Origin of the sequence: Stenotrophomonas rhizophila (assembly GCF_001704155.1) — a bacterium.
GTDB lineage: Bacteria > Pseudomonadota > Gammaproteobacteria > Xanthomonadales > Xanthomonadaceae > Stenotrophomonas > Stenotrophomonas rhizophila_A.
This window is the reverse complement of the sequence record NZ_CP016294.1, coordinates 2315839-2373509: the sequence shown is the minus strand read 5'-3', so window position 1 is coordinate 2373509 and position 57671 is coordinate 2315839. Positions and strand designations below refer to the sequence as shown.

At 65.6% G+C, this 57671-nt stretch carries 49 protein-coding genes (2 of these 49 only partly in view); 31 read left to right on the top strand and 18 right to left on the bottom strand.

Features of this window, described 5'->3' with window-relative positions:
- Positions 1-1686: the 3' portion of a TonB-dependent receptor gene (locus BAY15_RS10600; RefSeq protein ID WP_068852218.1), read on the top strand. Its footprint begins 360 nt before the window's first position; only the last 1686 of its 2046 coding nucleotides appear in the window; the start codon falls outside the window, past its left edge; the stop codon is at positions 1684-1686.
- Positions 1687-1690: 4 nt separating this feature from the next.
- Here BAY15_RS10600 and BAY15_RS10595 read toward each other — a convergent pair whose 3' ends face one another.
- From BAY15_RS10595 to BAY15_RS10575, 5 genes are all read right to left on the bottom strand, one after another.
- The gene (locus BAY15_RS10595) at positions 1691-3739 is read right to left on the bottom strand and encodes a TonB-dependent receptor domain-containing protein (protein WP_083214148.1); all 2049 of its coding nucleotides are present in this window, start codon (positions 3737-3739) and stop codon (positions 1691-1693) included.
- Positions 3740-3983: 244 nt separating this feature from the next.
- Positions 3984-5582 carry an SDR family NAD(P)-dependent oxidoreductase gene (locus tag BAY15_RS10590; protein WP_068852215.1) on the bottom strand — a complete coding sequence of 533 codons (1599 nt, stop codon included), beginning with the start codon at positions 5580-5582 and terminating at the stop codon, positions 3984-3986.
- 149 nt (positions 5583-5731) lie between these two features.
- Positions 5732-7117 carry a cytochrome c gene (locus BAY15_RS10585; RefSeq protein ID WP_068852212.1) on the bottom strand — a complete coding sequence of 462 codons (1386 nt, stop codon included), beginning with the start codon at positions 7115-7117 and terminating at the stop codon, positions 5732-5734.
- A 10-nt stretch (positions 7118-7127) separates the two neighbouring features.
- Complete coding sequence (locus tag BAY15_RS10580) at positions 7128-8903, bottom strand: GMC family oxidoreductase (protein ID WP_068852209.1); 1776 nt, start codon at positions 8901-8903, stop codon at positions 7128-7130.
- Positions 8904-8906: 3 nt separating this feature from the next.
- Positions 8907-9647 (bottom strand): gluconate 2-dehydrogenase subunit 3 family protein, encoded by a 741-nt coding sequence (locus BAY15_RS10575; RefSeq protein WP_068852207.1) that lies wholly within the window; start codon positions 9645-9647, stop codon positions 8907-8909.
- A gap of 181 nt (positions 9648-9828) precedes the next feature.
- Here BAY15_RS10575 and BAY15_RS10570 point away from each other — a divergent pair, with 181 nt between their 5' ends.
- A complete protein-coding gene (locus tag BAY15_RS10570) occupies positions 9829-10770 on the top strand; it encodes a LysR family transcriptional regulator (RefSeq protein ID WP_208856097.1) in 942 nt (313 codons plus the stop codon).
- Here BAY15_RS10570 and BAY15_RS10565 read toward each other — a convergent pair.
- The gene (locus BAY15_RS10565; protein ID WP_083214269.1) at positions 10767-12272 is read right to left on the bottom strand and encodes a DUF1254 domain-containing protein; all 1506 of its coding nucleotides are present in this window, start codon (positions 12270-12272) and stop codon (positions 10767-10769) included. The two genes, BAY15_RS10570 and BAY15_RS10565, sit on opposite strands and share 4 nt — an antisense overlap.
- 111 nt (positions 12273-12383) lie before the next feature.
- Positions 12384-13514 carry a DUF3667 domain-containing protein gene (locus BAY15_RS10560; protein ID WP_068852202.1) on the bottom strand — a complete coding sequence of 377 codons (1131 nt, stop codon included), beginning with the start codon at positions 13512-13514 and terminating at the stop codon, positions 12384-12386.
- 172 nt (positions 13515-13686) lie between these two features.
- On the opposite strand from BAY15_RS10560, the gene BAY15_RS19365 reads away from it, so the two are divergent.
- Positions 13687-13854: a hypothetical protein gene (locus tag BAY15_RS19365; RefSeq protein WP_167693296.1), complete on the top strand. Its 168-nt coding sequence runs from the start codon at positions 13687-13689 to the stop codon at positions 13852-13854.
- A 98-nt stretch (positions 13855-13952) separates the two neighbouring features.
- Complete coding sequence (locus BAY15_RS18895; RefSeq protein WP_083214147.1) at positions 13953-14285, top strand: hypothetical protein; 333 nt, start codon at positions 13953-13955, stop codon at positions 14283-14285.
- On the opposite strand, the gene BAY15_RS10555 is transcribed toward BAY15_RS18895, so the two are convergent.
- On the bottom strand, positions 14200-15327 hold the full coding sequence (locus BAY15_RS10555) for an alpha/beta hydrolase family protein (protein WP_068854667.1): 1128 nt from the start codon (positions 15325-15327) through the stop codon (positions 14200-14202). The genes BAY15_RS18895 and BAY15_RS10555 overlap by 86 nt on opposite strands.
- A 5-nt stretch (positions 15328-15332) precedes the next feature.
- Complete coding sequence (locus BAY15_RS10550; protein WP_068852199.1) at positions 15333-16754, bottom strand: FAD-containing oxidoreductase; 1422 nt, start codon at positions 16752-16754, stop codon at positions 15333-15335.
- A gap of 112 nt (positions 16755-16866) precedes the next feature.
- Between BAY15_RS10550 and BAY15_RS10545 the strand changes: the two genes are divergently transcribed.
- Positions 16867-17841, top strand: a complete 975-nt coding sequence (locus BAY15_RS10545; RefSeq protein ID WP_068852196.1) for an alpha/beta hydrolase — start codon at positions 16867-16869, stop codon at positions 17839-17841.
- A 22-nt stretch (positions 17842-17863) separates the two neighbouring features.
- On the opposite strand, the gene BAY15_RS10540 is transcribed toward BAY15_RS10545, so the two are convergent.
- Positions 17864-18193, bottom strand: coding sequence for a YegP family protein (locus BAY15_RS10540; protein WP_068852193.1), 330 nt, complete (start codon positions 18191-18193; stop codon positions 17864-17866).
- Between the two features lie 94 nt (positions 18194-18287).
- Entirely contained in the window at positions 18288-18734 is a 447-nt protein-coding gene (locus BAY15_RS10535) for a hypothetical protein (RefSeq protein ID WP_068852190.1), read from the bottom strand.
- A gap of 295 nt (positions 18735-19029) precedes the next feature.
- Here BAY15_RS10535 and BAY15_RS10530 point away from each other — a divergent pair, with 295 nt between their 5' ends.
- The 5 genes from BAY15_RS10530 to BAY15_RS19200 all read left to right on the top strand — a co-directional run bounded on the left by BAY15_RS10530 (position 19030) and on the right by BAY15_RS19200 (position 23970).
- Entirely contained in the window at positions 19030-20685 is a 1656-nt protein-coding gene (locus tag BAY15_RS10530) for an acetolactate synthase large subunit (RefSeq protein WP_068852187.1), read from the top strand.
- A gap of 36 nt (positions 20686-20721) precedes the next feature.
- Complete coding sequence (locus BAY15_RS10525) at positions 20722-22104, top strand: aldehyde dehydrogenase family protein (RefSeq protein WP_068852184.1); 1383 nt, start codon at positions 20722-20724, stop codon at positions 22102-22104.
- A 246-nt stretch (positions 22105-22350) separates the two neighbouring features.
- Entirely contained in the window at positions 22351-22845 is a 495-nt protein-coding gene (locus BAY15_RS10520) for a hypothetical protein (RefSeq protein ID WP_157771735.1), read from the top strand.
- A gap of 117 nt (positions 22846-22962) precedes the next feature.
- The gene (locus BAY15_RS10515; RefSeq protein ID WP_068852178.1) at positions 22963-23253 is read left to right on the top strand and encodes a hypothetical protein; all 291 of its coding nucleotides are present in this window, start codon (positions 22963-22965) and stop codon (positions 23251-23253) included.
- Between the two features lie 399 nt (positions 23254-23652).
- A complete protein-coding gene (locus BAY15_RS19200) occupies positions 23653-23970 on the top strand; it encodes a hypothetical protein (RefSeq protein ID WP_157771734.1) in 318 nt (105 codons plus the stop codon).
- Between the two features lie 570 nt (positions 23971-24540).
- Here BAY15_RS19200 and BAY15_RS10510 read toward each other — a convergent pair.
- Positions 24541-25116: a metal-dependent hydrolase gene (locus BAY15_RS10510; protein WP_083214145.1), complete on the bottom strand. Its 576-nt coding sequence runs from the start codon at positions 25114-25116 to the stop codon at positions 24541-24543.
- Between the two features lie 76 nt (positions 25117-25192).
- Between BAY15_RS10510 and BAY15_RS10505 the strand changes: the two genes are divergently transcribed.
- The 3 genes from BAY15_RS10505 (at position 25193) to BAY15_RS19440 (ending at position 27079) form a co-directional block, all read left to right on the top strand.
- A complete protein-coding gene (locus BAY15_RS10505; RefSeq protein ID WP_237334245.1) occupies positions 25193-25693 on the top strand; it encodes a hypothetical protein in 501 nt (166 codons plus the stop codon).
- Between the two features lie 468 nt (positions 25694-26161).
- The gene (locus tag BAY15_RS10500; protein WP_157771733.1) at positions 26162-26497 is read left to right on the top strand and encodes a hypothetical protein; all 336 of its coding nucleotides are present in this window, start codon (positions 26162-26164) and stop codon (positions 26495-26497) included.
- A gap of 45 nt (positions 26498-26542) precedes the next feature.
- The gene (locus BAY15_RS19440) at positions 26543-27079 is read left to right on the top strand and encodes a hypothetical protein (protein WP_068852167.1); all 537 of its coding nucleotides are present in this window, start codon (positions 26543-26545) and stop codon (positions 27077-27079) included.
- Positions 27080-27136: 57 nt separating this feature from the next.
- On the opposite strand, the gene BAY15_RS10490 is transcribed toward BAY15_RS19440, so the two are convergent.
- From BAY15_RS10490 to gcvA, 5 genes are all read right to left on the bottom strand, one after another.
- Positions 27137-27634: a ferritin-like domain-containing protein gene (locus BAY15_RS10490; RefSeq protein ID WP_068852164.1), complete on the bottom strand. Its 498-nt coding sequence runs from the start codon at positions 27632-27634 to the stop codon at positions 27137-27139.
- 102 nt (positions 27635-27736) lie between these two features.
- A complete protein-coding gene (locus BAY15_RS10485) occupies positions 27737-27988 on the bottom strand; it encodes a hypothetical protein (RefSeq protein ID WP_068852161.1) in 252 nt (83 codons plus the stop codon).
- Positions 27985-36696: a glycoside hydrolase family 94 protein gene (locus BAY15_RS10480; protein WP_083214144.1), complete on the bottom strand. Its 8712-nt coding sequence runs from the start codon at positions 36694-36696 to the stop codon at positions 27985-27987. The genes BAY15_RS10485 and BAY15_RS10480 overlap by 4 nt, the downstream gene beginning before the upstream one ends.
- A gap of 925 nt (positions 36697-37621) precedes the next feature.
- Entirely contained in the window at positions 37622-37969 is a 348-nt protein-coding gene (locus BAY15_RS10475) for a hypothetical protein (RefSeq protein ID WP_068852156.1), read from the bottom strand.
- A complete protein-coding gene (gene gcvA / locus BAY15_RS10470; protein ID WP_157771732.1) occupies positions 37963-38883 on the bottom strand; it encodes a transcriptional regulator GcvA in 921 nt (306 codons plus the stop codon). Before gcvA ends, BAY15_RS10475 begins: the two co-directional genes overlap by 7 nt.
- A 130-nt stretch (positions 38884-39013) precedes the next feature.
- Here gcvA and BAY15_RS19195 point away from each other — a divergent pair, with 130 nt between their 5' ends.
- The 12 genes from BAY15_RS19195 (at position 39014) to BAY15_RS10415 (ending at position 48006) form a co-directional block, all read left to right on the top strand.
- Positions 39014-39163, top strand: a complete 150-nt coding sequence (locus BAY15_RS19195; protein ID WP_157771731.1) for a hypothetical protein — start codon at positions 39014-39016, stop codon at positions 39161-39163.
- Positions 39160-40014, top strand: coding sequence for an MBL fold metallo-hydrolase (locus BAY15_RS10465; RefSeq protein WP_068852149.1), 855 nt, complete (start codon positions 39160-39162; stop codon positions 40012-40014). Before BAY15_RS19195 ends, BAY15_RS10465 begins: the two co-directional genes overlap by 4 nt.
- Entirely contained in the window at positions 40011-40697 is a 687-nt protein-coding gene (locus BAY15_RS10460; protein ID WP_068852146.1) for a hypothetical protein, read from the top strand. Before BAY15_RS10465 ends, BAY15_RS10460 begins: the two co-directional genes overlap by 4 nt.
- A gap of 25 nt (positions 40698-40722) precedes the next feature.
- Positions 40723-41091: a nuclear transport factor 2 family protein gene (locus BAY15_RS10455; protein WP_068852143.1), complete on the top strand. Its 369-nt coding sequence runs from the start codon at positions 40723-40725 to the stop codon at positions 41089-41091.
- A 24-nt stretch (positions 41092-41115) separates the two neighbouring features.
- Positions 41116-42126: a L,D-transpeptidase gene (locus BAY15_RS10450; protein ID WP_237334244.1), complete on the top strand. Its 1011-nt coding sequence runs from the start codon at positions 41116-41118 to the stop codon at positions 42124-42126.
- Positions 42127-42246: 120 nt separating this feature from the next.
- The gene (locus BAY15_RS10445; RefSeq protein WP_083214143.1) at positions 42247-43737 is read left to right on the top strand and encodes a DUF1254 domain-containing protein; all 1491 of its coding nucleotides are present in this window, start codon (positions 42247-42249) and stop codon (positions 43735-43737) included.
- A 421-nt stretch (positions 43738-44158) separates the two neighbouring features.
- Complete coding sequence (locus tag BAY15_RS10440; protein ID WP_068852137.1) at positions 44159-44419, top strand: hypothetical protein; 261 nt, start codon at positions 44159-44161, stop codon at positions 44417-44419.
- A 150-nt stretch (positions 44420-44569) separates the two neighbouring features.
- Positions 44570-45259 (top strand): L,D-transpeptidase, encoded by a 690-nt coding sequence (locus tag BAY15_RS10435; RefSeq protein WP_068854666.1) that lies wholly within the window; start codon positions 44570-44572, stop codon positions 45257-45259.
- 33 nt (positions 45260-45292) lie between these two features.
- A complete protein-coding gene (locus tag BAY15_RS10430) occupies positions 45293-45766 on the top strand; it encodes a lysozyme inhibitor LprI family protein (protein WP_208856096.1) in 474 nt (157 codons plus the stop codon).
- A gap of 233 nt (positions 45767-45999) precedes the next feature.
- Positions 46000-46656, top strand: coding sequence for a hypothetical protein (locus BAY15_RS10425; protein ID WP_068854665.1), 657 nt, complete (start codon positions 46000-46002; stop codon positions 46654-46656).
- Entirely contained in the window at positions 46653-46988 is a 336-nt protein-coding gene (locus BAY15_RS10420; protein WP_068852131.1) for a transcriptional regulator, read from the top strand. The genes BAY15_RS10425 and BAY15_RS10420 overlap by 4 nt, the downstream gene beginning before the upstream one ends.
- The gene (locus tag BAY15_RS10415) at positions 46912-48006 is read left to right on the top strand and encodes a peptidoglycan DD-metalloendopeptidase family protein (RefSeq protein WP_237334243.1); all 1095 of its coding nucleotides are present in this window, start codon (positions 46912-46914) and stop codon (positions 48004-48006) included. The genes BAY15_RS10420 and BAY15_RS10415 overlap by 77 nt, the downstream gene beginning before the upstream one ends.
- 9 nt (positions 48007-48015) lie before the next feature.
- On the opposite strand, the gene BAY15_RS10410 is transcribed toward BAY15_RS10415, so the two are convergent.
- The gene (locus tag BAY15_RS10410; protein ID WP_083214142.1) at positions 48016-49104 is read right to left on the bottom strand and encodes a LacI family DNA-binding transcriptional regulator; all 1089 of its coding nucleotides are present in this window, start codon (positions 49102-49104) and stop codon (positions 48016-48018) included.
- A gap of 296 nt (positions 49105-49400) precedes the next feature.
- On the opposite strand from BAY15_RS10410, the gene BAY15_RS10405 reads away from it, so the two are divergent.
- The 6 genes from BAY15_RS10405 to xylA all read left to right on the top strand — a co-directional run.
- Positions 49401-52538, top strand: a complete 3138-nt coding sequence (locus BAY15_RS10405) for a TonB-dependent receptor (RefSeq protein WP_068852122.1) — start codon at positions 49401-49403, stop codon at positions 52536-52538.
- Between the two features lie 67 nt (positions 52539-52605).
- Positions 52606-53364 carry a SapC family protein gene (locus tag BAY15_RS10400; RefSeq protein WP_068852119.1) on the top strand — a complete coding sequence of 253 codons (759 nt, stop codon included), beginning with the start codon at positions 52606-52608 and terminating at the stop codon, positions 53362-53364.
- Between the two features lie 3 nt (positions 53365-53367).
- Positions 53368-54387, top strand: a complete 1020-nt coding sequence (locus BAY15_RS10395) for a cupin-like domain-containing protein (protein ID WP_068852116.1) — start codon at positions 53368-53370, stop codon at positions 54385-54387.
- Between the two features lie 13 nt (positions 54388-54400).
- Complete coding sequence (locus BAY15_RS10390) at positions 54401-55930, top strand: tryptophan halogenase family protein (RefSeq protein WP_068852113.1); 1530 nt, start codon at positions 54401-54403, stop codon at positions 55928-55930.
- 65 nt (positions 55931-55995) lie between these two features.
- Positions 55996-57489: a xylulokinase gene (gene xylB / locus BAY15_RS10385; RefSeq protein ID WP_068852111.1), complete on the top strand. Its 1494-nt coding sequence runs from the start codon at positions 55996-55998 to the stop codon at positions 57487-57489.
- A 41-nt stretch (positions 57490-57530) separates the two neighbouring features.
- On the top strand, positions 57531-57671 hold the 5' portion of the coding sequence (gene xylA / locus BAY15_RS10380) for a xylose isomerase (protein ID WP_068852108.1). 1194 nt of this gene lie beyond the right edge of the window; 141 of the gene's 1335 nt are visible here — the first part of the coding sequence; the start codon lies at positions 57531-57533; the stop codon falls past the right edge of the window.

The following is a 57671-nucleotide window of genomic DNA, read 5'->3' as shown; positions in this document are numbered from 1 at the left end:
AACCAGCGCTTCATCGACATGCTGTTCCCGCTGGAAATCAGTTTCATCGAAGTGGTGCGTGGCACCAACGACCCGCGTTATGGCCTGCACAACATTGGCGGCAACGTGAACTTCGGCACGCGCCAAGGCGGCAACTACACCGACGGACGGTTCGGCTACGGCAGCTACAACACCCGCGATGCGCAGTTGGCCATTGGCCGGGAAAGCGACGGGTTTGCGCAGAACTACTTCATCGGCACCCAGGCCTCGAACGGGTACCGTGACCATGACAGCTCACGCAAGTACGCCATCGGTGGCAAGTGGTTCTACGGAAACCTGGACGACGGCATGCGCATTGGCCTCACCGCACGCGCCTACCACCACGAAGCCGATGAACCGGGCTTCATGACGGCTGAAGAACTGCGGACCGACCGCCGCGGCTCGCAGCTGCGCAACGCCAATGATGGCGACGACCGCGACATGCGCCAGATCGGCGTGCACATGGACCTCAAGCTGGCCGACACCCTGTTCCTGGGCAGCAAGCTGTACTACAACCGCTACGAAGACGACCGCCGGGTGACCTTCAGCGACCTGCGCACCGGCAATGCGCCGCGCCAGCGCCGTTTGTGGGACGAAAAGCAGACCGGCATGCTCACCACGCTGACCTGGCAGCCCGGCGCCACGCTTACGCTGGAAGCCGGGGTAAATGTCGAGCACCAGGACAACGGTTACATCCGCGAGCGATTCAGCTATGCCGAGCCCACCGACTTCAGCGCCACCCCCGCACGCGTGCAGAACGACGACCGCCACACCTTCGACAACTACGGCGCGTATGTGCAGGCGATCTACCAGCCCATCGAGGCGCTGAAGATCGTGCCGGCCTACCGGGTGGACCGTTTTGATGGTGACACCCGCCTGCCGGGCGGCATCACCGGCCCGCTGCAGCGCTACGGCACCATCGACCAACCCAAGCTGAGCGTGGTCTATGCCTTCACCGACAGCACCAATGTCTATGCCAACTGGGGCCGCACCTTCCAGGTGCTGACCGGCTCCACGGCGCCGGCTTACCTCACGCCGGGGCAGGGCGCCATGAGCCCGTCCACCAACACCGGCATGGAGCTGGGCATGAAGTTCAGCCCGTTCGCCGGCAGCCAGGCGCGCATCGCGGTATGGCAGCAGGATGCGGCCAACGAGGTCTCCAACATGCCCGCCACCGGCACCACCGTGACCCTGGGCAAGACCCGCCGCCGTGGCGTGGATGCGCAGATCAGCGCGCAGGTAGGCGAGAAGTGGACGGTATGGGCGTCCCACGCGTACCAGGAGGCCAAGATCGAGCGCGATGGTCGCGATGCCAGCGTATCGCTGGAGGGCCGCGAAGTGGCCGCCACCCCGCGTTACATCAGCAACATCGGCCTGGATTACCAGGCTACCGAAGCACTTCAGTTCGGGCTGCAGGGCAGGGCGCAGGGAGACTACTACCTGGAAGAGCGCAATGTGGCCGGCAAGTACGGCGGTTTCGCCGTGCTCGACCTGAGCGCCCGCTATGACATCAATCCCCGCTGGAGCGTGGATCTGCAGATGAAGAACGCCACCGACCGGAAGTACGACTATGCGTGGTACGACAGCTTCTTCTGGGAGCAACCGCAGCCGATGTTCTCACCGGCTGCGGGGCGTTCGCTCCATATCGCCTTCAACATGAAGCTCTGATGGATCAGAACCGCGCCGTGGCACCGACGAAGAAGGTGCGCGCACCGCCGTCGTAGTTGTTGCCTTCGTCGATGGTGGAGACGTCGCCGGCGTTCAGCACGCCTGCGCGGAGGGTCAGGTTCTCGTTGACGTTGAACCCGGTCACCAGGTCCCACGTGGTGTACGCCTTGGCGAAGGTCGAGCTGGTGCTGGAGACCAGCTGTTCGCCGATGTGCTGCGCGCTCAGGTTCAACGACCACGCCTCGGTCACCTGCCAGTCCAGCGAGGTGTTGGCGGTGATCTTCGGTACCACCAGCAGGTTCGCGCCGGTGGTGCGGTTCTTGGATTCCAGCATGCGGGTGGCGTTGGTGGTCCAGCTCAGGCGCTCGTGCAGGGGCACGGTGACGCTGGCTTCCACGCCGCGGGTGCGCGCCTTCTGGATGTTCTGCGCCACCGTCCACCAGAAACCGTTGACGAAGCTGGAGTCGTAGCCGGCAATCTCGCGCAGCGGCACCTGTTCGATCTTGTCGTCGAAATCGGTGAGGAAGTAAGTGGCCGAGGCCGACCAGCCGCCGCGGTCGAAGCCGACGCCCAGCTCGTAGTTCGTGCTGGTTTCCGGTTCCAGGTTCGGGTTGCCGGCCATGTAGCAGCCGGTGGTGCCATCGGCGCTGACCGAGCGGTTGGTCCAGCCTTCCACGGTGAGGCTGCGGCAGCCGTTGCCGCCTGACTGGGTGGCCGCGCCGGCGCTGCCCTGTTTCAGGTTCGGCGCACGGAAGCCCTGCGATACGCCACCGCGCACGGTCCAGTCATCGGACGGGTGCCACACGCCGTAGATGCGCGGGCTCAGGTTGTCGTCGTAGTTTTCGGTGTTGTCCCAGCGCAGGCCCAGGGTGAGCGTGAAGCGCTCATGCAGGGTGATGTGGTCTTCGGCGAACAGCGCCCACGAATCGGCCTCGTTGGTCGGGCTGATTCGGCCGCTGCCGCTCCAGGTCACCGGCACGGTGCCGATGGTGTCGGTGTTCTGCAGTTCCTCGCGCTTCCACTGGCCACCCACGTTCAAGCGATGCTCGAAGCCCAGGTGGAAGCCGGTGGCGAAGGCGGTATCGAACACGGTTTCCTTGGCGTGGTTGCCGACCTGGCTGCCCTTGTCCTCGTAATCGTTCTGGGTCAGGGTGGATTTCGAAGTGCTGGCATCGCCATAGCGGCCGTCATGGGTCACGACGTAGCCGGTATGCACCAGCTTGGACAGGCCCCATGCGCCGACATCGCCGCCCCCGCTGTTGCGCTGCACGCCATGGATGGCTTCGAAGCCCATGGTGTGGTCGCCGTTGATCGCCCAGTTGAGCAGCGCGTTGGCGTTCTCGGCCTTGGTGCCCGGCGTCTGGCCACGGCCACGATCGGATTCGCGATCGGTCACGTTGGCGCCGATGCGCAGGCCCAGGCTTTCCGTGAGCGGGCCGCTGAACAGCGCGCCCATCTGGGTGGTGTTTCCGCGCGTGGACGAATCGGGCTTGCTGTAGTTGAAGGTGACCGAGCCACCCCATTCCGGGGCGATCTTGCGGGTGATGATGTTGATTACCCCGCCCATGGCGTCGGAGCCGTACAGCGACGACATCGGGCCACGCACCACTTCGATGCGTTCGATCATGTCCGGCGACAGCCAGTTCAGATCCTGCGGCCCCAGGTCATCGCGGTAGTTCACGCCGGACGAATTGCCCTGGCGGCGGCCGTCGATCAGGATCAGGGTGTACTGCTCGGGCAGGCCGCGCAGGCGGATCTTCGACTGCGCACCAGACAGCGCGTAGCCACCGGTCACGCCCGGCACCGTGCTGAGCAGCTGGCCGATGCTTGTCACCGGCTTGCGCTCGATCTCCTGGCGGGTGATCACGCTGATGCTGGCCGGGGCGTCCTTGATCCACTGCTGGGCACCGGTGGCGGTGACCACTACGGTGTCGAGGTCTCTTGCGTCGGTTGCGGCGTCGCCGTGGGCGTGGACCTGTGCGGACAGGGCCAAGGCAATGGCCGCGGTCAGGGCGGCCAGCGAAGGGGCAAGCGTGGGGGGTGCAACGTGCATCGAGCAAACTCCTGGAAAAGAGGGTCCGCTGGCGATGGCTGGGACATCCGTGTGGTGATTCTGAAATCGTTCACAATGCTATCACGAATCATTCGCATGTGACACATTCGGACACTTACGGGTAGCGCCGGCCGTTGGCCGGCCTGCGGGGGATTTGCATCGGGCGATGAAGTTCGTCCTGGGCCGGCCAACGGCCGGCGCTACCGCGCTCGCGGATTTTCCGCGGTCCCCACGGGGTACTGCCTCACCAATCGGTGGGCGCGTAATCCTTCAGGAACTGGCCCCACACGTGCTCACCCGTGTTGAAGCCGTGGATGATCGGGTCGACGATGCGCGCGGCGCCATCAACGATATCCAGCGGCGGGTGGAAGCGTTCTTCCTCCACCTTGCGCGCAGCGATCTCTGCCGGATCCTCATCGGTCACCCAGCCGGTATCCACGGAATTCATGTGGATGCCGTCGTTCTGGTAATCGGCCGCCGAGGTGCGCGTCATCATGTTCAACGCGGCCTTGGCCATGTTGGTGTGCGGGTGGCGGGTGGTCTTGAAGTTGCGGTAGAACTGCCCCTCCATCGCCGACACGTTGACGATGTGCTTGTCGCGCTCGGGCGAACGCAGCATCAGTGGCTTCAGGCGCGCGTTGATGATGAAGGGGGCGATGGCGTTGACCAGCTGCGTTTCCAGCAGTTCCACCGACGGCACTTCGGCCATCAGCAGGCGCCACGAATTGCGCCCGCGCAGGTCCACCTGCTGCAGGTCCTGGTCCAGCCGGCCTTCGGGGAACAGGTGCTGCTGGCCCAGCAGTTCGTCGGCCAGCAACGGCACCTGCGAGAGTTCGGCGGCGCGGGTCAGGCCATCGGCCCCCACCAGCGCCTGCTCCTGCAGCGACGGCACGTTGGCATCCGAACCCAGGCCCAGCATCTCGGGGCTGCGCAGCCCTTCGTACTGGCCCACCAGCTTGCGGATCGTTTCCGGCAGGTCGTGCAGGGCGGCGGTTTCGCCGGCCATCATGTGCGCGTAGAACTGCGGCGGGCGACGCACGGTCTGGCAGGCGTTGTTGATGATGAAGTCCAGCCGCGTACGGGTGGCCAGCAGTTCGTTGCAGAACGCTTCCACGCTGGGCGTGTGGCGCAGGTCCAGGCCGTACACCTGCAGGCGGTGGCCCCATTCGGCGAAGTCGGGCTCTTCGGCATAACGTGCCGCCGAATCGCGCGGGAAGCGCGTGGTGACGATCAGTTCGGCGCCGGCGCGCAGCAGCTTCAGGCCCGCCTGGTAGCCGATCTTGACCCGGCCGCCGGTGAGCAGCGCCACGCGGCCGCGCAGGTCGGCGGTTTCGGTGCGCTTGATGAAGTTCAGCTCGGCGCAGGCCGGGCACATCTGGTCGTAGAAGTGGTGCAGCTGGGTGAACTTCTGCTTGCACACGTAGCAGTGGCGCAGCTCCGGCGAATGCACCGGCTCCGGCGTGGCTTCGGCGTTCTCACCGTTGTGCGCGTCGTGCAGGCCGGCCTTGTGCGGCGGGAAGTAGTTCGGCGTGCTGAACACCGGCTTGCGGCGCAGGGCGCGGATGCCGGTCTGTTCCAGCAACGCCTCGGCCTTGCGCACCTTTTCGTGGTGGCGTGCCTTGGCCTGCTGCTTGAGCATCGCCCGGCGTGCCTTGGGTTCGGGGTGGTAGACCTTGGCCACCACCTGGTGGAAACGCACGCGGTCGTCTTCGGGCAGCGTGTCCAGCACGGCGCGGTCCGCCTCGATCGCCTCCAGCAGGTCCAGCGCGGCGCGCAGGCGGTCGGTCAGGGGCAGCTCGTCCTGGGGCAGGGCGTCGGCGGGAGAAGAAGCGATGGCGTTCACGTTGGATCCGGAGGTAGCGGCGGGAGGGCGGCCGGCAAGGCCGTCAACCGCGGGGGAGCGGCCCCTGCCGTTGCAGGGCAGGGGCGCTCGGAGGGCCGCTATTCTCCCCGATCCGGGGGTTTCGTGCAGGCGGGGCCTGAACCGCCGGGTTATTCCGCGTCTTCGCCGCCACGGGCCGCAGTGGGATCGTGCGCGTCCTTGGCCGCCTTGGCTTCGTCCTGCAGGTGCTGGCGGACCTTTTTGGCCTGGTCAGCGGTCACCGCGCCGGCCTTATTGCCGAAGTCCTGGCGGATGAAGGTCGCCAGCTGCGCGATCTCGGTGTCCGACAGGCGCTCGGCGAACCCGGGCATGCCCAGGTTGGACGGACGCACGGCGGTGGAGGGCAGTTCGCTGCCGGCCAGCAGCAGGCGGATCACCGAGGTCGGGTCATCGGCCAGCACGGTCGGGTTGCCGGCGATGGCCGGGAACACATCCGTGTAGCCCTTGGCATCGGTCCGGTGGCAGGCCGCGCAGTTGTCGACGAACAGCTCGGCGCCGCGGCTGTCGTTGATGCCGGTCTGCAGCTTGCGCGCGGTGGCATCGCTGGCGGTGTACGCAGAAGGATCATGCGCACTGGCCGGCAGCTGCTTGAGGTACACGGCGATCGCCTTCAGATCCTCGTCGGTGAGCTTCTGCGTGCTGTGCCGGACCACGTCGGCCATCGGCGTGCCCACCACCGCGCTGTGTGCATTGCGGGCGGTGCGCAGGGTGTCCACGATGTCCTGCTCGGACCAGCGCCCCAGCCCATCGGCCGCGTTGCCGCGCAGGTTCACCGCGTTCCAGCCGTCAATCACCTGGCCGCCGGAGAGATACGCCGTGCCCGATTCGTCCAGTGCCTTTTCCTGCAGCGCGAAGCCACGCGGCGTGTGGCAGCTGCCGCAGTGGCCCAGGCCCTGTACCAGGTAGGCACCGCGTGCCAGCTGCGGGTCGCTGTAGTGGTTCGGATCAAATGCCACCGCTTCCGCGTCGGGGGCGAAGGTCTTGCGCCAGATCGCCAGCGGCCAGCGCATCGACAGCGGCCAGGTGATGTCCACGCCCCGGTTTTCCTGATGTACCGGCGCGATATCGCCGTGCAGGAAGTAGGCATGCAATGCCCGTACATCGTCATCGGTAATGCGCGCGTAGGACGGGTACGGCATGGCCGGGTACAGCGTGCGGCCGTCGGGGGCGATGCCGTGCCGCACCGCGCGGTCGAAGTCGTCCAGCGAGTACGCGCCGATGCCGGTTTCCTTGTCCGGGGTGATGTTGGTGCTGTAGATGTTGCCGAGCGGCGAGGCCACCGGCAGCCCGCCGGCAAACGGCTTGCCGCCCGGTTTGGTGTGGCAGGCGGTGCAGTCACCGGCCGCTGCCAGGTAGCGCCCGCGCTCGATCAGGGCAGCATCGGCCGCAGGCCCATCGGCCAGCACGCGGGTTTTGGTGGGAATGAAGGCATAGGCCAGCGCGGCCAGCAGCACGACCAGGCCGATCACCACGATCCAGAGAAGAAGCTTTTTCATGCGCGCCTCCTCAAGCCTGGACCAGGGGGCCCGGATCGGGCAGGTACTTCTCGCGGATGGCCTTGGCCGCCCAGTACGCAAGCCCGCCTACCAGGCCGGTGGGGTTGTAGCCGTTGTTCTGCGGGAAGGCGTTGGCGCCGATCACGAACACATTCGGCACGTCCCAGCTCTGCAGGTAGCGATTCAACGCCGAGGTCTTGGGGTCTGCGCCCATGATCGCGCCGCCGCAGGTGTGCGTGCTCTGGTACTTGGTGATGTTGTAGTGCTCGCCGTTCTTCTTGGCGTCACCACTCATCGACAGCGGATTGAGCGTGCGGCTCATCTGCATGGCCTGGTCCACGAAGAACTGCGATGCCTTGATCTCGTTGGGGTGCCAATCGAAGGTCATGCGCAGCAGCGGGCGGCCGAAGGAGTCCTTGTAGTTAGGGTCCAGGCTCAGGTAGTGCTGCCGGTAGGACATGCACGCGCCCTGCACCTCGTAATAGAAGTTGTGGCGGAAGTTGTCGGCCGCCGCCTTCTTCCATGCCGCGCCCCAGTTCGGCGTGCCTGACGGCACGTTGATGCCACGCACCGGGCCGGCGCCGGGCTGCCGCGCCCAGACCAGGCCGCCGCCGACGAAGCCGGCCTTGGCGTTGTCCAGCTGGTTGCCGTTGAGGTCGTCCATGGTGGTGCCCGCGCCCCCGATGCCGATGAAGCCGTTGGCCTGCACGTCCTTGTCGAAGAACAGCACCACCCGGTTGAGGTTCTGGTAGGAGTAGTTGCGCCCCACGGTGCCGGTGTTGGTCTGCGGGTCGTAGGCTTCACCGATGCCGGAGACCAGCATCAGGTGCACGTTGTAGAGCTGGAAGGCGCACAGCAGCACCATGTCGGCCGGCTGGTCCACTTCACGGCCCTGCGCATCCAGGTAGGTCACGCCGGTAGCCTTGGCCTTGGTGCTGTCCAGGTTCACCCGCAGCACCTGCGAATGCGTGCGCAGCTCGAACTTCGGGCGCTGGCGCAGCACCGGCAGGATGCAGGCGTTCGGGCTGGCCTTGGAGTAGTTGAGGCAGCCGTAGTCGCTGCAGAAACCACACGCATTGCACGGGCCCAGCTGGCAGCCGTACGGGTTCACATACGGGCCGGACGCGTTCGAGGCCGGAATCGGGTAGGGGTGCCAGCCCATTTCCTTGGCCGCCTTGTAGAACTGCTCGCCGCCCAGGTAGTTCGGGTTGGGGCCCAGCGGATACTCGCCCGAGCGTGAGCCTTCGAACGGATTGCCGCCTTGCTGCACTACGCCGTTGATCACGCCGGCCTTGCCGGAGGTACCGCATACCAGCTCGAACATGTTCAGATGCGGCTCCAGTTCGGCGTAGGTGACCGGGAAATCCTGGATGGTCATGTCCGCCGGGATGAAGTTCTTGCCGTAGCGCTCTTCCACGTTGGTGCGCAGGATCAGGTCTTCCGGCAGCGGCCGGAAGTGCGCGCCGGACCAGTGGCTGCCCGCGCCGCCCACGCCGGTGCCCGGCTTGAACGAGCCCATCTGCCGGTAGGGCACGGCGGTATCGGCCAAGGTGTGCCGCACCGTCACCGTTTCCTGGTTCAGGCTCTGCAGGTACTTGCGGTGCACCGAGCCTTCGAGCTCGTCCACCACCTTCGGGTAGGCGAAATCAGGCTGGGTATCGCGGTCGCCGCCACGTTCCAGCGCCACCACGTGCAGGCCGGCATCGGTAAGTTCCTTGGCCAGGATCGCCCCGGTCCAGCCCATGCCGACGATGACCGCATCCACTTTCGGTTTCGTGATTGCCATGCCTCAGCCCCTCCGCCCGGCCAGATCCACCGGCGGCAGGGGGTAGGCTTTGTCGCGGACGCTGATCCAGTCTATGTAGTCCGCGCGCATGCCTGGGTAACCGATCATCTTCCAGGCGGCCATATCCTTGTTGGCGCCGTACTTGGGATCAGCGAAGTAGCCGTTTTTCACTTCGCCCAGCAGGTTGGAGAAGAACAGCTTGCTGGAGATCGCCTCCAGCTCCAGCTTGCCGCCCTCGGCCGCCTTGAGCAGGGTTTCCTGCTGTTCGTGGCTCAGCTGGGCGAAGGTCTTGCCATCGAACTGGTTGCGGCAGTGCGCATCGAAGGCATCGATGCCGACCTTCAGGATGTCACGCAGGGCCAGCTTGCCCTGGTAGCCGAACTCGCTGGGTGCCTCCAGGAAGGGACCCTGCATGTACCAGATGGCGCCGGCCGCGTAGGGGGTCTGCATGTGGCGGTCGAGGAACTCGGGCACGCCAGATTCCACCGCGCCGGGGCCGGTTTCATCGGAGGGGATCAAGCGGTCGCAGGCGGCGGTGATGAACGCCCACTCGGCCGCGTTGAAGAATTCGGGGGTGTAGTCCTTGGCGGCCGGGGTAGCCGGGGTGCCGCTCCCGGTGCCGTTCCCGGTGGGGGTGCCGGGGGCGCAGCCGGGCAGGGCGGCGGCGACGGGGAGCAGGGTAAGGCCCTGGAAGAAGCGGCGACGGGTCAGCGTCGGCCGGTTCTGGTCGGCATCATCTTTCATTGTGTGGCTACCTGGCGGGTGGCTGGGGCTGAGCATGGCGCGGGTCCTGTCGCGGCAGCGTGCTCGCCGAATGCGGCCGGCCTTTCCACGGCAGGCATGAATGCGACCATTGTGTGGATGTGCGACTGTTTCCGTAATGGCAATATGGGAAAGGAACTCTTGCCAAACTGGAAACATCGGCGTGATCGACGACCTCAACGAGCTGCGCACCTTCGACCGCATCGTGCATGGCGGCAGCCTGTCCGCCGCCGCGCGCGACCTGGGCATCTCGCTCGCCGTGGTCAGCAAGCGGCTCACCGCCCTGGAGCGGCGCGTGCAGGTGCGGCTGTTGAACCGCAGCACGCGACGCGCCTCGCTCACCGACGAGGGCAGCCTGTTCCACCTGCACTGCCGCCGCGTGCTGGATGCGGTGGAAGCGGCCGAGGCGGCGCTGGAGCAGCGCCAGGACGTGGTGGCCGGCGTGCTCAAGCTCACCGCGCCGAATGGATTCGGACGCCGTCATGTGGTGCCGGCGGTGCGCAGCTTCCAGCAGGCGCATCCCGGGGTGCGCGTGCACCTGTCGCTGCGCGATGAGCTGGTCGACCTCGTTGGTGAAGGCGTGGAACTGGCGCTGCGCTATGGCGCGCTGGACGATTCCCGCCTGGTGGCGCGCGAGCTGGCGCCGAACCGGCGCATCCTCTGCGCCTCCCCGGAATACCTGCGCCGGCGCGGCACGCCACTGAGCATCGACGACCTGCACGGCCACGATCTGATCGCCTCGGGCAGCCCGCCGGTATCGCAATGGGTGTTCGCGCAGCCCGGCGGCACCATCGCGTTTCCATTGGACGCCAGTACGCTCTGCGACGATGGCGAGGCGGCGCAGATCCTGGCGGTGCAGGGCGCCGGCATCGCCCGCAAGTCGATCTGGGACGTGGCCGATGACCTCGACGCAGGGCGCCTGAAAGAAGTGCTGCCCAACTGCGCGCTGGCGACTTCGCCGTTGAGTGCCGTGTACGCCCCCGGGAAGCAGGTCGCCCCCCGGGTCCGTGCGTTCCTTGGCCACATGGTGCAGCAGCTGCAGCAGTCGGCCGGCTGGCGGCATGCCAACCGGACGATGCCCGCCATTGCACTGACCGGGAGTTAATCGGCCTTGCGCTCAACCGGCGTCAATGCCGGTTTCTGCCAGCTGCGGTCCAGCACGGCCTGGCCAGGGCTGTAGTTGCGCAGGATGACGTAGAACGGTCCGGCCGGCGCCGGCAGCCAGTTGGATTCCTTGTCCTTGCCGGGCGACGCCTGCTGGATGTACAGGGTCAGGCCGCCATCGGCATCCCGCTTGAGCGTGGGCAGCATGGCCGAGTTGATCAGGTAGCGGTCCAGCGGGTTGTCCACCAGCAGCTTGCTCTTGCCGTCATACAGGGTGACCGACCAGAACGCGTTGGTCGGCGGCAGCTGGTCCTTGGCGAAGCGCAGCACGTAGTCGTGCTGGCTGCCGTCGGCGGGCCTGCCCTGCGCATCCACGAAGTAACTCTGGTAGTCGGCCTCTGAAGCGGAGTTGCCGTAGATGCCCAGCTTGGCGCCGGCAAAACGGTACAGGTAGTTGTCCTTAAGCGCCGCGCGGGTGCCGAACATATCCGCGCTGGAAACCTTCTCGGTGTTTATTTCAGTGGCGATGAACTGTTCCAGTGCCTGGTTGGCATCTGCGATGCCTGCGGTGATGGCCTCGCGGTCGGCCGGAGGCAGCGCGGCTGCATCGAAGGGCTTGCCTGCCTCAATGCCGATGCCCGCGAACCGTTGGCGAAGCGCGGCTTCGCTGTCCACGGTGGGCGCGAACTGCAGCAGGAAGTTGAGGTAGGAGAAGAAGCCCAGGCCATTGGCCTGTTCCGGGTCATACGGCGGGAAGGTGATCGCCGGGGCCGGCGGCGGTGCCGGCGTGCCCAGGAACGCGCTCAGCGGCTGCACCTTGTACTGCGCCTGCAGGCGCTTGACGTTGTCCAGGTCCGACGGCGAAAACAACTGGGTGCGGAACAGCCCATAGGCCAGCTGGGTTTCGGCGCGGAACACCTCGCGCACGCCCTTGGGTGTCTCGCCCTTCCAGTCCGGCCCGGCCACCATGAACACGCTGGCCTTGCCGTCGGTCGCGGCGCGGTTGATGTAGGCGAAGTTGTAGGTATACAGGTCGATCAGCTGCACGGAGAAGTAGCGCTTGGCATCGATCGCCGGCACGCTGATGACCAGCGGTTCGGCGCGCAGGTCCATCCACAGGAACGAATACGGCGTGTCCGAGTTGGGCGTGATGATCGAGGTGTCCTTCGGGGTGGCCACTTGGGCGACGTTGCCGATCTGGTTGAAGCCGGCGTGGAAGTTCGCACCCTTGGCATCCACGGCCTGCTGGTACATGGATTTGTAGCCTTCCACGATCGGGTAGCCCCAGATGTAGGCATCCTTGGCGGTGGCGCGCAGCTCGCTGATGCGGGTGGCATCAGCCGCGGCCGGGGCGGCGGGCTGCGCTGCCGAGGCAGGGTCGGGCGCTGGGGCGGCGCTTTCCGGTTCACGCTTGCCGCAGGCGACCAGCGCGCACACGCTGATCAACAGGGCAGCCAGATGGTGGCCGGCAAGGAACGGCGAGTGAGCCTGGTTACGGGGCATGGCCATATCGTTCGCCTCCTGCGGCAAGGGATGGAGAGAGCATGACGGCGCGCTCATCCCCACTCCACCGAAATAGGTGCAGGCCGGCTGGGTAAAACTACTTAGCCCGGATCAGACCCGGGCAAGGCTGGCAATGGCGAGAATGACGGTCGCGGTGGTGACCACGGTGAAGTACAGCCAGCCCAGCCCGACGAACTTGAGCGTGGTCACCAGCCGGGATTGTGCGTACACCCGCCGTTGCATCAGCCAGAGATACAGCGGCATCCACAGCAGCAGCGCCGTGATCAGCAGGCCGATGACAACCCCCGCGCCAGGCACGGCGGCAAGCTGCCCACCCAGCATCGACAGCAGCAGGATGCCCAGCAGCGCCACGCACAGGAACGCATGGCTGTACAACGCCACCACCAGGTGCTCCAGGTACAGCCTTCCACTGCCCAGGTAGAACACCTTCAGCAGCACGGCAAACAACGGCACCAGCACGAACAGCGCCGAAGGCACCGAGCCGAAGAACGCGTTGACCAGCAGCTGCGGCCGTTCGCTGATGCGGGGCAGGTTCTTGCGGATGATCTCGGCTTGGCCGGTCAGCCAGCGGTTGGCGAACCCGGGCAGGAAACCGATCTCGACCGGGTCTGACTTCTGTGTCGCCATGTCCTGCACGGTGAACGGTTTGGCCGCGACGGGCTTGCGCGCGGACGCGACCGGTGGATGCTCCTTCAGTTCGCGCTCGCGCTTTGCGGCCTGCCTGTCCACCTTGGCAATGGCACTGTCGATCGGCGCGCGAAGGGACTCGGGCATCGCCTCACGCGATTGCTGCAACGGCGCCAGCAGCGCGCGGCGGACCTGCTGGACCTCGTCGTGGGTGGTGGCATCACGGAACGCACCCGGCACTTCCGGCGGGCGGGGCGTCTGGCTTACCAGGGCACCTGCGTCCACATGCACCGCCAGCCGCGCCACGAAGAAGGTCAGCACGCTCAGGATCACGAACAGGCGGATCGGCGGGATGTAGCGGGTACGGTGCCCGGCCAGGTAGGCTGCCGCCAGCCGGCCGGGCAGCAGCAGCTGGTGCAGGGTGCGGAAGATGCGCCCGTCCAGGTGCCAGAACGATTCGAACACCTCTTCCACCGCGTGCCCGAAACTGCGCACCGGGCTGTGGGCGGACTGGCCGCATTCATGGCAGAAATCGCCCTGCAGCGGGGTGCTGCAGTTCTCGCAGGCGGCGGGGTGGGCAAGGGCGGAGTGCATCAGTGCGCGGAGCCGGGCAGGAAAGGCGCCTACGATAGTGGGGGCGGGGTGCCGGTGCCAGTGCCGGCCTGCATCGATGGCCCACGTGGAGGGCCGGGCCGGGGAGTCCGGTTCACGGTCACGTTGCTCTACCCGAAGTAGAGTCGGCTCACCCCCTTACGGAACGCCGACCATGCCACTGACCGACAAGCAACTCGCCATTCTTCGGGCCATCGAGGCGACCGATCCTGTGTCAGCCGACGATGCCACCTGGGCCGTCGCCGAAGGTCTGGCGGTGCAGGCCGAAGACAGCGATATCGACCTGACCCCTGCTGGCAAGAGCGCATTGGGAGAGGTGTAGTACCAGCAAGCCTTTCGCGTGCACTGCATGCCGGCTGCACGCGCGCTCCACACCGCGCTGCCTACAGTGGCTGCCATTCCCCCGACGGCGCCCATAGCGTGAACCTGCAGACCTCCATGCCCCTTCCGCTTCCGCGCCGCCCGCTGCCGGACAGCTGCCAGTTCGAACTGCTGGATGTGAACGCGCTGCAGGACCCGTGCAGCGGGCGCATCGTGCACCTGTACTCGATGGTGGCGCGCTGCCTGTCGTGCGAGGTGGTGTTCAAGGCGCAGGAAGGCGAGGGCTTCGTCAGCACCTCGGCCGCACGCGTGCTGCGCTGCCCGTCCGGTTGCGGCCAGCAGTCGCTCAGGGGCGCCGCGCTTCGCCAGTGGGGCGCGCAGGCAACGAGCGGCTTTGGATCGACACCGCTTCCACAATCTGTTCGGGCGTAAACGCGCAATGTCCTTCGCCGGTGGGCGGTAGCGTCCTCGGCTGGGGCGTCGCACCAGCCTTGGCGGCAAGTGCCGGGTAGATCGGCTCGAAGCGGGGCGTCACGGAAGGGTCGTTGAGGTTGTACTGCAGCAGTAGCGGCCGGCGCAGCGCGCCGGTCAGGCGCAGGTCGCGGTCAAGCTTCGCCTTTGCCTCGGGATCTGCGGCAATGCGCCGGACGCCGGCGTTGAACGCCTTGTCATCGCCAAAGCCGGCATACGCCGTGTCCTTGTTGCTAACCGGAATGCCGCCGCTGATCTTGACCAGCTGCTGGAACACCAGTGCATGCAGGCTGAGGGTGCCAGCCAGCTCATCCACCTTCAGCTCCAGGCGTTTTGCCAGTACTGCAGCTGCCTCCGGGCGGGACTGCACGGCAACGGTGATGGCGTCGACCATCTCCCCCTGCGGCAACGTCGCAGCGGCAGGCGAGCTCAACCCACCCTCGGGCAGGCCGTTGGCGCCAGGGAAGAAGTACTCGAACGCCACCAGCGAGGTGAGCACTTCGGCGGCCAGCACATCGCCGGGCAGGTTGGCGCCGCACATCGAAATGCCACCGCTGTAGTGCTCCGGCATCCGTTCCAGCGTTCCGATCGCCACCGCGCCGCCCATTGAAAAGCCCAGGATCCAGCTGCGTTTCGTGTCTGGATGGCGGGCCACGAACTGTGCGCGCAGCCGCTCAAGATCGTCAATGGCCCCGCGCACGGCCCAGCCCTGGTCGGCGTACCCACTCTGCGCCACTGCATAGCCGGCGTTGACCAGCGCCTCGCTCCACGGGTTGCCCGGCCAGGGGTCCGGGCGCGGCGTTCCGACCGGCTCGAAGCCATGGGCGTACATCACCAGTTCGCCGTTCCAGTGGGCCGGCACGTCGATGCGCCAGGGGGCGCCCTGCAGCGTGCCCGTTTCGCTGTGGGTTTCCGGCGTTACCGGGGCCTTGGCCCAGCTCGACGGAAGGAACAGGGCAGTGCACAGCCCCAGGCACAGCGAGACGGTCGCAGCAGTACGCATCCAGATCATCCTCGGTCAGGTGCCGGCGCAAGATCGACCAGCAGCGTGGGAATCAATTCGGAAACCGTGGGGTGGATCGGCACCGCCCAGCGCAGCTCATCCAGCGGCCGGTCGGCACTGATCATGTCGAGGATGCCGTGGATGGCCTCATCGCCGCCAGTGCCAAGGATCGCCGCGCCCAGGATCCGCCGGGTTTCGGCATCGGCCACCACCTTCATGAAGCCCTTGGACTCCCCTTTTTCCACCGCACGACCGACGCGGGTCATGGGCCGCTTGGAGAACAGCAGGGGGCGGCCGGACTTCATCGCCTCGGCCTCGGACATGCCCGCCCGGCCCAGCGGCGGGTCGATGTACAGCGCGTAGCCGGTCACCCGGCTGCTGACCCGGCGGTCCTCGCCATCCAGCAGGTTGGCGGCGACGATCTCGAAGTCGTTGTAGGCGGTATGGGTGAACGCCCCACGGCCGTTGCAGTCACCCAGCGCCCAGACACCGGGCGCCGAGGTCTGCAGGTGGTCATCCACCGTGATGTACCCACGTTCGTCGCGCTCGATGCCGGCGGTGTCCAGGCCCAGGTCCTCCGTATTGGGCCGGCGCCCGATCGCCATCAGGACGTGGCTGCCGACCACGCGCGCATCCTTGCCGCCGGCCTGGAAGGAAACGGCGATGTCATCGTCCACGCGCTCGAACGCGATCCTGTCCGCGCCGGTATGCACCTCGATGCCCTCATCCTCCAGGATGCCGCGTACCGCCTCCGATACATCGGCGTCCTCGCGCGCGATCAAGCGCTCACCCCGCTCGAGGATCGTCACCTGCGCGCCGAAGCGCCGGTACATCTGTGCGAACTCCAGCCCGATGTAGCTGCCGCCCACCACCACCAGATGGGCGGGCAGGGCATCCAGCGCCACGATGCTGCTGTTGGTCAGGTACGGAACGTCCTGCAGGCCGGGCATCTCCGGCACCGCTGCACGCCCGCCCACGTTGATGAAGATCCGCGGCGCGGTAAGCCGCTCGCCGTTGACCACGATGGCGCCGGGCCCATCGAAGCGGGCGTGGCCACGGATCAGCTCCACATTGGCCATCCCGGCAAGCCAGTCTTCATTGCCCTTGCGCGAATCCATGATCACTTTGCGGGCGCGGGCCTCGACCACGGTCATATCCACGCTGACCGGTCCGGCGCTGAAGCCGTACTCAGCACCACGCCGCGCCATCTGCGCGGCATACGCGCTGGCCACCAGCGTCTTGGTCGGCTTGCAGCCCGTGTTGACGCAGGTGCCGCCCACCAGATGACGCTCGATGATGGCCACGCGCATACCGGCCGCGTCCAGCCGCCCGGCGAGTGAGGGTCCCGCCTGGCCGGTGCCGATGATGATGGCATCGAAGTCGCGGGCGGCAGCGGCGGGACCCTGCGCGGAAGAGGGGTTGGACATGGCAAGACCCTTGTTGTGTGTACCAATGGCCATTCAATACACTCGTTGGCGTGAGCGCCACGCAGACCCAGCATCGCGGATTGGCGTTCTGGACGATTTTGTCTGCAACATCATGGAGAGAGCGTTGAACAAACTGGTTACAGGCGTGCTGCTTGCACTGATTCTCACCGGGTGTGCCAAGACGCCTGAGACCCCGGACTCCAAGCCGCTCGCCGAAGCGCCGTTGGCGGCCCCGACGATACCGGCCAAGGCTTCGGCCCTGGGCGGCCAGCGTGGCGACGGCGCGCCTTATGAAGTGGTGGGAAGCGAAGTCTGGAATGTTCCCGACCCGGTTTCCGGGCGGACGTACCAGGTGTTCGTTGCGCTGCCGGCGTCCTACGCGGACAGCCCGGAGCGCAGATACCCGGTCCTCTATGTCACCGATGCCGACTACGCGTTTCCGCTGGCGCGGCAGATCGGCCGGCGACTGAACGTGGAAGGCCCCAAGCTGGAAGAGTTCATCCTGGTGGGCCTGTCCTATTCGGTGGGCGACGAAGGCATGCCCAGCCGCCGCCGCGACTATACCCCGACACCCAACGGCCCCAGCAGCGCACCGGCCGACGCGGTGCATGGGGGCGCCGCGCCTTACATCGCCTACCTGCGCGAGCAGGCGCTGCCGTTCGTGGCTGGCCGCTACCGCACCGACGAAAGCCGGCGCCTGCTGCTGGGCCACTCCTACGGCGCGTTGCTGGGCACCCAGATCCTGTTTACCGACCCGGGCATGTTTGCCGGCTACATCGTGGGCAGCCCATCGTTCTGGTACGACCGCAATGTCATGTCGCGGTTCGAGAAGGACTACGCAGGCAGCCACAACGATCTGAAGGCATCGGTGTACATGTATGTCGGCGAGCGTGAAACGCCGGCCTTCGGCAACGACGCGGACATGGTGGCCGATGCGAAGAACATGCAGACCGCGCTGCGCGCGCACAACTACCCGTCACTGCGCCTGAAGCTGGACGTGCTCAAGGACGAGGACCACCTGAGCGTGGCCCCGCGCGGGCTGACGCACGGGCTGAAGTATCTGCTTGGCAAGCAGCCGGGCGGCTGACGGGATCACGGCCTGTGGAGGGTCAGGTCTGATCATCCACAGGCGCCGCAGGCGCGTTGGCTTTCACCGATTCGATCCCGCCATCGCGTGCGGTCGTGGTCGAGTAGCGCTCGCTGGTGCCGATCACCTCGCCATTTCCTGCCTTGAGGTTGAACATCGGTTCGCCGTTGCTGGCGTTCTTGCGCTCGTAGCGGCTGTCGGCCGGCGAATTCTTCCGCACCGATTCAATGCCGTTCTGCGCGCTCTGCTTGGTGGTGTAGCGTTCGCTGTGCAGGATGGGCTCGCCATTGCCTGCCTTGAGCACGAAAAGGAACTGGGGGCCGGAGCGGGTCAACAGGAACTTGGCAGCCATGGGACCTCCACCTGTCTCGCCAGGAATGGCGCAGGCAATGTGTTGCATGCGCTGGCGGGTGTCTATCCTGAAACCGACGTCCGCGCTTGGCCGCTCACTCGCGGCGAAGCTTGATGTCCACGTCGCGTGCCGTGTTCGAGATCAGCTCCAGCCCGAAGTCGCCGGTGCCATGCCGGGCCTTCACGAGCACATCCTCGCCATCGTCGGTCTCCACATGGAAGCCTTTGCCCAGCGCGACGCCCAGCGCATCACGCGCCGACTTGGCGATGTGGTTTTCCGATTGGCCATCCAGCACCGCCACGTCCACCTGCAGCGGTGGTGCATCTTTTGGCCAGACCCGGAAGCGGATCGTGCCATCGGACTTGGCCCGCTCGTCAAACGCGATCCGCCACTTGTTCGAGGCGCGTGGGCGTTCCGTTTCGGCCGCCGCTACCGTGGTCGGCGCGCCAGCCGGTGCCTGCGCGAACGCGAGGCAGGGGATGGCCAGCGTCAAGATGCCCGCCGCGCGCAGCAGGGCGAGGTGTAGGGAGGAGGATTTCATTGTCATGCTCCAGAAGGATGGCGAGAGCCACGCGGCCGACAGACCGGATTTTCCGATCAACCGATTGCTATTGCATGCGTGTCAATGCGTAGCGCGACCCAGTAAAACTACGGCTGGCTGACCGCCCCCCCGGCAGCTTGCGCCAGAACAACCCCCCGGCCATGGACCGCACCGTCCTGCCAGCTGAGGCCATCATTCAGACGGCCGTACACGGCCCCGGGCGTATAGTCGATCCACACTACGTTTCCCCATGGCACCGAGCTCTCCGGAGTTCATCACCGCAAGGATCGACGCAATGCCCAAGGGCTCAGACCTGCTGGTCGCCGCACTCGAAAACGAGGGCGTGGACCGCATCTTCGGCGTTCCGGGCGAGGAAAACCTCGACTTCCTGGAATCCCTTCGCAACTCCAGCATCGAGCTGGTCCTCACCCGGCACGAACAGGCGGCCGCCTTCATGGCCGCCACCCACGGCCGCCTCACCGGCAGGCCGGGCGTCTGCCTGGCCACCCTCGGCCCTGGCGCGCTGAACTTCTCCACGGGCGCGGCTTACGCCCACCTGGGCGCCTGGCCGATGATCCTTATCACCGGCCAGAAGGCAGTGATGAGCGCCAAGCAGGCCCGGTTCCAGATCGTGGATATCGTGGCCTCGATGAAGCCGCTCACGAAAATGACGCGACAGATCGTCAGCGCAGCGGCGATCCCGGCTACCGTGCGGGATGCCTTCCGCGTGGCCATGGAAGAGCGGCCGGGCCCGGTCCATCTGGAGCTGCCAGAGGACATCGCCGGCGAGGAAGTGGACGACATTCCAGTCATTCCGGTCCACCCGCTGGAGCGCCCCATCGCCCACGCCGCCGCGCTCGACCGGGCCGCGGAAGCCATCCTGGCCGCCAAGCGTCCGCTGGTGATGATCGGCGCGGCCTGCAGTCGCCCGTGGCTGACCGAATCGCTCTCCACGTTCGTGGCGCGCACCCGGCTGCCGTTCTTCAACACCCAGATGGGCAAGGGCGCGGTGACCGGCGGCTCCAACCTGTATATGGGCACCGCCGCGCTTTCCGAAGGCGACTACGTCCACGAGGCCGTGGCGCGCGCCGACCTGATCATCGCCATCGGCCACGACACCGTTGAGAAGCCGCCGTTCCTGATGAAGGGCAAGGGTGGGCCCAAGGTCATCCATGTCGGCTTCCAGTCCGCCACGGTCGAACAGGTCTACCACCCGGATATCGAGGTGATCGGGGACATCGGCGCCACCGTGGATGGCCTCGCCGAGCGGCTGGAAGGCAAGGTGTCCGAAGACCAGGGCATGGTCGACCTGCGCCAGAAGATCCTGTCGCGCCTCAACGACCGTGCCGAGGAGGACCGTTTCCCGGTCACCCCGCAGCGGTTGGTGCACGACGTGCGCGAGGCCATGCCGGAAGACGGCATCGTCTGTCTCGACAACGGCATGTACAAGATCTGGTTCGCCCGCAATTACCGCACCCACGTGGCCAACACCTTGCTGCTGGATAACGCCCTGGCCACCATGGGCGCGGGCCTGCCGTCGGCGATGATGGCCTCGATGCTGTACCCCGACCGGCGCGTTCTGGCCGTGTGCGGCGATGGTGGCTTCATGATGAACTCGCAGGAGATGGAAACCGCCGTGCGGCTGGGCCTGAACCTGGTGCTGATCATCCTCAATGACAGCGCCTACGGCATGATCCGCTGGAAGCAGGCGGTGGATGGCTTTGAAGATTTCGGCATGCGCTTTGGCAACCCGGATTTCGTGCGCTACGCAGAAGCCTACGGCGCCAAGGGCAGTCGGGTCATGTCCGTGGAAGAGCTCGTGCCCACGATCGAAGCCGCCTTTGCCGGCGGTGGCGTGCACCTGCTGGACGTGCCGATCGACTACTCCGAAAACACCCGCGTACTGGTCGACGAGCTGCGCAACCGCACCCCCGATGTGGGCTGTGCTTAAGCGCCACCGTTGACCACTGAATACAAGGAACCCCACATGTTGACCGTAGTACAAGCCTTTGACCGCGCCTCCATCCAGGACGTTCCGTTCGATGACGCCGCCGCACTGGAGCGCAAGCTCGGCAATGCCGAACGCGTGTTCAAGGACCGCGACGGCTGGCTCAAGCCGCACCAGCGCATTGCCATCCTGCGCAGGCTGGCGGCCCTGATGGAAGCCAAGCGTGACCATCTGGCCATGCAGATCGCGCGCGAAGGCGGCAAGCCGCTGCCCGATGCCATTGTCGAAACCAACCGCGCCATCGATGGCGTGCACAACGCTGCCGATGAACTGCGCAACTTCGCCGGCCGCGAAATCCCGATGGGCCTGTCGGCAGCGGCGGAGAACCGCTGGGCGTTCACGACCAAAGAGCCGCTCGGCATCGTCGCCGCCATCTCGGCGTTCAACCACCCGCTGAACCTCATCGTCCACCAGGTTGCCCCCGCCATCGCGGTGGGGTGCCCGGTCATCATCAAGCCGGCCTCCACCACGCCACTGTCCTGCCTGGAGTTCGTGGCGATGGTCCACGAGGCCGGGCTGCCGGAGCCGTGGTGCCAGAGCTTCATTCCGGAAGGCAACGAACTGGCCGAAGCATTGGCCACCGACAAGCGCGTGGCCTTCCTCAGCTTCATCGGCTCGGCGCGGGTGGGCTGGTCGCTGCACTCCAAGCTGGCCCACGGCGCGCGCTCGGCGCTGGAACATGGCGGCGTGGCACCGGCCATCGTGGACCGCAGCGCGGACCTGGCCAGGATCATCGAGCCCATCGTCAAGGGCGGCTACTACCATGCCGGGCAGGTATGCGTGTCCACCCAGCGCATCTTCGTGCACAACGACATTGCCGAGGACTTCACCGAAGCCCTCATCGCACGTGTGGAGAAACTGCGCACCGGCGACCCCACCCTGAAGGACACCGAGGTAGGCCCGCTGATCCAGCCGCGCGAAGCCGACCGGGTGGCCGAATGGATCGACGAGGCGGTAAAGGGTGGGGCCACGCTCGCCACCGGTGGCAAGCGCCTTTCCGAAACCACGCTGCAGCCCACCGTGCTGCTCAATCCCGCCGATGACGCCCGAGTCACCACGCAGGAGATCTTCGGGCCGGTGGTGGCGGTGTATCGCTACAGCGAGCTGGACGAGGCCATCGCACGCGCCAACTCGCTGCCCACCGCGTTCCAGGCCAGCATCTTCGCCCAGGATATCGACGTGGCCATGCGCGCGGCCAACCGCCTGGATGCCTCGGCCGTGATGATCAACGACCCCACCGCGTTCCGCACCGACTGGATGCCGTTTGCCGGCCGCCGGGAATCGGGCTATGGCACCGGCGGCATTCCGTACACCATGCGGGACATGTCGCAGGAAAAGATGATCCTGATGCGCAGGAGCTGAGCCCGCGCCCGGAAACGGTATGTTTTCTGGGCAGGGCACAGTAGTTGTACGGGGGCGCAGGGGTAGGGCAGCTGATGCAATAGCACTGCATCCGCCGCCCGCCCTGTTCTGGAGAGTCACATGCGCTTCCTGGCACTTTCGTCCTCCGTCACGCTTATCGTTGCAGCGCTCGCCACCAGCGGGTGCCAAAGCACTCCGCCGCCTGCTGAACCTTCAGCGCCTGCGCCCCGGGCGTTGCCGGGCCCCATGACAGCGGCTTCTGCCGGGGTGACGTTGCAGGGGCAGATCACCGCCATCGATACCCGCACCCGCGCGGTGACGGTCACCGGTGCCGACGGAGGCAGCCTGGACTTCATCGCCGGCGCCGACGTGCGCAACTTCAACCAGCTGAAGGTGGGCGACAAGGTCACCCTGGATTACCAGGCCGCCGTCGCCCTGGACCTGCAGCCGGCAGGCAGCGCGCCGGTCGGCGTGACCAGATCGCAGGCCGGTACCGTGCCGATCCGCGGCGCCACGCCGGGCGGGGCGCGTTCGAACACCATCGAGATCGTCACCGAGGTGGCGGCCGTGGACCCGGTTGCCAACACCATTGCGCTGCGAGGGCCGCGCGGCAACACCCAGATCATTGCGGTGGAGCGCGAGGACCTGCGGGCCAAGCTGCCCAGCGTAAAGCGCGGCGACCTGCTCAAAATTTCCTATACCGAAGCCGTCGCGCTGGGCATCCGCCGCGACAGCCCCTGACACAACGGCGGGGGAGGCCCGGGGCAGGTGGGTGTACGCCTGCCCCGGTGGGGCACTTGACGGGTCAGTGGGCAGCCTTGAAGATCGGCGCATTCAGCCTGCATCCAAGGATTGACCATGTCTGGCTTCATCGGTGACCTGTTGGAAGGCATTGTCGATTTCGTGACCGACATCTGGGTGCTTCGCCGGCAGCGCGCCGCGAATGGCCGGGCGGCGAACTCGTGGCGTGAGGATGCGGCGGATACGGCAGTGTTCAATGCCTGGGTGATCGGCCTGTCGATCCTGGCCTTGGCTGTCGGCAGCATCATGGTCTTCGTGCTCAAGCTGCCGCTGTGGATGAGCTTTGGGCCGGTCGTCGCGGTTGGCGTCTACGTGGGCTACCGTTGGATTGCGCTGACGCGCGCTTGATCGCGCACCGTGCGTCGAATGCGTCACGCGTTCGGAATCTCCGCGGCGCACGTCTTTGAATCGGCTAACGCCTCTCATGTGATGTGGTGCCGACGAAAACGAGCCGCACGGCACGGAATTGCGCGAAAGCGGCCCATTCCACGCCACGCTATAGATGGCGCAGATCAAACACGGCTGATCGAAAGATCAATACAACTTCCGCTATGCTCACGCCCGCGACATGGTTGTGGCTCGGAGCGTAAGAACTCCCGTGAAACGATGCCATCAAGACGTGCTATGTCGGGAGGGTGACGAAATAAAACACCTTCGCGGAAATACGTTGCGCCGGTTCACGCGGTTCTTAACCTCCCGACTCCCTCGCCATCCCGGCGGGGGACACTCCCCAACGGAGGTTCCACCATGTCCAGCTATTCCACCGACGCATCCTCCAGTGCAGCCGCCAGTCAAAAGCTCTGGTGGCGCAAGCCCAAGACCGTCATGACCAACGCGCTCCATCACGACGGCCTTGTTACGTTTCCCGGCTGTCCACCCATTCCTTGCCTGAAGCTGCGCGGGCTATGGATTCACGCTCTCGGCATCGAGCCGGGTACCCGGTTGTATGTTGAGACAAAGCCGGGCGTCATCATCCTCTCGGTTGAACAAGCTGGCGCAACCGACATGCCTTCGGTGGCGTATCGAAAGGCTGTGCGCACTCCCGTCCTTCTTGATAAGCGATGAACACTGCCAGCACCGTTCATGGCTGAGACTAGCCGCACATTACAGCGATCTCGCGATCCGAATTGCTACAGGCGAACGTACAATTCTCGGAACGAAGAACCTCGGCTTACACGCCGAAGCAGGGCGAACAATGACAAAGACATCAGGTAGTCCGATCACCCAATCGTCATCTGCGAGTGCAACTGCCCGCAAAGCAAAGCACGCTGCACGCGAAGCGACTGCAACGCCTTCTATGTCAGGTGCCAAAACGCGCGCGGACGCGCCGGCGTCAAGGCGAAAGGCCTCGGCGCCGAAATCCTCACTTGAACTGGCCGGGCCAGTGCGAGGACACACCAGCACGTTCCCCCTGAGAAAATTCCGTGTCTATGGATGCAGCCTGACCAAAGCGCAGCGAATCAGTGCTGTCTTCTCAGTCATGAAGAAGAGATAGCCGGAAGACTATAGCGGCGTGGAGGCACCGCTGCGGTGAGCGGCCCCGCAAAGCGCACGCAGACGCGAGCAGTCGCTCAGCCCCACACCGTTTGCTGTTTTGATCGAGTGACTGACGCCCATCAGGAACATCTCAGCCGGCTATCTCCCCAGCGCAATCGACCAGGTCAGAAATGCGGCCCAGGCCGGAAGGACAAGCAGCGTCCACCCTTCAAGCTCCCGGAACCTGAGGCGGGCGGACACAGCGACCAGGAGCATGAATACTGGACCAAGAACGCCCATCTCGATCAGCAGGTTCCGCCAGAGATAGAAGTTGTCGAACGCCAGCGATCCTGCACTTGGAAGAACGCCGGCCGGGATGCTGACTCCACCATCGAGAGGCCAGAACAGCGGAACAGCGTGAGCACCCACCAGCAGGTCGAGCAGCGGGTGGGACATGCCGGCGGCCAGCAACCATCTGAGCTTGAGGTTCACGGTGACAAACCGCGACAGGGTGAGTTTGACCAAAAGCGTGGCACCTACCGGCACGAGAAGGCTGTGACTGAACCGAGGAGCTGCTTCGTAGTCGAAAAACCAGACAGCGAAGTAGTCCAGATCTGGCCCCACAGCCAAGGCAACGAAAGGAACCGCGGTCCAGCGCGACAAACCGCGTTGCCGCGCGTTGCAGCACAGGTACATTGTGAGTCCTGCCGAGGCATGGGCGGCAATGGAAGACATCGATTCAGTTGTTGGTGATCAGCAGCGAGCTTGACCCGCACGCATGGGCGGCTGATGGTGCCTGTGTGTGGCGGGGGTGAAGTCTGAGCCCAGCGGGGCAGGGGATGAGGAAGGTCTGTCGGTCGGGCCAGTTGTAGAGGCACCGGCAGCTGAACTAGGCTCGCAGCAGATGAGCTTTGCGGCTCGGCTTGAATCCGGGGTTGGTCAGGGGATGAGGATGTTTCGCCGTCAGTTGTTCTATGTCCAGGTGCACCAAGACCACTTCACTGCCCGCGCCGTCGGTGGAGACAGAGCTATTCATCGCCAGTGCTACGCCCTTGGCAATCGAGCGGGTCCGACCAAGGAATTCTCCGCCATCCGGGTTGAGCTCAAAGCAATCTTCTCGGAGCTCAAGACCGGCTTCTCATTCGTCAGGCCGTGGGCGCTTCTCCACTTTGATCCGGTCGAGTACCCGATCACTAAGGAAGGGCTCGCTGCGTTCCAAACTGCCGCCATGCGCAGTGGGGTTAGCTTCTGCTGGCTGTCGACGTGGGCGCAGCCTCATGAAGACAAAGAATTGTTGGATATGTTGAAGTAGGATCCGGCCCAACGGGCGTGAACCGGAGGATAGGTCCGGGAATGCGTTCAAGCTGATGCAGCTACGCGGAACTGGGTCAGCCAGATCTGCTGCAGTTTGGGACAGGGATGACGAACGGCTCGGCAGCCAGGAACGGCTCCAGTGATGCCATGAAGCGAGCGTGCGCTACCCTAGCGCACGCGAACTGGCGCCCAAGTTGCGGGTCTTCATCGACTGGCTGGTGGAGCGTATTGGGCCTGAGCCCTATTGGGACCGGGGGTTGTTACGTTGATGTCGCCTGAGTAACGGCTTGAGATTGGCACTTGGAGCGGGTGATCTGCCCTCGCTTGTTGGCCGGTCGCAGCTGCTCTAAGATCGGGCATCGGCCGGGGGGATCCTGCCGTAGCGTGTTTCCTTGGTAGTTCATGAGAGTCGACGCCGCGTCGCGGCTCGTCCTGTTTCAGTAACTTGACCGCGCAGGGGAAGTCGATGGAATTGATCGGTTTCGCTATCGTCCTTTTCGTATGCCTGGGTATTGGCAAGGTCATCAACATGATGGCGCGCCGATTGGTGTTCAACGGCGCAGGCCTCTACCTTGCACTGTTTGCAGCCTTCGCAATCTGGAACATCTACCTGTCGTGGAATTCCACCCTCGATTCATTCCAGATGGGATACGCCCTCGGTCGCAACATCACGCCACCGCTCATCATCGCCTTGGTTGCTACTTACTTCTTTTTCAAGTTCAGGACAGAAAAGGCGCATCAACTTCGTGTCCAGAAGCTGCGCCAGAGCAGGGCAGAGCTGAGTGTGAACCCGGACAACTGAGTCAGGCAGTCGTTGACGCCAATTATCCAAGGGCAAGGAAAAACATTGGCAAACCACACATACCGCTTGCTTCCCGTCGCCGCTCTCGGCTTGGCTGTCATCGCGGCCGCCGCGCACCTTGGTTGGGAATACACTCACGACGGCATCCGCAGCCACCATTTACTTAACCGAGCTGACCTGCCGACGATTTCCAGTGCATGGGGCCTGCTGGTGTTGCCTGTACTGGGCTGGCTCGCCGGCAGCGTCGTCGCGCGCAGGGCGTCGGCGGCACCTTCGGCGGCACGGAAGGCGCTGGCAGGCTTGCTTGGCGCGCTGGCTGCAGGTTCCGCGCTGTCGGTGGCTTTCGTCGCCGGCAGCGAGTCGGCCGCGGGAGCGGTGTTCCTGGGCGTGTTGCTCTCTGGACTGGTGTTTCCCACTTATCGGGCCGAGTACCTGTTCGGCTTCGTGCTGGGTATGACCTTCGTCTTCGGTTCCATTCTGCCCACGCTGTTCGGGCTGCTGGCAGTTGCCATCTCCGCCGCTGCACACCTGCTGCTGTGGCCAGCGGGAATGTGGGTTTTGCGCCGCGCCCGCAGTCAATGAAGTGAACAGCATTGCGGAGCGGCCAGTCAGGCCGCTCCCTGGTGATGCACTTCCGCTTCAGGCCGCCTGCGCGGCCTTGGCGTTGCCCCCGGACTTGGCGATCATCGTCAGCTTCTCGTCGGTTGCCTTTTCTTCCGCAAGGGTTTCCAGCAGCAGCGGCAGCGCGTCCTTATACCCAAGCTGCTTGGCGAGCGCGGCGATCGTGCCATAGGACGCGATCTCGTAGTGCTCAACCTTCTGGGCGCCGCCGATCAGGGCGGCATCGCGCACGGGGCCTTCCTCGATGCTGTCGATGGCCTCCTTGCCTTCCTCCACCAGCCCTTCCATGGCAGCGCACTTGATGCGCTTGAGCCGGATGCCGAGCAGTTCCACCACCTTGTCGATGCGCTCGATCTGGCCCTGGGTTTCCTCCAGGTGGGTTTCGAACGCGGCCGCCAGGTCCGGATTCGTCGCTGCACGGGCCAAGCGCGGCAATGCCTTGGTGAGCTGCTTTTCGGCGCTGCAGATGTCCGACAGCTCGTGGATGAACAGGTCTTCTGCGGTCTTGATCGCCATTAGGGTGCTCCGGGTGGGTGCTGAGTGAAGCACCGAACCTATGCCCCTTCCCGTGAGCTCCGCGCGCAGGCCTGTGAAGTGTTCTACACAGCCCGCTGCGCGTCACTGTTCGGGCGGCGGGCTGTCGCCCCGTTCATGCCACGGCGGAAGCTCCAGCGCGTGGCCCTTGAGCATGGCTTTAATGCGCGCGCACATCTCGCTCCTTTCCGTGTCCGCACATTGGTCGAGAATCTCCGCTGCAAGCTGTTCAAACTGCGGCCAGAACTGCGCCGGATGGCGCGTGTGCGCCAACCATTGCGCCAGCATCTCATCCAGCGCATCCAGCCGTTCCTGGATCTCGGGTCGCAGGCTCATCCCGGCGGCGCCTCCATTTCAAGCGCCACACGGTAGTGGTGACCATCGTCGCGGAGCTGGACGGTCAGGTCCGGCTGCAGCACGTCATCCACATGCAGGGTGGGCTGCCCCCGCGCAGTTCGGGTCACCACGAACTCGTAGCGGCTGCGGCCGAACCGGTAGCTCAGTTCGAACGACGGCCAGTGGTCAGGAAGGCACGGTGCAAGCGACAGCCGGTCGCCCTGGCGGCGGATGCCGAGCAGGGATTCGACCAGCAGGCGATACATCCAACCGGCCGAACCGGTGTACCAGGTCCATCCGCCTCGGCCCACGTGCGGCGATACCGCGTACACATCGGCCGCCAACACATAGGGTTCAACGCGGTAGGTCTGGACCGCTTCCGGGTCCAGTGCGTGGTTCAAGGGGTTGATCATGCCAGCCAACTCCCAGGCTCGGGCCGCATCGCCCTGGTGTGCAAAGGCCATCGCTGCCCACACGGCTGCGTGGGTGTACTGGCCACCGTTCTCGCGCACGCCGGGTACGTAACCCCGAATGTAGCCCGGGTCTTCCGACGTCTTGTCGAAGGGCGGGTCCAGCAGCTGGATCAGCTGGGCGTCCTTTCGCACCAGGTGCGTATACAGCGAATCCAGCGCCTGCTGGGCACGCTCGGGCGCGGCAACGCCGGAGAGCACCGACCAGCTTTGGGAGATCGAATCGATACGGCATTCCTCGCTCTGTTTCGAGCCCAACGGCGTGCCGTTGTCGAACCAGGCGCGGCGATACCATTCCCCGTCCCAGGCATGCTGTTCGAGGTTCTGGCGCAGGGTGTCGGCCTGCTCCTGGCACCAGTGCGCACGATGTTCATCGCCACGCGCATTGGCCAGGGCGATGAAGCGGCGCAGCGTGTCATGCAGGAAGAAGCCCAGCCACACGCTCTCGCCGCGCTGCTGGTCGCCGACCCGGTTCATGCCGTCGTTCCAGTCGCCGCTGCCCATCAAGGGAATACCGCGTTCGCCGAGCAACCGGCAACCGCGCTCGAGCGCGAGCACGCAATGCGCATACATCGTGCCACGCAGTGCCGAAGGGGTCGGCATGTCGTAGTAGCTTTCCTCTTCCAGTGTGACTGCGCGGCCTTCGATGAAGCCGACCATTTCGTCCAGCACGGTGGCGTCGCCGGTGACCTCCAGATAGCGGCATGCGCCCTGGGGTAGCCAGAGATAGTCGTCCGAGCACCGGGTGCGCACGCCACGCCCCTGCGGCGGGTGCCACCAGTGCATCACATCGCCTTCGGCGAACTGGTGGGCAGCGCACAGCAACAGGTGTTCGCGGGCCAGATCCGGCCGGGCGTGGATGAGTGCGAGCACATCCTGCAGCTGGTCACGGAAACCAAACGCGCCGCCGGACTGGTAGTAGCCACTGCGCGCCAGATAGCGGCTGCCCAGGGTCTGGTAGACCAGCCAGCCATTGGCCAGCGCGTCCAGCGCCGGGTCCGGGGTGCGCACCTGCACGCTGGCCAGCACGTGGCGCCAGTGGATGCGTACGGCGTCCAGCGCATCGTTGGCCTCGTGGGCGCCCTGGCGGCCACGCACCAGCGCGAGCGTTTCGTCGCGGTCGCGGCCGGCGCCCAGGCGGAACGTGGTTTCACTGCGCTCGCCCGGCGCCAGTTCCAGCGGCACCTGCAGCGCCGCGCAGGGGTCCAGCCCGGCGCCGGAACGCCCACCCAGGCGCTCGCGACGCAGCGCCGCCGGTGCATGCAGGCCACCGTTGCGGCCGATGAACTCCAGGCGGTCGCAGGTCCAGCCGCAGCCCTCCGCATCGGTATCGAAGAAGGCCATGCGGCCGCCGAAATCGGTGCTGTAGGTGTTGCGCGCCAGCAGCGCGCCGGTCTGCGGGTCGCGTTCGGTGACCACGTGCATGCGCGACTTCGCGCGCAGGTCACCCATCACCCATTCCACATAACCGATGGCCGACAGCCGCCTCGGCCTGCCCGAGAGGTTGTGCAGCCGCAGCACTGAGTACTTCAGCGGCGCGGCGACGTCGACGAACACCCACAGCTCGCTGACGATGCCGTCCTCGAAGTGTTCGTACACCGTGTAGCCGAATCCGTGACGCGTACGGTACGCCCCGGTGCCCCGGCGCGGCAGCGGCATCGGCGACCAGACGCGGCCGGTATCCTCGTCGCGCACGTAGAAGGCTTCGCCGCCGGTGTCGGACACCGGGTCATTGAGCCAAGGCGTCAAACGGAATTCGTGCGCGTTCTCGAACCAGGTGTAGCCCGGCGCGCTCTCGCTGACCACCGTGCCCAGGCGGGCATTGGCGATCACGTTGGCCCACGGTGCCGGGGTCGGCGCGCCTTCGCGCAGCACCACCACGTATTCGCGGCCGTCCTCGCTGAAGCTGCCGGTGCCGTTGTCGAACTGGCCGGCGCCACGGTAGGGCAGGAACGGCCACGGGTCGTCCATGTCTTCGTCGTGCGCCGGGGGCGGGGGCAGGCCGGGCTCTGGACCCGGCTCGGCGATGATGGGCAACCCTGTCGTCTGCTCCATCGAGAGTGCCAGTTCCTCCTGCACCGCCTGCGGCACCAACGCCGGAATCCGTTTCGCGGGGGTGGCTTGGCGCCCCACCTGCGCCACCAGGGTGCCATCCTCGTCACTGATCACCGCACGCGCTACGGCCTGCAACAGGATGCGGTCTTCGTGGGTCATGTTCTGCACCGGCCGCACGAAAATGCCGCCGGGGCGATCAAGCAGGCCTGTCTCCGAACTGGCGGCCACCATGCCCAGGATCTGGTCTTGCAGCTCCTGCCGGTAGCCGGCCTTGCTGTCGTTCCAGATCACCAGGTCGGTGTTGAGGCCCTTCTGGCGCCAATAGGCATGCGCCTGCACCAGCTGCCGGACCAGCTCCACGTTCTCTGCGTCGGTAACCTTGAGCAGCACGATGGGCAGGTCGCCCGAGATGGCATGGCCCCACAGCCCGGATTGTCCGCGCTGGTTCTGCTGGAGCACGCTTGCGCCCGCGCGCAGCAGTGGATTGGCATACAGCACGTGGCTGGCCAGGCGCTCATAGAGCTGCGCCTCGGCCTGGGTGGCATTGATCTGCCGGCGTACCACCTGGCTGTGTGTCCAGGCCAGGTCGAAGACGCGGTCGGCCAGACGGCGGTCACGGTATTTGTCCAGCAAGGCCTCGCAACCGGGACGGTCGGCACCGATGCCATAGACCATGTCCAGCTGCACGGTCTGCTCAGGCTCCAGCACCACGCGCACACGGATGGCCACGATCGGGTCGAGCACCGAGCCGTCCGAACCGGAGAGGTCGGTGTCGGTGGTCAATGCCTGCGGCGTGCGCGGCGTGTTGCCGCGCCCGAGGAAGCGCGCCCGGTCGGTTTCGTAGGAGATCGACGCCACGTCGGCGTCATGCACGGCGACCAGATGGAACATCCACGGTGGCACTTCGTCGTGCGAGCGCGGCCGCCGCGTGCACAGTACGGCCTGCTTGGCGGCCACGATCTCGCTCTGCACGAACAGGTTGCTGAAGGCCGGGTGCGCATCGTCCGCAGCCGCCGGTGCCAGCACCACTTCGGCATAGGTGGTGATTTCCACGGTGCGCGTGCGACGGCTGCGGTTGGTCAGGCGCAGGCGCCGGAGTTCGATGTCGTCCTCGGCGGAGATGGCCACCTGCAGGTGGCTCTCGCAGCCATGCAGCGCGCCACGGAATTCGGCCTTGGCGTCGGTAAAGATGGCCTCGTAGTTGTCCAGCGGCACGCAGGTGGGCTGGTAGGCGGCCGACCAGAAGTCGCCGCTGTCCACGTCGCGCAGGTAGCAGAACGTGCCCCAGGCATCGGTGGTACCGTCCTCGCGCCAGCGCGTGAGCGACAGGTCGCCGTGGCGGCTGTAGCCGCCGCCGGCATGGGTGAGCATGCCGTGGTAGCGACCGTTGGACAGCAGCTGCACTTCGGGGCGCGGTCCGCCAGGTTTGCGCAGCACGCGCAGTGCAGTCTCGTGGTGCGCCATGTCGGCGTGCTCGCCCAGCGCTTCGACCTCATGCGGATGGAACACGCCGATGCGCGGGATGCGCTCCTGCAGCAGCAGCAGCGTGGCCTGGAACTCGACATCGGCCACGAAGCGGCGCTGCATCGGCTGGTCGCGCAACAGGTAATCCAGCGACAGCAGGCCCATGCCCTGGTGGTGGGCCATGAACGAACGCAGCAGCACGTGGTCGTGCCCCGGCGGCACCCGGGCGGGGGTGTAGTCGATCGCTTCGTACATGCCGAAGCGCCCGGCGAAGCCCAATCCTTCCAGCGCCTGCAGGTTCTGGCAGGCTGCTTCCGGCGCCACCATCAGCGCCATCATGCTTGCGTAGGGCGCGATGACCCGATCCTGGCCCAGGCCGCGCTTGAGCCCCAACCCCGGCACGCCGAACGCGCGGTACTGGTAGTTCAGGCGCGCATCCACGGCGTTGTAGCCGGACTCGGACACGCCCCATGGCAGGTTCAGGCTGCGGCCGTAGACGATCTGCGCTTCCACCGCGTGCCGCGCGGTCTGGTCGAGCAGGGTGTCCGGGTAGCTGGGCATCACCAGCTGCGGCATGAGGTACTCGAACATCGAGCCACTCCACGACAGCAGCGTCGGCGTGCCGTTGACCTCGGTAAGCAGGCGGCCAAGGGCGAACCAGCTCTCCTGCGTCAGCTCCCCCTGGGCGATGGCCACGAAGGCGCACAGCCGTGCTTCGGAAGCCAGCAGGTCGTAGAAGCTGTTGTCCAGGCGGTGGTCGTCTACGTTGTAGCCGATGGAGAGCAGTTTGCGGGAGCGATAGAACAGGAACCCGTATTCCATCAGCGAGAACTGCCCGGCGCGGTGGGCCAGGTCCTGCAGCTGCTCGATGCGTGCGCGTGCGTCCGCACCGGCCTTGCCGGGCAGGGCGGCCAGCTGGCGCAGGCTGGGTACGGGCGCATCGGCATCCGCACTGGCATCGACCGGGATATCGGCGAGCGCCGCACAGGCGGCATGGCATTCGGCAGCGAACAGTGCCGGCCAGTGCAGGTCACCGTCCTGCGGCGATACCGGTGCCGGCCACTGCGCCAGCACGGTGTCAGCCAAACCGGCCAGCTCCTGCAGGCGGGCGAGTGCTTCGGCAGCACCGCGCGGCAGGTCGGCCCGCGTTGCCACCAGGCGCTGGCGCAGGTGGTTGAGCGCTTCGGCCAGCGGTGCGTCACCGGCGCGAAGGCGCTGCCGCTCCTCGTCCAGCACGCCGAGGGTATCGGCCAGGCCATCGAACGTGTGTGGCGCCAGTACCGGCGCGTCCACCAGTGCGAGCAGCCCCTGGCGCAGGGTAAGCAGGTGCCCGGCCAGGTTGCCGCTGTCCACGGTGGAGACGTAACGCGGCGGCAGCGGCGCCAAGGTTTCGGTGTCGTACCAGTTCAGGAAGTGGCCGCGATGACGCGGCAGCTGGTCCAGCGTGCCGAACGTGAGCGCCGTGCGTTCAGCGACCGCGGCCTGCTGCAGGTAACCGAAGTCCCACGCCGACAGGTTGGCCAGCAAGGACAGGCCGATGTTGGTCGGCGAGGTGCGGCGCGCGACCACCAGCGCCGGATGCTCCTGGATGTTGTCCGGCGGCAGCCAGTGATCCTGTTCGCGCACCCAGGCCTGGAAGAACGACCAGGTGCGCCGTGCCAGCCGACCAAGGAACGCCCGCTGCGTGCCGGACAATTCGGCGAGGATCTCGGCCGGCGGCCGGCCCAGCCACGCCATCAACGCGGGCGCGAAAGTCCACGCCAACAGGAAGGGCAGGGCGAGTGGCAGCGCCTGCGGACGCAGGACGGCTACTACCGCCACCAGCGCAAGCGCCAGCAACGATCCGGGCGCCATCACCCGCCATTCCGCGCCACGGTCGCCGCCCAGGCGGCGCTCGACTTCGCTGGAGGGATTCCACTGCAGCAGATGGCGGCGTGTGATGGCCATGCGCCACAGCGTGCGCAGCACCGCGCCGCCAGCCAGCAGTGCTTCGTAGGGCAGGCAGGCAATCTGCGTGGCAGCGCGCAGCAACGACTGCAGCGTGCCGCGCCCGACCTTGATGTAATGCGCTTCCAGCGGCGTGTCGTCCGGCACGCTCAGGGCATCGCGCAGCATGCCGATCAGCGGCGGCGCGAACCACAGGGCCAGTACCCACGCGGTCCATGCGGCCGGGTTTTCGGCGTACAGCCAACCTGCCACCAGCAGGACCAGCGCGGCGGGGGGCACCAGGCTACGGCGCAGGTTGTCCAGCAACTTGCCGCGCGACAGCAGGCTGAGCCGGTTGCGTTCCCAGCCTGATCCCGGGCGCGGGGTCCACGGCATCAGCCAGGGCAACAGCTGCCAGTCGCCCCGGATCCAGCGCGCACGGCGCTTGGCATCGGCGGCGTAGCGTTCGGGATAGTCCTCGTACAGGCGCACGTCGCTGACCAGGCCTGCACGGGCATAGCAGCCTTCCAGCAGGTCGTGGCTGAGGATGCGGTTCTCGGGCAGGCGGCCCTCCAGTGCATGCTCGAAGGCGTCTACGTCATAGATGCCCTTGCCCACGAACGAGCCTTCGTCGAACAGGTCCTGGTAGACGTCCGAGACCATGCGCGTATACGGATCGATGCCCGGTTCGCTGCCGAACATCCGCGCAAACCGCGAGGTGCGGCGCCGGCCCAGGCTGGTGCCCACGCTGGGCTGCAGGATGCCGTAACCCTCCACCACGCGTTGCAGCGCTGGATCGAAGCGCGGCCGGTTGAGCGGGTGGGCCAGGGTGGCGACGAACGCACGCGCCGCATCGCGCGGCAGCTGCGTATCCGAATCCAGGGTGATGACATAGCGGACGCCGCGCAGGACCTCCGCGTCACCGACGATGCACATGAACGCGCTTCCATCGCCATGGCGGAGCAGGGCATTGAGCGCGGCCAGCTTGCCGCGCTTGCGCTCGTGCCCCATCCACACCCCTTCACTGGGGTTCCATTGCCGGGGCCGATGCAGCAGGTAGAAGCGATCGCCACGTTCGGACGCGTAACGCTGGTTCAACCCCTCGATGCGCAGCACCGCGTGCGCAAGCAGGGCGTCGTCGGTCGGCAACTGCGCTTCCGCGGCGTCGAGGAAGTCGGTCAGCAGCACGAAGCGCAGCTGGGGATCGCGGTTGGCCAGGAAGCGGACCTCCAGCGCTTCGACCAGGACGTCGATGCCGTCGGTGCTGGACAGCATCGACGGTACCGCGACCACGGTAGCGCAGGCCGCAGGAATGCCCTCGCTGAAATCCAGCTTGGGCAACGGCTTGGGAGCAACCAGCACGGTCGCGGTCCAGTTCACCAGCACGATACCCAGCTCGCTGAACACCAGCAGCCCGAGCAGGGCAGCCAGCCAGGTGGGAACCTCGCCACTGCCGGTGGCCAGCAGGCCCCAGGTGGCCAGCACCGCGAGCAGGGTGATCGGCAGCAGGTACAGCGCAAGTGGCACGCGGTGCGCCAGTCGCCGCGCCTTGCGGTGGCGTGGCGCGGCGTCGGCCACCGCGTCAACGGTGGCATGCAGGCCTTCGCCGACCAGCCAGTAGCCCACATGCGTGCGTGGCCCGTCGGGCGGGGTAGCGGCCCGTGCCAGGTCCAGCGCGATGGTCGCAACGCGTTCTTCGGCGATGCGGCTGCCCCGGGCGATCTTCTCCACCACGTGGCGGTAGGCGTCGCGGGTACCGAAGTCCATCTGCGGATACACGGCCATCGGGTCTTCGCGCAGCCGCTGCTCGACCACGCTCATGTCTTCGACAAAGGTGCGCCAATCCATGGTGGACAGGAATCGCAGGCTGCCGATGCTGTTGCTGATGGACACCTGGTCGGACGCCTGCTGCTGCCCCTCGGCGGCCACCAGCTCCTCGATGCGCTGCCCGGATGCCGCTGCCCACTGTTCCAGCCAGGCGATGGGCATGGCCCACGCGCCGCCGCGGCCCTGCAACGAACGGGTCAGCTCGGCGATGAACGCGCCGGTCAACGGCGGCTCGGAGCGCGCCATGTCGGCCACCACCAGCACCACATCGGTGGGGGTGTCGGAGGCCGCGCGATTGAGGTCATCCGCCCATTGCGAGGCCAGCCGCCGGTCTTCCCCGTCGCGCATCACCCGCGCGGCCATGCGCCGCAGGTTCTCCAGCAGGGCCAGGCGCAGCATGATCGGAACCGCCCACAATTCGCCCAGGCTCAGCGGCGCTAGCGACTGGTAGGAAGCGATGAAGCGGCCCAGCGTATCGCCGTCTATCCGCCCATCACCGTGTGCGATCGCCTGCATCGACAGTTCATACACCCGCGGCAACCCGGCCGAAGGGCCGGTGGCGAGCGACGGCAACTGCCGGCTGTAGCCGCGCGGCAGGTGGCGCCGCGCAGTCTGGATCTGTTCTTCGACCAGGTAATAGTTGTCGAGCAGCCATTCCCCCGCCGGGGTGACCGGGCGCTGTTCGCGCACCACGCTGCTGAGCAGGGTGTTGGCATCCTGCAGGACACGTTCGTTGGCCTGCAGACGTTCCAGCAGGCGCTCCGGGCTGGGCCGCATCCGCACGCGGTGCTGGCGCGCAAGCGCGCGGCCGTAGACCTCCATCTGTTCAACGCTGTAGAGCGCGGCCCGCAGCGGGCCCTCGGTGGCTTCAATGGCCGGGGCCGAGGCCTGGCGCTCACGCCAGCGCCAACGAACAAGCCGCCGCAGGCGAAGCCAACGGCCAAAAAGACGGCGAAGGTGGGGCATAGGATACCGGGGAGGGGGAGGCAGGTTGCGCCTTGCATCGTTGCATTTGGGGGGACGTGCACGCTGTGAAGGTCATATATGCCTCCCATGCATTAGTCATATGCCACTCCTGCGCTTTTTCCATCAATCCCCTGCACTTGGATTCTCCTGACCCCTTGTCAGGGAGTGGTCTATGCAGACACACACGATCCGCCGCAATGCGGTCGCTGGCCCGAAATGCCGGTTACGGGTGCTTTGTCGGTCGGGCAGCAGGCGGTTCCGCTGATCGCCGCTGCTTCGGCTACCGGCAGCCTCCCGCAGCCGCGCTTTTGCCAAGGTAGCCCGCTACGGGCGACCTACGGGATTCTCGTTGCGGATGCCGTGGCGTTCTTCTTTGCCTTGGCCAGTCTGAGTGGGTGATCAAACGGACCCCAACAAGCATCATGCAGGCTTCTTCTCGAAGCCTGAAGGGGAAGACCGTCCCGCTTGTTGCCGAAACCGGGCCACCCTATGATCACCGTGTAGCCTGGGCCCGGAATCTGTAAATCCGACACATTGGAGGTGAACGATGAAGGCTGTGACCGCTGTCCTGTCGCTTTGCTGCGCATCTCTTTCCGTATCCGCTGCCACACCCGCATCCGTACAGTTCACGGCCGTAGTACAGCAGGATGCCTTGGCCCCTGTCGCACTGGATCTCAAGCTACCATCCAGGCAAGCTGCATCCGTTCAACTCTCCAGCGGCTTCAATCTCGAGCTCACAACGCCTGGAAACCCTGCCAGTCCAGATGGGGCCCGCATCAGGCTGCTGTCGTCCAAGGGAGAGGTCATGCACACGGCTCGCGTACCGGATGCTGGCCTCGCCAGCGTTTCCTTCGCTTACCAGGTCTGCGCGGGTAGTGTCACCTACATGTCCCCGGCGCCAGCCGTTGTGCCTGCCTGCAGGGTGTCAGCCCGGCTCACTCGCTGACTGACTCTGGGCGGGCTGGTCCTCTTTCAGCGACAACGGCCGCGCCATGTCTCTCATCCAGCCCCAGAGGATGTAAAAAATGGGGCTGGTGCTGAGAAACCCGATGGACAGCAGCACAACGCCATAGTTGAACAGCCGCTGCGGGTCGCACTCCAGCGGTCCGCTATTGCCCTTGCCCATCCGGACACAGCCGTGTTCCGGATAGGCAACGGCGTAGGCGCCCCAGACGAACAGGCCGGCCAACAGGGCGAACAGCAACATCACGCCCAGCTCTGCATCCCTGTTCCCCAGCCGCTCCCACCGCTGCGCCAGCCGCAGGTTCAACATGGGGCACCGGAGAGCTGCTGCTCCTGCCGCAGCCAGTGGCAGAATGCTTCCACCTCGGGGCGCTGTTGGGAGACGTCACGGCGTATCAGCCAGAACGCGTACGCATTCTCCAGGCGCACGCCAAGCTGCTTCATCAACCGGCCTTGACGAAGGTCTTCGTCCACGAGGGGAGCGAGGCCCAACGCAACACCGTGGCCTGAAACTGCAGCTTCCTGCGCAAGATAGATGCTGGCGAAGACCGGGCCCGACGCGGCGTTCACGTTTGTGGCGCCTGCCGCCGCCAACCAATCCGACCACGCAGGAACCCCAGCGCGGCCTGTTGCACCCTCATCGTGCAGCAGTGTGTAGTGGCGCAGATCGTCAGGGTGCTCCAATCCGTGCGGGTTGGCGCCCAGCAGTGTGGGCGAGCATACGGGGAATGCAGGCGCCTGCATCAGTACTTCGGCACGGACGCCAGCGTAGTTGCCCGCTCCATAGCGGATGCCCACATCGAATCCACCGCGCAGAAAGTCCGCGTGCTCGTCGCTGGTGTCGATCCGCACCCGTACGTCCGGGAATGCGTGCTGGAAACGGTGCAGCCGGGGCACCAGCCACTTTGCCGCGAACGATTCCATGGTGGTCACCCTCAGCTCGGACGGCGCTCGCTTGCGGGCGCGATCCAACGCCACGTCCAGCTGCCCCAACAGGTCGCCCACGGTGGCCGCCAGGGCCGCGCCCTCCGGCGTCAGCATCACGGAGCGATGGTTGCGCTGGAACAGGCTCACGCCAAGGTGTTCTTCCAGATGCTTTACCTGGTGGCTGACGGCCGCGGGGGTGACGAACAACTCACTGGCCGCGCCGTTGAAGCTCAGGTGGCGCGCCGCCGCTTCAAACGTACGCAGGGCATTGAGCGGGGCGGCGGGTCGAGTTTTCACAGGCGCCTGGCAGAGCGGAGTCGTCCGCATCGTATCGCATTAGATTTTCTAAGGCGAAGGGCGAAAATACTCGTTTGTCACGCCCCGGTCGGTTGGCCACGATGCCCATCCTGTCAACGGGGTGTACGTAATGCGAATCCAGGAGCTGGCAACAGATGTGGTGATGTTCGTCGGTGAAGAGGTGGAATCGGTCGCCACCGCATTCATGGATGGCGACCGGGCGCTGCTGGTCGACTCGCTGGGCAGGGAGGCCGATGCCGCCCGGGAGCAAGAAGCATGAATGACCTCAATCACCGTCGGCGCTTCCTTGTGGGATGCGCGGGCGCGGCAGCGGCGACGCTGCTTCCGTTCGGGGCGCTGGCAGCAGCGGCAGTGCCCAGAACCCTGCGCGCCCAGCGACTGGCATGGGCAGGAGTGCGGCTGCAGTTGCCCGACAGCACGCTGCTGATTGATCCGCTGGTCAGTCCAGAGGCATGGGGCAGGGCACTACCTGACCGGCTGGTGCCGGTGGCCGATGCGGTCGGCGAAACCCACGTACTGGTCACCCACACCCATTCGGACCACTTCGATGGCACCGCAGTAGCGACCGCGCTCAAGAACGGCGGGGTGTTGGCGTATCCGGCAGGTTTGCAGCCCTCACCGTGGCCGCAGGGCGCGCGTGCCCGCCCCAGTGCGCTGTGGGAGCCGCAGCTGCTGGGCGACTTCACCGCCACGCCGGTGCCTGCATCGGATGGTTACGGGGATACGCAGGTCTCATGGGTTGTCTCGGCCGGCGGGCGGCGCATCTTCCACGGCGGCGATACCCAGTGGCATGGCAACTGGTGGCGCATCGGCCGCCAGTTTGGCCCGTTCGATGCAGCGTTTCTCCCGATCAATGGCGCGCGCTTCGGCTGGCGCGATCCGGCAAGTGGCCAGCCGGGCGTGCTCACGCCCGAGCAGGCGGTGGCCGCTGCGGTTATCCTCGGCGCTCGGGTGCTGGTGCCGATTCACTACGGTGTCAGCGGAATGGACAAGTATGTCGAAGTGGATGATCCGCTTGGCAGGGTTCGCCAGGCCGCACGCGAGCGGGATATCCCTTTGCAGATCATGGAGCCGGGCACGTGGTTGCCGTGGCCGGAAGGGAGCCTATGAAAGCGCTGAACTGCATCATCATTGCCTTCGCCGTATCGTCTCCGGCCCCGCATGCACACGCGGCGGAGCCTGCCAGCCCCAAGCGCCCCTCCGTCGAGCAGCTGCAGAAGGTCATCGTCAGCAGGTCGCCGCAGACCCGTGTGGAAGCAGCGGACAGCGACCGCATCACCGCACGCCGCATCGACATCGTTGACGAAAAGGGCGTGATCCGCATGACCCTTTCGGGCCAGACGCCCGCGCCGATCATCGACGGCATTCAGTACAAGCGCGCCTTCAATGTGGCGGGCATGGTGCTGTACGACGACAAGGGCAGTGAGCGCGGCGGCTTCGGTACCGCGGACGTGGATGGTGGCATGGCCGTGCTCGCCTTGGACCACCCCGCCATGGATGCCATCGGCTGGCGCGTCTCACCGGATGGCGAGGTGCGCTTTTCGATCAACCAGGCACCGCCGTTGATTCGCGAACCCCGCCTGGACAACCGCCTGATTCCGGGGGTGCAGACACCCACACGGATCCAGATGGTGGTGGGTGCCGACGGCACGCCGGCCATCGCGCTCAACGACAAACAGGACCGGGCCAGGCTGCGCTTGACCGTCACCCCGGAAGGCTACGGCGCCATCGAGTTCCTGGATGCGCAGGGCAAAGTAATCCATACGCTGGCACCAGAAGCAGCACAACAGTAACGCCAACCACTTTCATGGAGTCCGCATGGATACTGAAATCCGGCAGCACGAGGAAGCCCTGCGCATTGCGATGCTCACCAGCGACGTGGAGGCCCTGGAATCCCTGATCGCAGACGACCTGATCTTCGTGGGGCCGTCAGGCGATGTTTTTCACAAGCAGGATGATCTTTCGCTGCACCGTTCCGGACGCCAGAAGCTCACCTTGGCAGAGTGGCGATCTGTAGAGATCTCCGCGCAAGGGCAGGCCGCTGTAACCTCGGTAACAGCCGAACTGGCAGGCACGTTCGACGGCGCTGCGTTCGCAGGGAACTTCAGGTACTGCCGCTTCTGGGTGAAAACGGCGAGCGGCTGGCAGGTGCTGGGAGGCTCGGTTATCGCGTTACCATCGGCCTGAACCCACTGCTGGACGCCCCTCATGATGAAATCTGGCCTGTTGCTGATTGCGCTGATGATGTCTGCCGGGCAGGCCCTGGCCACGCCTTCATGGGGCGCGCCCAGTTCCAGCCCGGCCAACACGTCGCCCGCCGCGCTCAAGCCGGGCGAGTGGGTGTGGGGCAGGGATTCCAAAGCGATGGGCCCGATGGCGGTGGTGGTCAGCATCACCGAACAGCGCGCCTACGTGTACCGCAACGGCCTGCTGGAAGCCGTGTCCACGGTGAGCACCGGCAAGCCCGGTCACGAAACGCCCACGGGTGTGTTCACCATCCTGCAGAAGGACAAGGACCACCATTCCAGCAAGTACAACGACGCGGCCATGCCGTACCAGGAACGCCTGACCTGGGATGGCATTGCACTGCATGCCGGCGGATTGCCGGGGTACCCGGAATCCCATGGCTGCGTGCACCTGCCCACCGAGTTTGCCCGGCGGCTGTTCGGGGCGACCAACATGGGCATGGTGGTGGTGATCTCCAAGGAGGGCGTGTCCGATCCGACGCTGGTGCACCCCCGCGTGGCCAGCCCGATCGACCCGGGCACCGGCAAGGAAGTGCTGTCCGTACCGCTGGGCACGCAGGAGGCGTTCCGCTGGCAGCCTGACGTTGCACCCACCGGCGTGGTGTCGCTGTTGCTCAGCACCAGTGACCGCCGCCTGTTCGCATACCGTGACGGCAAGGAAATCGGCCGTTCGCGCGTGGATTTCCGCGATGGCGCAGCGCGTGAAGGAACGCGCGCGTACATGGTTGCCAGCAGCAACGCGCCGGCAACCGAACCCTCATGGGTAGAGGTTGGCATTCCGGGCGAGGAAGCGGCCCGTGGCACCGTGGTAAGCCAGGCCGACGAGCAGCGCGTGCTGCTGCCCGAGGGGTTCCGTGCCGCGCTGCGGCCGCTGATGAGCCCGGGGGTGGTACTGCTGGTAACCGACCAGCATGTGCTGCCCGACTCCACGGGTCCGGCATTGCAGGTGCTGAATGCCGAGCAGCCGGCGCTTTAATGGCACCGGCGTCGCTCGGTAGAAATACCGAGCCGGCCTGCGTGTAACTCCTCTTGCCGGCAAAGATCCTGACGACGACAGTGGGACTGTTCCCCTCTGCCTGAGGCTGACCTGGATCCCATGTACATCCGTCAAACACACTCCGCTGCCACATTGCTCGGCATGGCCCTGGCCTGCTGCCTGTCCCTCACCGCGTGCGGCGGAAAATCGCCCGAAAAGGAGACAGGTGCAACGGTTACGCCATCCCCGGCGCAACGGTCAACCACGCCCTCTGCGGCCCCTTCGGCCGATGAGGCAAGAGAGATTGCCCGTGACGCCTACGTGTATGGGGTACCTATGGTGGATACCTACAAAACGGTGTACGCGTTCAATGTCGACAAGGGCAATCCCCAGTACAAGGGTCCGTTCAACTCCATTCTGAACATCGCCCGTGTGTTCACGCCCGAAGACACCGCGTTCGTAACGCCGAACTCGGACACGCCTTATTCGTTTGCCATGCTGGACCTGCGGGCGGAACCGGTGGTCATTACCGTGCCCAAGATGGAAAAGGACAGATACTTCGTCTTCCAGCTGATGGATCTGTACACCTTCAACTTCGACTACATCGGGAGCCGTGCAACCGGCAACGATGGAGGAAGCTTCCTCATTGCCGGGCCCGGCTGGAAGGGCGAAGCACCGGCGGGTATCACCAAAGTGATCCGGTCCGAGACCGACCTGGTCAGCGTGGTCGGGCGCACGCAGCTGTTCAATCCCGGCGATCTCGACAACGTAAAGAAGATACAGGCCGGCTATGGGGTTCAGCCGCTGTCGGCATTTGCCGGGGGCGCTGCGCCACCGGCTGCCCCGGAAATCCAATGGATCAAGCCGACGCCCCCGGCGGAGGACCGCACCTCCCTCGAATTCTTCAACCAGCTGGCATTTCTCCTGCAGTTTGCACAACCGGCGCACCCAAGCGAGACCGCACTGCGCGAGCGCTTCGCCATGCTGGGCATCAAACCGGGACAGCCGTTCGACGCTGGCAGCCTGTCGCCGGAGATGCAGGCAGCACTCAAAGAGGGGATGGCCGAGGGGCAGAAGCAGATCGACGCCAAGCGCGCATCATTGGGTGGTAAGACCGATACACTGTTTGGCAACCGGGATTTCCTCAAGAACGATTACGTCGCGCGCGCCACCGGAACCCAGGTGGGTATTGGCGCCAACTCGCGTGAAGAAGCGATGTACCCCATTCTTGACAAGGATGCCAGCGGCCAGCCGCTCGATGGCAGCAAAGGCCGATACACGCTGCACTTCGCGAAGGGGGAGCTGCCGCCAGTCGATGCATTCTGGTCTGTCACCATGTACGGACTCCCCCAGCAGTTGCTGGTCAAGAATCCGATCAATCGCTATCTGATCAATTCACCGATGTTGCCGGAGCTCAAGAAGGATGCCGATGGCGGGTTGACGATCTACATCCAGAACCAGTCCCCTGGCAAGGACAAACAGGCCAACTGGCTGCCGGCGCCCGAGGGTCCGTTCGTAATGTTCATGCGCTACTACCGCCCCAAGCCTGAGTTGCTCGAAAACCGTTGGCAAACCCCGCCGGTGGAGAAGGCAGGGGACGCCACCCCATAGCCCGTGAGAGGGCGCATTCAGCGGGGAAGCCGCAGGCGGACAGGCTGGCACGGCAGGCACCCCCAAATGGGGGAGGCATTGCGAGCCCTGATTCTGGATGCGGCAACGGGCGGCCGGATGGACGATCACGGCATGGCAGCAGAGCAGCGGACGCTGTCGCCCCCTCGCAATGACCCTACAGGCGCCCCATGCGGTATTGCTGACCGGGAAGTACCGCAAGGGCGAAAGGAGTGCGCGATCCCTCGCCGGCGGAACGCTGAAAAGGGTTGACTTTCCGGCTTGGATGGTCAAGTGGCGGCTTGGCAGAACAGAGTCCGAACGCCGGTTCAGGTCTTCACAATCCATGTACGTATCGCAGCGTCATGATTGGTCCGGCAGAGGGGGCTCTATTTACCTGAAGACCCAAGAAGGAGTACTGGAAATGATGATGACCAAGAAGAATGTGGTGTTGGGCGTGGCGCTCGTTGCCACCTTGGGCCTTGGCGGTTGCGCCACCTATAAGGACGAGTTTGCCACCATCAACTCGCGCCTCGACTCGCTGGACACGAAGGTGCAGGGCGCAGCCCAGAGCGCCGAATCGGCCAACCAGTCGGCCCAGCAGGCCAACCAGCGCCTGGATCAGATCGAAAGCCGCGTCCAGCGCCTTGAGTCGGTCCCGGCCAAGCGTCAGCCGCGCGGCTGATCGTTTGTTGCACACGCTGTAACGAACGACTGGAACATGGAGACCGGTGGCCTTTGCGGGCCGCCGGTTTCCTTGCTTGACCCGTAGTTGCTTCAAGGAATCCCCACGTCCATGCACATCCCTCCCGCTATCCGCGCCACGTGCAGCGTACTGGCATTGTCCCTGGCGTTCGCCGGGCCCGCCGTCGCCCGCACCCAGCAAGCCGCGCAGGAACCCACCCAGGAATCCGCCGAGCAACCGGTCGTGTCGAACGATCAGCTGCCGCCGGACCAGCCCGTCTCCGACACGGTCATTCAACTCGCCGGCTGGATCAAGGCGAGCCGGGACACGGAAGGCTATCCGTTCGCGGTGATGGACAAGGCCGCAGCCCAGATCCTGGTATTTGATGGCAAGGGCAAACTTCTTGGTGCTGCGCCGGGCCTGTTCGGCTCAGCGGTCGGCGACCATTCGGCCCCGGGCGTGGCCGGTCTGGCGCTGAAGGAAATTCCGGGCCGTGACCGTACCACGCCAGCAGGCCGCTTCATTGGTGGTTACGGCCCGTCGCTCGATGCCGGGCGCGTGCTGTGGGTGGACTACGATACGGCGGTGTCGATCCATCCAACCGCAACTGGCGTTCCCGCCGAAAAGCGCGCCGAGCGCCTCGCTACGCCGACGCCGGACGACAACCGTGTCACCCACGGCTGCATCAACGTCAATCCCGATTTTTACGCTCGGGTGATCCAGCCCACGTTCGAGAAGGGCGGCGTGTTCTACATCCTGCCGGACAAGCAGTCGCTTGCGGAAACCTTCCCGGATTTCGTGAAGAGCCGCGGAAACGAGCAGCGCACCGCACCCGAGTAACCGGCGCCGTGTAACCCCTGTGGAGCGGGTCCGATGAGAAGCTTGCTGGCCATTCTCGTGGTTGCATGCCTTGCCACCACGGCCCATGCGCAGGTACCTGCCAGGAGTGCCGCCCAACGGGCGGCGCTGCCACACACCTCTGATGGCATGGCCTGCGACAGCCCGAATCAGTCCCAGGCGGGTCTGAATCAATGTGCGAGCAACAGCGCACAAGCTGCGGACGCCGAGCTCAACCGCGTCTATGCGAAGGTATTGGCTGCCAACGCCCAGGACAAGGCATTCATCGAGAAGTTCAAGGCGGCGCAGCGCGCCTGGATCGTGTTCCGTGATGCACAGATCGCGGCGCGCTACCCGAACCCGGCGGACTACGGAAGTGTGCTGCCGATGTGTCAGAGCGGTGAGTACGAGCAACTGACGCGCGACCGCATCAAACAGCTCAACGCCTGGATTGTCGGTACGGAGGAGGGCGACGTCTGTGCGGGCTCGTATCCGATGGCGAAGCCGTAGACGCGCCGCAGCCCTATGCCCCCGGCAACGGGTTGGATACGGAATCCCGCGTCACCAGCCGCTGCTGCAGTACGTGGTTCACGGTGGCGCGCACCGAAGACGGATCTCCCGCAGCGGGATGTCGATGGTGGTGTCGGCCAGGTCCGCCACCGGATGATGGATGGCAGTAAATTCGCTTGACGCAAACCGGTTTGCACTACAAACTTCTCCAAGGCGACCCCTTGGAGCACGTGATGCCGCAGCCGTCAGTCAGTGATTCCTACAGCCGTATCCAGGCCGTAACCCGCGAGTACTCGAGGTACTCACGAAGTGCGGGCGGCCTGTCGGCCATCGCCGGCGGCATTGCATGCCTGGCGTCCTTCCTCGCCGGCGCCCTGTTGCCGGCCACGATCGAACTGCGGGCAGCTCTCATCGCCGTACCATTGCTGTGGCTCGCAGCCAAGCAATGGCTGGCGCATCGTTACTACCAGCGCTTCGGCCAGGTCGAGGAACAGATCACCGCGACCGAGCGCAACTTCCAACGCCTCTTCATTGCTTTTACCGCCCTGATTAGCGCCCTGATCGTCGGCTTCGTGCTGACCCGCATGGCACCGATGGGCAGATTGCCGTGGGACCTGCGCGCGATCGGGTACCTGATGGTGGTAGCGCTTCTGCCGCTCATTGTCTGGCGGTGGTTGCGAACGCCGCTGGAGTTCATCGTGGGCGTGTTCCTGCTGTGCCAGGCCGCGGTGGCATTCACCGGTCAGACCTATGCGTTCGGCCCTACTACCGTGGTGTTTCCGCTGGCCGCCATTGCCTTGGTGGTGGTCGGGTGGCGCGACCACCAGCGGTTCCTGCGCCTGCGGGCGGAAATGCGAGCGTTCGTGGCTGCGCGGAAGCCGATGCCATGACCCAGCTTCCCGACCCCCGCAGCCTGTTGCAGCTGGATCGCCTGATCCACGAGCCAGCGCGCCTGTTGATCCTGTCGATCCTGGCCGGTGCCGAATCGGCCGAATTTGCGTTCGTCGAACATCTCAGCGGCCTGAGCAAGGGCAACCTTTCCAGCCATCTGAGCAAGCTCGAAGCCGCCGGGTTGGTCGCCATCGAAAAATCGTTCCGGGGCAAGCGCCCGTTGACCACCCTGCAGCTGACGCCTGCAGGACGCCATGGGCTGGCCGAGTACCGCAAGCAGCTTGCGGCAGTCGTCGCAGGCATTCCCGATCCACACAGCACGGACTCCTGACATGACAGTGTTCGCGAAACTGATGGCACCCCTGATTCTATCGCTGCTGGCATTCGGCGGCCTTGCGGCTACCCCGGACACGCGCCAGGAAGGCGCCAGCTTGACCTCGCAGTTCTACCAGGGGAATGTCGATGCCCTGTGGGAGCGGATGACTCCGCAGATGCAGGCCACATTGCAGTCGAAACAGAGCCTGACGGCGCTCAGGGGACAAGTGCTCGCTGCGGGTGGAGAGGAAACCGACGTTGTCAGCGAAACGGTCAGCACCGATGGCGGGTATGACATCTACGTGCGCCAGGCTCGATTCGCTAAGAGTCCGGCCATCATCCAGATCACCTGGGCATTCGACGCACAGCGCAAGATAGCAGGCTTCAACATCCGCCCACACAAGGCCAGTCCATCGCCGCCCGCGGCAAGCGAGCGCCTTGACTACAAGAACCGCACGCCGCTGCAGCTGCCATTCTCCGACGAGTTCTACGTGTTCTGGGGCGGGCGCAGCGTCGAACAGAACTACCATGCCGCGCATGCAGGCCAGCGTTTCGCCATGGACCTGGTGGTCCTGCAGGATGGCAGTTCTCATCGTGGGCAAGGCAGCCGCAACGAGGATTATTTCTGCTTCGGGAAGCCCATCCTGGCTCCGGCAGACGGCAGGGTGGTGGAGGTGATCGACGGCGTGGCCGATAACGTGCCGGGTGAGATGAATCCCAGCCAGCCCACCGGCAACCGCGTCGTCATCGATCATGGCAACGACGAATTTTCGGTCCTGGCCCACCTGCGCCAGGGCAGTGTGCGGGTAACCAAAGGGCAGGCCGTGCGCACTGGCGCGCAGCTGGCAGACTGCGGCAATAGTGGGAATTCTTCCGAAGCCCACCTGCATTACCAGTTGCAGGCCGGACCCGAGTTCGGCAAGGCCACCGCATTGCCCGCACAGTTCTCCAACTACATGGCCGATGACAAGCCGGTCGCGCTGGGTGAGCCAGTGAAAGGCCAGCGCATCCGCCAGGCCACCGCCGCGCCGTAGTGCGTGAGGCTAGGGGCGCTGCACCGGCCCTGATACGGAATCGCGCGTGATCAGCTGATGCGCGAGCACCTGGTTGACGGTGGCGCGCGCCGCAGCAGGCGCGCGCCGGATCTCCCGCAGCAGGATGTCGATGGCGGTGTCGGCCATGTCCGCCACGGGCTGGTGGATCGTGGTCAGTTCCGGCCACACCATGGTCGACGCTGACGTATCGTCGAAGCCCACCACCGAAAGATCGCGCGGCACGTCCAGCCCGCGCCGATGTGCCACTGAAACCACCGCAGACGCCATGTCATCGTTGCTGGCGAAGATGGCGCTCGGCGGGTGGGGCAGGGCCAGAAGATGCTCGGCCGCCTCCAGTCCGGATCGATACGTAAAGAGCCCGGGGTGCACCAGCGCCTCGTCGTACCCGATGCCGGCCTCTGCCAATGCATCCCGATATCCCTGCCAGCGTTGCGCGCTGGCGGTCTGGTTCGGATCACCGGTGATGTAGCCGATGCGTGTGTGCCCGTGGCCGATCAGATGCGCAACCATCTGCTGGCTTGCATGGCGGTCATCGATGCGCACGCAGGAAACGCGGTCGCTGAACTGGCTGGATGCGATGGAGACGACCGGGACGCCGGCATTGACGAAAATGTCGACGATCGCCTTGGATTCGCACAGCGGCGGGGGAAGAATCACCCCGGCCACGCTGTCGCACAGCTGCCGTGCCGCCTCGCGCCGTGAGGTGGCGCTCAACCCATCCCAGGTGGAGATCGCCAACTGCGCCGCGGACCGGGTAGACCCGCGCAGCGCGCCGACCAGCAGCTCACGCAGGTAGCTGGAGCTGGGGTTGGTGTAGATCAGCGCGATGCAGGTGTGCTGCGCCGCCGCCAGGGCGCTTGCCGCCAGGTTGGGCCGGTAGTCCAGTGCAAGCACGCTGCGTATGACCCGTTCGCGGTTTTCCTCGCGCACGCTGGAATGGCCATTGATTACGCGCGAAACCGTCATGGCCGACACGCCCGCGTGCGCGGCGACTTCGTCAATGGTGATTGCACTGCCTTTGCGACGCACCACTTTCTGGTTGTTTTTCAAGGAAGCGTTTCCTTTGCTGCGCTGCATGATGACAACCGTGTGACCGGGTGATTAGTCTGCGCCCTGACGCGATGGTAGCGCTACCACTCAGCCAAGGTAAGGCTCAGCGGGGACCCCCCATATACCAAACGCGTGTTCTGGCAAGCCTGAAAGCGAGTTTGAGTCGCAGTGCAGCGAAAACGCACTGCGAAGTTCGGTGTGGAAGACGGGCATCGCCCGTGCGTGCCCCTTGGAGGGGCGGTACATCCATTCGATCGTATGTCAGAGGGGAGAGTCATGAGCGCTTGTGCTTTCCGTCGTACCCCAGACCTGAGGGCTCACGCATGAGCCGGAAGCTGGCGAAACTTACATCCCGGGCCATGTTCACCTTCGTGGGCGGCGTCCTGGTCATCAATCCCGCATTCGCCCAGGACGCCGCAACGCCGGCACCTGCCGCGCAGCAGCAGTCGCAGTCCCAGTCCACCCCGACCCAGCTCGACACCGTGCAGGTAACGGGTATCCGCAACAGCCTCAGCCAGGCGATGGACATCAAGCGCGACTCGGCCGGCGTAGTGGACGCGATCAGTGCCGAGGACATCGGCAAGTTCCCCGATACCAACCTCGCCGAATCCCTGCAGCGCATTACCGGCATCTCGATCGAGCGCCGTGATGGTGAAGGCGCGCAGGTCACCGCGCGTGGCTTTGGCCCGCAGTTCAACATGGTGACCCTCAACGGCCGCCAGATGCCCGGTGCCGACGCGTTCGGCGCGGCGGGGCAGGTCGCCATCGGCGGTGTGGACGGCGGTACCCGCGCGTTCAACTTCGCGCAGCTGGCGGCCGAAGCAGTCAATGGCATCGAGGTCTTCAAGACCAGCCAGGCCAACGTGCCCAGCGGCGGTATCGGCGCCACCATCAACATCCTCACCGGGCGTCCGTTCGACCATGAGGGCACGGTGGCCAGCGCCGGGGCCAAGATCGTCTCCGACCAGAGCCAGCCGTTCGACAACGACATCACCCCTGAGCTTTCCGGCATCTTCAGCTACACCAACCCGGACAAGACCTGGGGCGTGGGTGTCAGCGCGAGCTATCAGAAGCGAAAGGGTGGCTCGGTGCAGGCCACCAACAATTACTGGAACATCCAGCCGTGGACCGGGACCATGCCCGGCAACCCGACCGTGACCAACGCACCGGCAATCGGCGCGCTGTACGGCCGCCCGAACGACCTGCGTTATGCCTTCGCCGATTTCGAGCGCGAGCGCATCAATGGCCAGGCGGTGCTGCAGTTCGCCCCGACCGATGCGGTGACCCTGACCCTGGACTACACGTATTCGACCAACGAGATCGAAGAGAATCGCGGCGAGCAGGGCATGTGGCTGCAGAACAGCAACTACACCGATGTGGTCTTCGACACCAGCGGTGCGGTGGCGACGCCGATCTACATCCGCGAAATCGCCGGCACCAAGGACTTTGGGCTTGAACAGCAGCGCAGCATGCAGAAGTACAAGCTGGGTTCGCTGGGCTTCAATGCCACCTGGAACATTACCGACCGCTTCAAGCTGAGCTTCGACGGCCACGACTCGAAGAACGAAAGCCGGCCGAACGATCCGCTCACCGGCGGCGGCTCCATCTTCTCCAGTATCGCCGGCACCAACAACTGCACCACCGGGCCGCAGTGCGGTGGCACCTACGTGCAGGAAATGGTCTGGAACAACGGTCTGCCGGTGGGCACCCAGGTCTGGTACCCGACCGCCGCCGATGCCATCGCCAAGACCAATGGCGTGGTCAACGGCGGGTTCGTGCCGGGCGAGATCGGCTCGCAGGTGCTGCGCATCAATTCGCAGACCCAGATCAGCGAGATCAAGCAGGGCCGCGTGGACGGTGAGTGGGCCTTTGACGCAGGCCGCTTCCAGTTCGGCGTGGACACCAGCAAGCAGACCACCCACCGCATCCAGGCCGCGGAAAACTACAACACCCTGGGCGACTGGGGCGTGGCCAACGTCAACGGCGATGTGGCCAACGGCCTGATGGACCTGCTGCAGCCGGTGAACATCGTCGGCATGTTCGACGATTTCAACATCAACAGCTTCAGCGCCTGGCGCGGCGACGCCGGCCGGCTGGCGCAGTGGGCGGGGCAGTACTACGGCGCCAACCTGGGCGTGAGCCCACAGAATGCTGCCGACAACCGGGTGGAAGAGAAGACGAACTCGGCGTACATGCAGATCGAGCTGGACGGTGACCTTGGCGGCCACCGTACCAATACCCGCCTGGGCGTCCGCTACGAAACCACCGACGTGGTGTCCACCTCGATCATCGCCATTCCCGAAGGGATCCAGTGGCAGGCGAACAATGACTTCCGCGTGCTGTTGTCCGACGAGCAGCAGCCCTTCACCGAGAAGACCAGCTACAGCTACATCCTGCCGAACCTGGACTTCAGCATCGACCTGCTGGATGACCTGAAGGGCCGCATCTCATTCGGCAAGAGCATCGCCCGTGCGCCGATCGGCAATCTGTACGCCGGCCCGACCGCGCAGCAGCCGTTCGGCTCGGTGCTGATCGACCCGTCCTCGCGGGCCAGCGGCACCGCCCAGAACCCGGCCCTGAAGCCCCTGGAATCGGACAACCTGGACCTGGCCCTGGAGTGGTACTTCGCCGATGCCAGCTATGTATCGGTGACCTACTGGAACAAGCAGGTCGCCAACTTCATCGGCAACACCATCGTGCAGGAAAACCTGTACGGCCTGCGCGACCCGACCTCCGGGCCGGACGCACAGACGGCGCTGGGCTTCCTGACCAGTGGCGCCTGCCTTGCCCAGGTGGGACCGGCCAACGCGGCGGCCTGCTCGGCCAATGACACCTCGCTGTTCACCGCGTTGGCGCTGTTGCGCAACAATCCGGCCGGGCTGGGCGCCTACGACGGCACCGGCGCGCAGGTACTGGCCACCGAAGCGGCCTACGACCTGTATGGCACGGCGGCCGACCCGCTGTACCAGTTCAACGTCAACCGCCCCATCAACCAGAACGAGTCCAAGCTGCATGGCTGGGAGCTGGGCGGGCAGTACTTCTTCGGCGACACCGGCTTCGGCGTGCTGGCCAACTACACCATCGTCAACGGTGACGTGGGCTACAACGACGCGGGCGACCCGAACGTCGACCAGTTCTCGCTCACTGGGCTCAGCGATACCGCCAATGCCATGCTGATGTACGAAAAGTACGGCTGGTCGGTGCGCCTGGCCTGGAACTGGCGCGACCAGTACCTGATTCTGGCCAACCAGGGGTCCAGCCGAAACCCGTACTATGTGGAAGAGTACGATCAGTGGGATCTCAGCGTGGGCTACACGCTCAATGACAACTGGTCGTTCAGCCTCGAAGCCATCAACCTGACCGGTGAGGACGTGCGTTGGCGTTCGCGCACCTCGCAGATGATGGTGAAGCTGGCTGACCAGGATCCGCGTTACATGCTTGGCGTTCGTTACAGGTTCTGAACAGGCCACGGGTGCCGCTGTTCCGGCAGCGGCACCCGTGCAGGCTCCTGCAGGGATTGGACTACACATGCCGCGTTACGAAATGCTCAACAACATCGCCCACCGGGAGCTGCGTGTCGCGACCGGTTTCGGGCCCGAATTTGGCGACGCGGTAGGCATGGTGCCGGCCTACCCGAGCGAGTACGCCGAACTGCAGCGGGAATACCCGATTTTCCTGCGCAAAGACGCCGCCACCGGGGAGTGGCAGTCGGTGGTTCTACTGGGCTTTGAACAGCACGAAAATCTGTACCTGGACGACGGCCGTTGGAATGCGTCCTACCTACCTGGGGCTGCGGCCAAGGGGCCGTTCCTGATCGGGTTCCAGGAAAACCGCATCGACGGAGCGCTCACCCGGGAGCCGGTGCTGCACGTGGACCTGGACCACCCGCGCGTGAGCAGCAGCGCTGGCGAGCCGGTGTTCCTGCCACAGGGCGGCAACAGCCCCTATCTGGACCACATTGCCAACGTACTGCGCGGCATCCACGACGGCCATGCCTTTGGCGCCGAGATGTTTGCCATGCTCGATACCAAAGGCCTGATTCAACCGATCACACTCGACGTGCAGATCGACCCGCAGAACCGGGTGGGCGTGAACGGCCTGCACGCGATCGACCGCGACCGCCTGGCCCAGCTGGACGGCGCCGCGCTGGCCGAACTCAACCGCGCCGGCTACCTGGAAGGCGCGTACCTGATGCTGGCTTCACTGCACAACATGCGGCGGCTGATCGCTGAAAAGCAGCGTCGCCTGCGCGCGCAGGATGCCGCCACCGCGACGGGCAGGAACTGACCGATGCAGGATTGCGTTGCCATGCGCACCCTGGAAGGCCTGCAGCCCGACGCGCTGCCGCTGGCGGCGCTGGTGGCCGCCGGCGAGCCGGTGGTGCTGCGGGGCATCGCGCGCGACTGGGCACTGGTGCAGGCCGGGTTGCGTTCCCCCCAGGAGGCGTTGGCCTACCTGCGTGGTTTCGATGCCGGGCTGCCGGTGCAGTACTCCTTTGGCGGCCCCGAGATCGAAGGGCGCCCGTTCTACAACGACGATTTCACCCAGTTGAATTTCGAGGTCCGGCGTGGGCTGCTGACGCAGGTGCTGGACGAGATCGCCGACACCTTCGATGCCCCGAAGCCGCCCACCTATTACGTGGCCTCGCTGCTGATCGAGCGTGCGCTGCCCGGGTTCGCGCAGGCCAATGATGCCGGCCTGGCCGGGCAGGGCATCGATGCCTCGGCCAGCATCTGGATCGGCAACCGCGTTACCGCGTCCTGCCATTACGACACGCCGGACAACCTGGCCTGCTGCGCCGTGGGCCGGCGCCGGTTCACCCTGTTTCCGCCGGAGCAGATCGACAACCTCTATCCGGGCCCGCTGGAACCCACCCCGGGCGGGCAGGTGGTCAGCGTGGTCGATTTCGACCGCCCGGATTTCGACCGCCATCCCCGGTTCCGTGACGCGCTGGCCAGCGCGCAGACCGCGGAGCTGGAGCCGGGCGATGCCATTTTCATTCCCAGCATGTGGTGGCACCACGTGCGCAGCCTGGAACCGTTCAACGTGCTGGTGAACTACTGGTGGCGCAGCGTGCCCAGCTTCCTGTCCTCGCCGCTGCCGGCACTGCAGCATGCGATGTGGGCGCTGCGCGACCTGCCGGAGCGCGAAAAGAAGGCCTGGGCAACGATCTTCGAGTACTACGTGTTCGGTCCCGGTGAGCGCGCAGGGCAGCACCTGCCCGACGCCGCCCGGGGAGAGCTTGCACCGTTCGACGAGATGCAGGCGCGCCGCACCCGCGCGCAGCTGCTCGGTCGACTCAACCGCTGATGGGGGCATCGCTTTGAACGCTGCGAACACAACAGAAGGGCGAATCCGCAAGGTGGTCATCGCCGGCGGCGGTACCGCAGGCTGGCTGGCCGGCTGCGCACTGTCCCACCAGTTCCGCGAGCAGCTGGACATCACCCTGGTGGAGTCCGAGCAGATCGGCACCGTGGGCGTAGGCGAATCCACCGTACCGCCAATCCGTACCTTCCACCGCTACCTGCAGATCGATGAGCAGGAGTTCCTGAAGGCGGTGGCCGGTACCTTCAAGCTCTCGATCTCGTTCGAGAACTGGCGCCGCCCGGGTGAGCGCTTCATCCACCCGTTCGGCAGCATCGGGCAAAGCACCTGGGCCACCCCGTTCCATCATTTCTGGCTGGACAGCCTGCGCCGCGGCATGCCCTCGGACCTGGGCGACTTCTGCCTGGAAAGCGTGGCCTCGCGCGGTGACCGGTTCTCGCTGCAGTCCCAGCCCCAGGTCAACTACGCCTACCACTTCGACGCCGGGCTGTACGCAAAATTCCTGCGCCGCCGGGCCGAAGCGCAGGGCCTGCGCCGGGTGGAAGGCAAGATCCGCGAAGTGCGGCAGCACGCCCACGACGGCTCCGTTGCGGCGCTGGTACTGGAAGACGGGCAGGTGATCGAAGGTGACCTGTTCATCGATTGCACCGGCTTCCGCGGCCTGTTGACCGAGCAGACCCTGCACAGCGGCTACGAAGACTGGAACCAGTGGTTGCCCAGTGACCGCGCCGTGGCCGTGCAGACCGAATCGGTCAAGCCGCCGGTGCCGTATACCCGCGCCATCGCGCACGAGGCCGGCTGGCGCTGGCACATCGCGCTGCAGCACCGGGTAGGGTGCGGGCTGGTGTTCTCCAGCCGCCATATGTCCGATGACGAGGCGCAGGCCAAGCTGCTGCGTGACATCGAAGGCCAGCCGCTGCGTGATCCGTGGCTGGTGCCGTTCCGCAGTGGGCGCCGCTTGAAAGCCTGGAACAAGAATGTGGTGGCGCTGGGCCTGGCCAGCGGCTTCATCGAACCGTTGGAATCGACCAGCATCCACCTCACCATCAGCGCCGTGGTGCGGCTGATCCAGCTGTTCCCGTTCGATGGCATCACCCCGACGCTCACCGCGTTGTACAACGATGTCAGCCGCCAGGAAATGGAGCACGTGCGTGACTTCATCATCCTGCATTACCACGCCACCCAGCGCGACGAGCCGATGTGGAAGGCGTGCCGCGAGATGGAGTTGCCCGAATCGTTGGCGGTGCGGCTGCGCGCCTGGCGCGAACGCGCACACGCCTGGCAGGACCCCGGGGAACTGTTCCGCGTGGACTCCTGGACGAGCGTCCTGATGGGGCAGGGCATCCTGCCCGGGCCGCCGCACCCGCTGGCGCGCGCGCTCAGCGATGCCGACCTGCGCACGCTGCTGGCGCGGATCCAGCAGCCGATACAGCAGGCCGCGGCAAGCATGCCCTCGCAGGCAGAGTTCATTGAACGCTACTGCAAGGCGTCGGCAGAGGTCTGGCCGCGGAGCCTGGCCACCGCCTAGCGGGGCCACGCTTTGCCGCACGAAATTGGTAGCGCTACCTTTCAAGAACATACGGGGTACATGGGATGGATCTGGTTGCTGGAATCGATGCAGGTACGCAGAGCCTGAAGGTGCTGGTCTACGATCCCGCCAAGCGCAGCGTGGTGGCCAACGCCAGCGCGGCGCTGGAACTGGACAGCGCCGCCGATGGCAGCCGCGAACAGCGCCCGGCCGATTGGGTGGCCGCATTGCACAGCTGCTTCGCTGCGATCACGCCGTCGGTGCGCTCGCGCATTTCCGCGCTGGCGGTGTCCGGCCAGCAACATGGCTTCGTGCCGCTCGACGCAGCAGGGGAGGTGCTGGCACCGGCCAAGCTGTGGTGCGATACCAGCACCGCCGCCGAGTGCACCCAGATCATGGACGCGGCCGGTGGCACAGCGCAGACGATCGCCCTGGCCGGCAACCCGATCCTGACCGGCTACACCGCCTCCAAGTTGCCCTGGACCAGGACGCACCGGCCGGACGCGTACGCACGCCTGGCCACCATCCTGCTGCCGCACGACTACCTCAACTTCGTGCTGACCGGCGAGCGTTTCTGCGAATACGGCGATGCCTCGGGCACCGGCTGGCTGGACGTGCGCACCCGCACCTGGTCGCCCGAGCTGCTACGCGCGACCGATCCGGAACGTGATCTGGCCGATTGCCTGCCGCCCATCGCGCCACCGGAAGCGTTGTTGGATATCGCACCGGCAGCCGCGAAATCGTTCGGCCTGCCTGCCACCGTGAAGGTGGCCGTCGGCGGTGGCGACAACATGATGGCGGCCATCGGTACCGGCTGCGTAGTGCCCGGTCGCCTGGCGATGAGCCTGGGCACCTCGGGCACGCTCTTTGCCTACTCCGACAGCCCTGTGGTCGACCCAGACGGGGCCTGGGCCGCGTTCTGCTCGTCCACCGGCGGCTGGTTGCCGTTGATCTGCACCATGAACTGCACCGTGGTGACCGAGCAGGTCGCTGACGCGTTCGATTTCAGCACCCGCTTCGGTGATGGCCACCTGCGGACCACGCCACCCGGTGCCGATGGCCTGGTGATGCTGCCGTTCCTCAATGGCGAGCGCACGCCCGACCTTCCACACGGCAAAGGCGTGCTCGCGGGCCTGGACACCACCAACATGACCCCGGCCCACCTCTACCGCGCGGCGATGGAAGGGGCGACCTACAGCCTGAAATACGGCTACGACGCCTTCGTCCGCGCCGGCATGCAGTTCGACCGCATCGTGCTCACCGGCGGCGGCAGCAACAGCGCCGCCTGGCGGCAGCTGGTGGCCGATGTGTTCGGCCTGCCGGTGGACGTGCCGACCCAGTCCGAAGGCGCGGCGTTCGGCGCGGCCCTGCAGGCGCTGTGGGCGCTGGGCCACGCACGCGGCGATGAGGCCAGCATTGCCGATATTGCCGAGCGCCACGTGGCGCTCGACCCGCAGTTGTCGGCGCGCCCGGAGCCGGCGCGCACACCTGCCTATGCCACCGCCTATGCGCGCTTCCTGCGCTATCTAGACGCCGTCACGCCGCTGCAGCGCGGCTGATCCCTCTACGCGACACCTCGCACAACGAAAGGAACTGCACCATGAGCACCCAACCCTACATCGGCGCCAAGGAATACTTCCCCGGGATCGGCCGTATCCCCTTCGAAGGCCGCGGTTCGGACAACCCGCTTGCGTTCAAGGTCTATGACGCCAACAAGGTCATCGGCGGCAAGACCATGCAG

Coding starts and splice junctions, on each gene's coding strand:
- BAY15_RS10595 (WP_083214148.1), bottom strand. CDS start 3,739: ATGCACGTTGCACCCCCCACGCTTGCCCCTTCGCTGGCCGCCCTGACC.
- BAY15_RS10585 (WP_068852212.1), bottom strand. CDS start 7,117: ATGAAAAAGCTTCTTCTCTGGATCGTGGTGATCGGCCTGGTCGTGCTG.
- BAY15_RS10580 (WP_068852209.1), bottom strand. CDS start 8,903: ATGGCAATCACGAAACCGAAAGTGGATGCGGTCATCGTCGGCATGGGC.
- BAY15_RS10575 (WP_068852207.1), bottom strand. CDS start 9,647: ATGAAAGATGATGCCGACCAGAACCGGCCGACGCTGACCCGTCGCCGC.
- BAY15_RS10565 (WP_083214269.1), bottom strand. CDS start 12,272: ATGCCCCGTAACCAGGCTCACTCGCCGTTCCTTGCCGGCCACCATCTG.
- BAY15_RS10560 (WP_068852202.1), bottom strand. CDS start 13,514: ATGCACTCCGCCCTTGCCCACCCCGCCGCCTGCGAGAACTGCAGCACC.
- BAY15_RS19365 (WP_167693296.1), top strand. CDS start 13,687: ATGCCACTGACCGACAAGCAACTCGCCATTCTTCGGGCCATCGAGGCG.
- BAY15_RS10555 (WP_068854667.1), bottom strand. CDS start 15,327: ATGCGTACTGCTGCGACCGTCTCGCTGTGCCTGGGGCTGTGCACTGCC.
- BAY15_RS10550 (WP_068852199.1), bottom strand. CDS start 16,754: ATGTCCAACCCCTCTTCCGCGCAGGGTCCCGCCGCTGCCGCCCGCGAC.
- BAY15_RS10545 (WP_068852196.1), top strand. CDS start 16,867: ATGGAGAGAGCGTTGAACAAACTGGTTACAGGCGTGCTGCTTGCACTG.
- BAY15_RS10540 (WP_068852193.1), bottom strand. CDS start 18,193: ATGGCTGCCAAGTTCCTGTTGACCCGCTCCGGCCCCCAGTTCCTTTTC.
- BAY15_RS10535 (WP_068852190.1), bottom strand. CDS start 18,734: ATGAAATCCTCCTCCCTACACCTCGCCCTGCTGCGCGCGGCGGGCATC.
- BAY15_RS10530 (WP_068852187.1), top strand. CDS start 19,030: ATGCCCAAGGGCTCAGACCTGCTGGTCGCCGCACTCGAAAACGAGGGC.
- BAY15_RS10525 (WP_068852184.1), top strand. CDS start 20,722: ATGTTGACCGTAGTACAAGCCTTTGACCGCGCCTCCATCCAGGACGTT.
- BAY15_RS10520 (WP_157771735.1), top strand. CDS start 22,351: ATGACAGCGGCTTCTGCCGGGGTGACGTTGCAGGGGCAGATCACCGCC.
- BAY15_RS10515 (WP_068852178.1), top strand. CDS start 22,963: ATGTCTGGCTTCATCGGTGACCTGTTGGAAGGCATTGTCGATTTCGTG.
- BAY15_RS19200 (WP_157771734.1), top strand. CDS start 23,653: ATGTCCAGCTATTCCACCGACGCATCCTCCAGTGCAGCCGCCAGTCAA.
- BAY15_RS10510 (WP_083214145.1), bottom strand. CDS start 25,116: ATGTCTTCCATTGCCGCCCATGCCTCGGCAGGACTCACAATGTACCTG.
- BAY15_RS10500 (WP_157771733.1), top strand. CDS start 26,162: ATGGAATTGATCGGTTTCGCTATCGTCCTTTTCGTATGCCTGGGTATT.
- BAY15_RS10490 (WP_068852164.1), bottom strand. CDS start 27,634: ATGGCGATCAAGACCGCAGAAGACCTGTTCATCCACGAGCTGTCGGAC.
- BAY15_RS10485 (WP_068852161.1), bottom strand. CDS start 27,988: ATGAGCCTGCGACCCGAGATCCAGGAACGGCTGGATGCGCTGGATGAG.
- BAY15_RS10480 (WP_083214144.1), bottom strand. CDS start 36,696: ATGCCCCACCTTCGCCGTCTTTTTGGCCGTTGGCTTCGCCTGCGGCGG.
- BAY15_RS10475 (WP_068852156.1), bottom strand. CDS start 37,969: ATGTTGAACCTGCGGCTGGCGCAGCGGTGGGAGCGGCTGGGGAACAGG.
- BAY15_RS19195 (WP_157771731.1), top strand. CDS start 39,014: ATGCGAATCCAGGAGCTGGCAACAGATGTGGTGATGTTCGTCGGTGAA.
- BAY15_RS10465 (WP_068852149.1), top strand. CDS start 39,160: ATGAATGACCTCAATCACCGTCGGCGCTTCCTTGTGGGATGCGCGGGC.
- BAY15_RS10460 (WP_068852146.1), top strand. CDS start 40,011: ATGAAAGCGCTGAACTGCATCATCATTGCCTTCGCCGTATCGTCTCCG.
- BAY15_RS10455 (WP_068852143.1), top strand. CDS start 40,723: ATGGATACTGAAATCCGGCAGCACGAGGAAGCCCTGCGCATTGCGATG.
- BAY15_RS10450 (WP_237334244.1), top strand. CDS start 41,116: ATGAAATCTGGCCTGTTGCTGATTGCGCTGATGATGTCTGCCGGGCAG.
- BAY15_RS10445 (WP_083214143.1), top strand. CDS start 42,247: ATGTACATCCGTCAAACACACTCCGCTGCCACATTGCTCGGCATGGCC.
- BAY15_RS10440 (WP_068852137.1), top strand. CDS start 44,159: ATGATGATGACCAAGAAGAATGTGGTGTTGGGCGTGGCGCTCGTTGCC.
- BAY15_RS10430 (WP_208856096.1), top strand. CDS start 45,293: ATGAGAAGCTTGCTGGCCATTCTCGTGGTTGCATGCCTTGCCACCACG.
- BAY15_RS10425 (WP_068854665.1), top strand. CDS start 46,000: ATGCCGCAGCCGTCAGTCAGTGATTCCTACAGCCGTATCCAGGCCGTA.
- BAY15_RS10420 (WP_068852131.1), top strand. CDS start 46,653: ATGACCCAGCTTCCCGACCCCCGCAGCCTGTTGCAGCTGGATCGCCTG.
- BAY15_RS10415 (WP_237334243.1), top strand. CDS start 46,912: ATGGGCTGGCCGAGTACCGCAAGCAGCTTGCGGCAGTCGTCGCAGGCA.
- BAY15_RS10410 (WP_083214142.1), bottom strand. CDS start 49,104: ATGCAGCGCAGCAAAGGAAACGCTTCCTTGAAAAACAACCAGAAAGTG.
- BAY15_RS10405 (WP_068852122.1), top strand. CDS start 49,401: ATGAGCCGGAAGCTGGCGAAACTTACATCCCGGGCCATGTTCACCTTC.
- BAY15_RS10400 (WP_068852119.1), top strand. CDS start 52,606: ATGCCGCGTTACGAAATGCTCAACAACATCGCCCACCGGGAGCTGCGT.
- BAY15_RS10395 (WP_068852116.1), top strand. CDS start 53,368: ATGCAGGATTGCGTTGCCATGCGCACCCTGGAAGGCCTGCAGCCCGAC.
- xylB (WP_068852111.1), top strand. CDS start 55,996: ATGGATCTGGTTGCTGGAATCGATGCAGGTACGCAGAGCCTGAAGGTG.